The 56548-nt window shown below is 64.3% G+C and carries 54 protein-coding genes, 2 tRNA genes and 1 pseudogene (2 of these 57 running past the window's edge); 46 read left to right on the forward strand and 11 right to left on the reverse strand.

Features of this window, described 5'->3' with window-relative positions; translation table 11 throughout:
- The 4 genes from alr to fliD form a co-directional block, all read left to right on the forward strand.
- A protein-coding gene (gene alr / locus E1742_RS25580) for an alanine racemase (RefSeq protein ID WP_134387824.1) crosses the window boundary here: on the forward strand, window positions 1-354 show its 3' portion. 753 nt of this gene lie to the left of the window's left edge; the window shows 354 of its 1107 coding nt (coding positions 754-1107); the start codon falls outside the window, past its left edge; it ends in the stop codon at window positions 352-354.
- Window positions 355-381: 27 nt separating this feature from the next.
- Window positions 382-1755, forward strand: a complete 1374-nt coding sequence (radA, locus tag E1742_RS25585; RefSeq protein WP_134387825.1) for a DNA repair protein RadA — start codon at window positions 382-384, stop codon at window positions 1753-1755.
- A 34-nt stretch (window positions 1756-1789) separates the two neighbouring features.
- Window positions 1790-2113: a PilZ domain-containing protein gene (locus E1742_RS25590; protein ID WP_229466352.1), complete on the forward strand. Its 324-nt coding sequence runs from the start codon at window positions 1790-1792 to the stop codon at window positions 2111-2113.
- A gap of 94 nt (window positions 2114-2207) precedes the next feature.
- Window positions 2208-3596 carry a flagellar filament capping protein FliD gene (gene fliD / locus E1742_RS25595; protein WP_229466354.1) on the forward strand — a complete coding sequence of 463 codons (1389 nt, stop codon included), beginning with the start codon at window positions 2208-2210 and terminating at the stop codon, window positions 3594-3596.
- A 133-nt stretch (window positions 3597-3729) separates the two neighbouring features.
- Here fliD and E1742_RS25600 read toward each other — a convergent pair whose 3' ends face one another.
- The 4 genes from E1742_RS25600 to ppk1 form a co-directional block, all read right to left on the reverse strand.
- Window positions 3730-4779 carry a patatin-like phospholipase family protein gene (locus tag E1742_RS25600; protein WP_229466356.1) on the reverse strand — a complete coding sequence of 350 codons (1050 nt, stop codon included), beginning with the start codon at window positions 4777-4779 and terminating at the stop codon, window positions 3730-3732.
- A gap of 219 nt (window positions 4780-4998) precedes the next feature.
- Window positions 4999-5121 (reverse strand): hypothetical protein, encoded by a 123-nt coding sequence (locus E1742_RS27115; RefSeq protein ID WP_259772418.1) that lies wholly within the window; start codon window positions 5119-5121, stop codon window positions 4999-5001.
- A gap of 127 nt (window positions 5122-5248) precedes the next feature.
- On the reverse strand, window positions 5249-5710 hold the full coding sequence (gene sixA / locus E1742_RS25605) for a phosphohistidine phosphatase SixA (RefSeq protein ID WP_134387827.1): 462 nt from the start codon (window positions 5708-5710) through the stop codon (window positions 5249-5251).
- Window positions 5711-5729: 19 nt separating this feature from the next.
- Window positions 5730-7847 carry a polyphosphate kinase 1 gene (gene ppk1, locus E1742_RS25610; RefSeq protein WP_134387828.1) on the reverse strand — a complete coding sequence of 706 codons (2118 nt, stop codon included), beginning with the start codon at window positions 7845-7847 and terminating at the stop codon, window positions 5730-5732.
- 305 nt (window positions 7848-8152) lie between these two features.
- Here ppk1 and pstS point away from each other — a divergent pair, with 305 nt between their 5' ends.
- The 15 genes from pstS (at window position 8153) to E1742_RS25685 (ending at window position 23766) form a co-directional block, all read left to right on the forward strand.
- Window positions 8153-9178 carry a phosphate ABC transporter substrate-binding protein PstS gene (gene pstS / locus E1742_RS25615; protein ID WP_371860185.1) on the forward strand — a complete coding sequence of 342 codons (1026 nt, stop codon included), beginning with the start codon at window positions 8153-8155 and terminating at the stop codon, window positions 9176-9178.
- 173 nt (window positions 9179-9351) lie between these two features.
- Window positions 9352-10296 carry a phosphate ABC transporter permease subunit PstC gene (pstC, locus tag E1742_RS25620; RefSeq protein ID WP_371860243.1) on the forward strand — a complete coding sequence of 315 codons (945 nt, stop codon included), beginning with the start codon at window positions 9352-9354 and terminating at the stop codon, window positions 10294-10296.
- On the forward strand, window positions 10296-11156 hold the full coding sequence (pstA, locus tag E1742_RS25625; protein WP_134387831.1) for a phosphate ABC transporter permease PstA: 861 nt from the start codon (window positions 10296-10298) through the stop codon (window positions 11154-11156). The genes pstC and pstA overlap by 1 nt, the downstream gene beginning before the upstream one ends.
- Before the next feature lie 44 nt (window positions 11157-11200).
- Window positions 11201-12010, forward strand: a complete 810-nt coding sequence (gene pstB, locus E1742_RS25630; RefSeq protein ID WP_229466887.1) for a phosphate ABC transporter ATP-binding protein PstB — start codon at window positions 11201-11203, stop codon at window positions 12008-12010.
- A gap of 27 nt (window positions 12011-12037) precedes the next feature.
- Complete coding sequence (gene phoU / locus E1742_RS25635) at window positions 12038-12754, forward strand: phosphate signaling complex protein PhoU (RefSeq protein ID WP_134387832.1); 717 nt, start codon at window positions 12038-12040, stop codon at window positions 12752-12754.
- Window positions 12755-12763: 9 nt separating this feature from the next.
- Entirely contained in the window at window positions 12764-13456 is a 693-nt protein-coding gene (gene phoB, locus E1742_RS25640; RefSeq protein ID WP_134387833.1) for a phosphate regulon transcriptional regulator PhoB, read from the forward strand.
- Between the two features lie 7 nt (window positions 13457-13463).
- On the forward strand, window positions 13464-14780 hold the full coding sequence (gene phoR, locus E1742_RS25645; protein WP_134387834.1) for a phosphate regulon sensor histidine kinase PhoR: 1317 nt from the start codon (window positions 13464-13466) through the stop codon (window positions 14778-14780).
- Window positions 14781-14895: 115 nt separating this feature from the next.
- Window positions 14896-15897 (forward strand): patatin-like phospholipase family protein, encoded by a 1002-nt coding sequence (locus E1742_RS25650; RefSeq protein WP_134387835.1) that lies wholly within the window; start codon window positions 14896-14898, stop codon window positions 15895-15897.
- A 27-nt stretch (window positions 15898-15924) separates the two neighbouring features.
- The gene (locus tag E1742_RS25655; RefSeq protein WP_134387836.1) at window positions 15925-16329 is read left to right on the forward strand and encodes a GlcG/HbpS family heme-binding protein; all 405 of its coding nucleotides are present in this window, start codon (window positions 15925-15927) and stop codon (window positions 16327-16329) included.
- A 104-nt stretch (window positions 16330-16433) separates the two neighbouring features.
- Entirely contained in the window at window positions 16434-17141 is a 708-nt protein-coding gene (locus tag E1742_RS25660) for a PEP-CTERM sorting domain-containing protein (RefSeq protein WP_134387837.1), read from the forward strand.
- Window positions 17142-17318: 177 nt separating this feature from the next.
- Complete coding sequence (locus tag E1742_RS27005; RefSeq protein WP_229466358.1) at window positions 17319-18053, forward strand: PEP-CTERM sorting domain-containing protein; 735 nt, start codon at window positions 17319-17321, stop codon at window positions 18051-18053.
- A gap of 289 nt (window positions 18054-18342) precedes the next feature.
- Window positions 18343-19506, forward strand: coding sequence for a glutamine-hydrolyzing carbamoyl-phosphate synthase small subunit (carA, locus tag E1742_RS25670; RefSeq protein WP_134387838.1), 1164 nt, complete (start codon window positions 18343-18345; stop codon window positions 19504-19506).
- Between the two features lie 2 nt (window positions 19507-19508).
- A complete protein-coding gene (carB, locus tag E1742_RS25675; protein ID WP_134387839.1) occupies window positions 19509-22739 on the forward strand; it encodes a carbamoyl-phosphate synthase large subunit in 3231 nt (1076 codons plus the stop codon).
- A gap of 107 nt (window positions 22740-22846) precedes the next feature.
- Window positions 22847-23323 (forward strand): transcription elongation factor GreA, encoded by a 477-nt coding sequence (gene greA / locus E1742_RS25680; protein WP_134387840.1) that lies wholly within the window; start codon window positions 22847-22849, stop codon window positions 23321-23323.
- Window positions 23323-23766 (forward strand): DUF4149 domain-containing protein, encoded by a 444-nt coding sequence (locus E1742_RS25685; protein WP_189568788.1) that lies wholly within the window; start codon window positions 23323-23325, stop codon window positions 23764-23766. Before greA ends, E1742_RS25685 begins: the two co-directional genes overlap by 1 nt.
- A gap of 98 nt (window positions 23767-23864) precedes the next feature.
- Here the strand turns inward: E1742_RS25685 and yhbY are convergent, their stop codons facing one another.
- Window positions 23865-24329 carry a ribosome assembly RNA-binding protein YhbY gene (yhbY, locus tag E1742_RS25690; RefSeq protein WP_134387842.1) on the reverse strand — a complete coding sequence of 155 codons (465 nt, stop codon included), beginning with the start codon at window positions 24327-24329 and terminating at the stop codon, window positions 23865-23867.
- Window positions 24330-24372: 43 nt separating this feature from the next.
- Between yhbY and E1742_RS25695 the strand changes: the two genes are divergently transcribed.
- From E1742_RS25695 to E1742_RS25730, 8 genes are all read left to right on the forward strand, one after another.
- Entirely contained in the window at window positions 24373-25038 is a 666-nt protein-coding gene (locus E1742_RS25695; protein ID WP_134387843.1) for an RlmE family RNA methyltransferase, read from the forward strand.
- Window positions 25039-25372: 334 nt separating this feature from the next.
- Window positions 25373-27253 (forward strand): ATP-dependent zinc metalloprotease FtsH, encoded by a 1881-nt coding sequence (ftsH, locus tag E1742_RS25700; protein WP_134387844.1) that lies wholly within the window; start codon window positions 25373-25375, stop codon window positions 27251-27253.
- A 172-nt stretch (window positions 27254-27425) separates the two neighbouring features.
- Window positions 27426-28196 (forward strand): dihydropteroate synthase, encoded by a 771-nt coding sequence (gene folP, locus E1742_RS25705; protein ID WP_134387845.1) that lies wholly within the window; start codon window positions 27426-27428, stop codon window positions 28194-28196.
- 59 nt (window positions 28197-28255) lie between these two features.
- Entirely contained in the window at window positions 28256-29608 is a 1353-nt protein-coding gene (gene glmM / locus E1742_RS25710) for a phosphoglucosamine mutase (protein WP_134387846.1), read from the forward strand.
- A gap of 82 nt (window positions 29609-29690) precedes the next feature.
- Window positions 29691-29767: transfer RNA gene (locus E1742_RS25715), tRNA-Pro, on the forward strand.
- 137 nt (window positions 29768-29904) lie between these two features.
- Window positions 29905-29981: transfer RNA gene (locus tag E1742_RS25720), tRNA-Arg, on the forward strand.
- 767 nt (window positions 29982-30748) lie between these two features.
- A complete protein-coding gene (locus tag E1742_RS25725; RefSeq protein ID WP_134387847.1) occupies window positions 30749-31411 on the forward strand; it encodes a hypothetical protein in 663 nt (220 codons plus the stop codon).
- A 373-nt stretch (window positions 31412-31784) separates the two neighbouring features.
- The gene (locus E1742_RS25730) at window positions 31785-32510 is read left to right on the forward strand and encodes a PEP-CTERM sorting domain-containing protein (RefSeq protein WP_229466362.1); all 726 of its coding nucleotides are present in this window, start codon (window positions 31785-31787) and stop codon (window positions 32508-32510) included.
- A 155-nt stretch (window positions 32511-32665) separates the two neighbouring features.
- On the opposite strand, the gene E1742_RS25735 is transcribed toward E1742_RS25730, so the two are convergent.
- On the reverse strand, window positions 32666-33274 hold the full coding sequence (locus E1742_RS25735) for a LysE/ArgO family amino acid transporter (RefSeq protein WP_229466363.1): 609 nt from the start codon (window positions 33272-33274) through the stop codon (window positions 32666-32668).
- A gap of 98 nt (window positions 33275-33372) precedes the next feature.
- Here E1742_RS25735 and E1742_RS25740 point away from each other — a divergent pair, with 98 nt between their 5' ends.
- On the forward strand, window positions 33373-34263 hold the full coding sequence (locus E1742_RS25740; protein WP_134387848.1) for a LysR family transcriptional regulator ArgP: 891 nt from the start codon (window positions 33373-33375) through the stop codon (window positions 34261-34263).
- A gap of 124 nt (window positions 34264-34387) precedes the next feature.
- On the opposite strand, the gene E1742_RS25745 is transcribed toward E1742_RS25740, so the two are convergent.
- Window positions 34388-35464 carry a type II asparaginase gene (locus tag E1742_RS25745; protein WP_134387849.1) on the reverse strand — a complete coding sequence of 359 codons (1077 nt, stop codon included), beginning with the start codon at window positions 35462-35464 and terminating at the stop codon, window positions 34388-34390.
- Window positions 35465-35636: 172 nt separating this feature from the next.
- Between E1742_RS25745 and E1742_RS25750 the strand changes: the two genes are divergently transcribed.
- From E1742_RS25750 to E1742_RS25800, 11 genes and pseudogenes are all read left to right on the forward strand, one after another.
- Entirely contained in the window at window positions 35637-36155 is a 519-nt protein-coding gene (locus E1742_RS25750) for a DUF3305 domain-containing protein (RefSeq protein ID WP_229466364.1), read from the forward strand.
- A complete protein-coding gene (locus tag E1742_RS25755) occupies window positions 36145-36777 on the forward strand; it encodes a DUF3306 domain-containing protein (protein ID WP_134387850.1) in 633 nt (210 codons plus the stop codon). The genes E1742_RS25750 and E1742_RS25755 overlap by 11 nt, the downstream gene beginning before the upstream one ends.
- Complete coding sequence (locus tag E1742_RS25760; RefSeq protein ID WP_134387851.1) at window positions 36752-38848, forward strand: 4Fe-4S binding protein; 2097 nt, start codon at window positions 36752-36754, stop codon at window positions 38846-38848. Before E1742_RS25755 ends, E1742_RS25760 begins: the two co-directional genes overlap by 26 nt.
- The gene (locus E1742_RS25765) at window positions 38845-39456 is read left to right on the forward strand and encodes a TorD/DmsD family molecular chaperone (RefSeq protein WP_134387852.1); all 612 of its coding nucleotides are present in this window, start codon (window positions 38845-38847) and stop codon (window positions 39454-39456) included. Before E1742_RS25760 ends, E1742_RS25765 begins: the two co-directional genes overlap by 4 nt.
- 172 nt (window positions 39457-39628) lie before the next feature.
- Window positions 39629-39826, forward strand: coding sequence for a hypothetical protein (locus E1742_RS25770; RefSeq protein WP_134387853.1), 198 nt, complete (start codon window positions 39629-39631; stop codon window positions 39824-39826).
- 11 nt (window positions 39827-39837) lie between these two features.
- Complete coding sequence (locus E1742_RS25775; protein ID WP_134387854.1) at window positions 39838-42807, forward strand: formate dehydrogenase subunit alpha; 2970 nt, start codon at window positions 39838-39840, stop codon at window positions 42805-42807.
- A 23-nt stretch (window positions 42808-42830) separates the two neighbouring features.
- On the forward strand, window positions 42831-43457 hold the full coding sequence (gene fdh3B / locus E1742_RS25780) for a formate dehydrogenase FDH3 subunit beta (protein ID WP_134387855.1): 627 nt from the start codon (window positions 42831-42833) through the stop codon (window positions 43455-43457).
- Entirely contained in the window at window positions 43454-43681 is a 228-nt protein-coding gene (locus tag E1742_RS25785) for a hypothetical protein (RefSeq protein ID WP_134387856.1), read from the forward strand. The genes fdh3B and E1742_RS25785 overlap by 4 nt, the downstream gene beginning before the upstream one ends.
- Before the next feature lie 14 nt (window positions 43682-43695).
- Window positions 43696-44928: a formate dehydrogenase subunit gamma gene (locus tag E1742_RS25790; RefSeq protein ID WP_134387857.1), complete on the forward strand. Its 1233-nt coding sequence runs from the start codon at window positions 43696-43698 to the stop codon at window positions 44926-44928.
- Window positions 44929-44938: 10 nt separating this feature from the next.
- On the forward strand, window positions 44939-45292 hold the full coding sequence (locus E1742_RS25795; protein ID WP_134387858.1) for a hypothetical protein: 354 nt from the start codon (window positions 44939-44941) through the stop codon (window positions 45290-45292).
- Between the two features lie 20 nt (window positions 45293-45312).
- A pseudogene (locus E1742_RS25800) lies at window positions 45313-46154 on the forward strand (formate dehydrogenase accessory sulfurtransferase FdhD).
- A gap of 238 nt (window positions 46155-46392) precedes the next feature.
- On the opposite strand, the gene E1742_RS26490 reads toward E1742_RS25800, so the two are convergent.
- Together E1742_RS26490 and E1742_RS25810 are read right to left on the reverse strand one after the other, a co-directional pair.
- Entirely contained in the window at window positions 46393-46935 is a 543-nt protein-coding gene (locus tag E1742_RS26490) for an FxDxF family PEP-CTERM protein (RefSeq protein ID WP_189568794.1), read from the reverse strand.
- Window positions 46936-47472: 537 nt separating this feature from the next.
- A complete protein-coding gene (locus E1742_RS25810; RefSeq protein WP_134387860.1) occupies window positions 47473-48018 on the reverse strand; it encodes an FxDxF family PEP-CTERM protein in 546 nt (181 codons plus the stop codon).
- Window positions 48019-48362: 344 nt separating this feature from the next.
- Here E1742_RS25810 and E1742_RS25815 point away from each other — a divergent pair, with 344 nt between their 5' ends.
- The 7 genes from E1742_RS25815 (at window position 48363) to E1742_RS25835 (ending at window position 52962) form a co-directional block, all read left to right on the forward strand.
- On the forward strand, window positions 48363-49244 hold the full coding sequence (locus E1742_RS25815) for a LysR family transcriptional regulator (RefSeq protein ID WP_134387861.1): 882 nt from the start codon (window positions 48363-48365) through the stop codon (window positions 49242-49244).
- A gap of 284 nt (window positions 49245-49528) precedes the next feature.
- Window positions 49529-49687: a hypothetical protein gene (locus E1742_RS26310; RefSeq protein WP_166793367.1), complete on the forward strand. Its 159-nt coding sequence runs from the start codon at window positions 49529-49531 to the stop codon at window positions 49685-49687.
- 19 nt (window positions 49688-49706) lie between these two features.
- Complete coding sequence (locus E1742_RS26315) at window positions 49707-49874, forward strand: hypothetical protein (RefSeq protein WP_166793558.1); 168 nt, start codon at window positions 49707-49709, stop codon at window positions 49872-49874.
- 179 nt (window positions 49875-50053) lie between these two features.
- The gene (locus tag E1742_RS25820) at window positions 50054-50431 is read left to right on the forward strand and encodes a LiaF transmembrane domain-containing protein (RefSeq protein ID WP_134387862.1); all 378 of its coding nucleotides are present in this window, start codon (window positions 50054-50056) and stop codon (window positions 50429-50431) included.
- Window positions 50428-51150 (forward strand): LiaF transmembrane domain-containing protein, encoded by a 723-nt coding sequence (locus E1742_RS25825; RefSeq protein ID WP_229466365.1) that lies wholly within the window; start codon window positions 50428-50430, stop codon window positions 51148-51150. The genes E1742_RS25820 and E1742_RS25825 overlap by 4 nt, the downstream gene beginning before the upstream one ends.
- Window positions 51150-52229, forward strand: coding sequence for a sensor histidine kinase (locus tag E1742_RS25830; RefSeq protein ID WP_134387863.1), 1080 nt, complete (start codon window positions 51150-51152; stop codon window positions 52227-52229). Before E1742_RS25825 ends, E1742_RS25830 begins: the two co-directional genes overlap by 1 nt.
- A 1-nt stretch (window position 52230) precedes the next feature.
- Window positions 52231-52962, forward strand: coding sequence for a LytR/AlgR family response regulator transcription factor (locus E1742_RS25835; RefSeq protein WP_134387864.1), 732 nt, complete (start codon window positions 52231-52233; stop codon window positions 52960-52962).
- On the opposite strand, the gene E1742_RS25840 is transcribed toward E1742_RS25835, so the two are convergent.
- The gene (locus tag E1742_RS25840; RefSeq protein ID WP_134387865.1) at window positions 52959-55235 is read right to left on the reverse strand and encodes a helicase C-terminal domain-containing protein; all 2277 of its coding nucleotides are present in this window, start codon (window positions 55233-55235) and stop codon (window positions 52959-52961) included. The genes E1742_RS25835 and E1742_RS25840 overlap by 4 nt on opposite strands.
- Window positions 55232-56548: the 3' portion of a VRR-NUC domain-containing protein gene (locus E1742_RS25845; protein WP_134387866.1), read on the reverse strand. 324 nt of this gene lie beyond the right edge of the window; 1317 of the gene's 1641 nt are visible here — the last part of the coding sequence; the start codon falls outside the window, past its right edge — the gene reads right to left on this strand; the stop codon is at window positions 55232-55234. Before E1742_RS25845 ends, E1742_RS25840 begins: the two co-directional genes overlap by 4 nt.

Genomic DNA, 56548 nt, shown 5'->3' on the forward strand with positions numbered 1-56548 from the left:
CGAGCCGGTGAATTCGTCGGCTATGGCAGCCGCTTCGAAGCGGAGGGCGCCATGCGGATCGGCATCGTGGCGTGTGGCTATGCGGACGGTTACCCGCGGCATGCGCCAACAGGAACCCCGATTGTCGTGGACGGCGTGCGCACCCGCACCGTCGGCCGCGTCTCGATGGACATGCTGGCGGTCGACCTGACGCCGGTGCCGCAAGCGGGCGTTGGCAGCCGCGTCGTGCTGTGGGGCGAGGGCATGCCGGTTGACGAAGTGGCAACGGCCGCCGGCACGATCGGCTACGAGTTGATGTGCGCGGTAGCACCGCGCGTGGCGATGGTTGAGGATCGCACTTCCATCCTCATATAGGAAGACTCACGGACACAGGACCGCCGCATGGCAAAAGCAAAGACGAATTACACATGCAGCGAATGCGGCGGCACCACCAACAAATGGACGGGCCAGTGCCCCGCGTGCCGGCAGTGGAACACGATGGTGGAAACCGTCGTCGAGAGCGCCGGCAACAACCGGCTGTCGCAGGGCCACCAGGCGCTGGCGCAGACGGCGCCCGTGCTGTCGCTGCACGAGATCGAGGCGCTCGACGTGCCCCGTTTCGGTACGGGCATCGAGGAGTTCGACCGTGTGCTGGGCGGCGGGCTGGTGGCGGGCGGCGTCGTGCTGATCGGCGGCGACCCCGGCATCGGCAAGTCGACGCTGCTGCTGCAGGCGCTGGCGGAGATGTCGCGCGCGCGCAGCGTGCTGTACGTGTCGGGCGAGGAGTCCGGCGCGCAGATCGCGCTGCGGGCGAAACGGCTCGCCATCGATGCGAAGGACTTCAAGCTGCAGGCCGAGATCCAGCTGGAGAAGATTCTCGGCACGCTGGCCGACGTCAAGCCGCAGGTGGCCGTCATCGACTCGATCCAGACGCTGTATTCGGATGCGCTGACCTCGGCCCCCGGTTCCGTGGCCCAGGTACGCGAGTGCGCGGCCCAGCTGACGCGGGTGGCCAAGCAGACGGGCGTGACGATCATCCTCGTTGGCCACGTGACGAAGGAAGGCGCGCTGGCGGGGCCGCGCGTGCTGGAACACATCGTCGACACGGTGCTGTACTTCGAAGGCGACAGCCATTCCAGCTTCCGCCTGGTGCGCGCCATCAAGAACCGCTTCGGCGCCGTCAACGAGCTTGGCGTGTTTGCCATGACGGAAAAGGGCCTGAAGGGCGTATCGAATCCATCCGCGCTGTTCCTGTCGCAGCACGACAACCAGGTGCCCGGATCCTGCGTGATGGTGACCCAGGAGGGCACGCGTCCGCTGCTCGTCGAGATCCAGGCGCTGGTCGATGCCAGCCACCTGCCGAACGCGCGCCGGCTGTCCGTCGGCCTGGAACAGAACCGGCTGGCGATGCTGCTGGCCGTGCTGCACCGGCACGCCGGCATCGCCGCGTTTGACCAGGATGTGTTCATCAATGCCGTCGGTGGCGTGAAGATCACGGAGCCGGCGGCCGACCTGGCCGTGCTGCTGGCGATTAACTCGTCGATGCGCAACAAGCCGCTGCCGCGCGGGTTTGTCGTATTTGGCGAAGTGGGCCTGGCGGGCGAAATCCGTCCCGCGCCGCGCGGCCAGGAGCGCCTGCGCGAGGCAACCAAGCTGGGCTTCTCGATTGCCATGATCCCGAAAGCGAACGCGCCGAAGCAGCCCATCGAAGGGATGACGATCATCGCCGTCGACCGCATCGACGATGCGTTCAACCGCTTGCGCGAATTGCAGTGACCATGCTTTCCAACAGTTAACCGGGGATGCGACAGTGAGCGAAGAACAGAGACAGAACGCGCGCAAGATCTTGCGCGCCCGGGCCATGCTTGTACTGGACGGCGCCGAGCCGATGCCGGCGCGCACGGTCGACATCAGCCTGGGCGGCGTTTCCGTCACAGCCGAGTACAAGGCGAACGCCGGGCAGACGGGCCAGGTGATGTTCGAGATGCTGGTGGACGGCAAGCCGACGGTGCTCAACTGCCGCGTCAAGGTGGCACACTGTATTTTCAGTGGCAACGGATTCAGGGTCGGATGCATGTTCCAGGGCGTGTTGTCGCCACAAGCGAACGCGGCCATTACTCGGTATATGAAGTAACCTGTTGTTGCCAGAGTCGGGTAAAAACCGGTCTTTTCCGGCTTTTGATTTCTTGGCAGCATGAAATAATGGTACAGTCCATTCTGGAGGTTCCATGAATACCAACGCCAGCAATATCCTCTCTTCTCTTTACGGCAAGCCTGCCGGCTCGACCACGGGCATGTACGGTGGCACGACTGGCGCCACCGGCGGCATGTCACCGGCCGTCGCGGCGCGCGTGCAGCAGGCGCTGCAGGGACAGAAGGGCACCATCGACAAGCTCAACAGCAGCCTGACGCAGGACCAGACCAGGCTGTCCGGCCTGGGCCAGCTGCAAAGCGCGCTGGCCGCGTTCGGTACGCTGGCGGACGGCATCTCCGGTGCCGGCCTGGCCACGTCGGCCACGTCGTCCGCCAAGGGCGTACTGGCGGCTGCGACGGGCGCGGGCGCAAAGGCGGGGACGTACACGGTGGACGTGCGCCAGCTGGCGCAAAACCAGATCGTCAACAGCGCCACCCTGCCGCTGGCCGACAGCAAGCTCGGGACGGGCAGCCCGGCCACGGTGAAGATCGATATTGGCACGTTGACGGCGGACGGCTTCAAGCCGGACAGCCAGGCCGGCAAGACCATCACGATCGACAGCGGCAACAACACACTGGAAGGCATTGCCAAGGCGCTCAAGGCGGCGGGTGTGGACGCGGCCGTTGTCAAAGGGGAGGGCGGTTATTCGCTGCAGGTCAAGGGCAAGGACGGCGCCGCGCAGGCGGTGCGCATCGGTGTGACGGGCGACGCGGCGCTGAAGGCAGCCATCGGTTTCGACCCGGCCGCACCGGAGGCGACGGGCATGAAGCAGGCGCAGGCAGCCCAGGACGCGCTGCTGACGGTGGACGGCAAGGAAGTCGCCAGCGCCAGCAACACCGTGGGCACGGCCATTGCGGGCACGACCTTGACCTTGACGGGCAAGGGCGCGACGAACGTTACCGTCAGCCAGGACACGAGCGGCATCGGCAAGAACGTCGCCGCGTTCGTCCAGGGCTACAACGACCTGACGGCCCGGCTGGCCACATTGCAGTCCGGCGCGCTGAAGGGCGATACGACGCTGACCAACGTCAGCAACCAGCTGGCGCAGCTGGTGCGCGTGGGCGGCGCCGTCAACGGCCTGGCGGACGCCGGCATCACGCAGGATGCCAAGGGCAACCTGGTGCTGGACGAGAAGAAGCTCAATGCGGCCATCGCCGCGGATCCGCAGGCAGTGACGAAACTGTTCACCAACGATGGCCGCGGCATCGCCGACAAGCTGGACAAGAAAATCGACGCCTTTTCCGCGGACGGCGGCACCATCGCCCGCTCGCGCAAGCAGGTCACCCGCGAACTGGATACGCTGACGGAGCGCAAGGAAAAAATGGCCAGGTCGCTGACCGTCCAGGCGCAGGCGCTGGCGAATCTGTACACGATGCAGGAGCAGTCAGGCGGTACCGGGACGCTCCTCGATTTGCTGGGCTAGAACGGGCTCATCAGCCGGATTTTGGGGCGCTTGAGAAGGGCCGGGTTCAGACCCGCCGGGTCTGAACCCGGAACTCATCAGCCGGATCGGTAACGCTTGAGAAGGGCCGCGTCTGACCCGAAGCCCGAATGCGTCAAGCGCGCAGCCCTTGATCGGCGAAGAACACCGGCGACGGGTCCAGCGTCGAGTGCGTGCCGACGGCATGCCAGTTTTCGCGCAGCCACGTCTCGGCTGCAGCAACGCCCTGGGCGTGCAACTGCTGCAGGAACGGCAGATCGCCAATGAACTTGCTGGAGATAGCGTAGTTGCCCAGCACATCGGTGCCACTGATCAGGTGCAGCCGCATGGCTTCCAGCGCCATCGATGCGCCGCGTTGCTCGTCCGGCACGCCGCCCACGTGCGTCAGCGAGCTGATTTCCCGCACGAAGCTGATGTTGAACGCGACCTCGTTGGCCCGGTTGCTGATGTCCGCCATGCTGCGCGGCATCGTGGAGCGAGCGATCGGATTGTTCTGCACGACGATGACGTCGCGTGCCTCGCGTCCCTGTAATGGCGCCAGCGGTGGATTGGCGACGAAGCTGCCGTCCCAGTAGCTTTCCCCATCGACTTCCACCGCCGCAAACACCGTCGGCAGGCAGGCCGATGCGAGCAGGCGTTGCGCATCCATTTCCGCCCGCATGAACAGCTTGCCCGTGCCCGTGCGGACATTGGTAGCGGCCACATACAGCTCGATCTCCTCACAGGCGCGTACCCGTTCGAAGTTGATCAGGCTGGAAAAGATATTGCGCAGCGGGTTGTGCGTGACGGGCGTTTGCAGCACGGGGCCCATGATGGCCCCGGCCGCTTCCATCATGTGGTAGAGCGGGTTCGATTCCACCGACCAGCCGCCGCTCATGAAGTCGATGGGCGTGGGCCGGAGCGGGGTGAACAGCGCCAGTGTGCCAAGCCCTGTCCAGAAGCGACGCAGCGCGGCCTGAGCGCCCTGGCGACCGCCGCCCTGCGCGTAGCCGTCCGCCAGCACGACGGCGTTGACGGCGCCGGAGCTGCTGCCGCCGATGGCGTCAATGGCGATATCTTCCTCCAGCAGGCGGTCAAGCACGCCCCAGGTGAACGCGCCGTAGGTACCCCCGCCTTGCAGGCCGAGGCTGATGGTTTTTCGAGTGTCGGTTTTAACGATATGCAAGTGAACCTCCGTAGACTGTGCGGTCCGCGTCGTTGCGCGGGCTTGCGATGGAGTCTACCGGGGTTGCGGATGTTGCGGCGCAGCATAGCTTTGCAACGGGTGGATCGCTGCGGCCTGCACGTCGGGACGATCTCGAAAACACAGGTTCCGCAGCAAACCGTGGGACGGCACGGGCTGCTGCGGAGCCTTGCTCGGGCAAAGCGATTGCTTCAGGTGCGACTAATCTTCCTCGTGATAATGGTCGGTCAGCTTGCGGCGCGAGCCGCGACCTTCCGACACGATTTCAAACGCGATCAGCGCCACCGTCGCAATGGCGATGCCGATCGTCAGCAGAGTAGGCATGATATTTCGGGCCGCCTTGCGGTAGTCCGCTCCCTTGGTTGATACAGTTAGACTGTAGCAGGCGCATTGGCCATTACAAGGGCGCCGCGTTATTTTTTACGTTCTGCCGGCTGTTGATTTCACATTCTTACTTCACGACGAGATCGGCCGACATCACCGCCTTCAGTACGACGGGCTCGTCCGGATCGCGCTGGACGAACCACCACGCCCCCGCCTTTTTCATCTCCCAATCCAGCGGCTCGCCCGTCAGCAGCAGCGCCGCGACCTGGCCCAGGGTCGGCTGGTGGCCGACGATGACGACGGTTTCCCGGCCGGCCGGCCAGTTGGCGGCCTGCAGGATGGCTTCCGGTTCGGCGCCAGGGGCGAGCTCGGCATGCGTCTTGTACTTGCGCCCCAGCCCTTCGGCCGTCTGCACGGTACGCACGGCGGGGCTGACGAGGATGCGGCAGTTTTCCGGCAGCTGGGAGTCGAGCCACTTGCCCATGCGCTTGGCCTGCTTCTGTCCTTTTGGCGTCAGCGCGCGCTCCAGGTCCGGCAGTTCTTCGTGACCGGGCTCCGCTTCGGCGTGGCGCCACAGTATCAGATCCATCCATTCTCCTTTTGTGCGTTCAGGCCGTGGGCGGCGGAGCCGTCTCCGCCACCGTCCCGAGATTATGCATCAGGTGGCGCTGCGCGCTGAACGGTTCCTGCTTGGCGCGCGGTTTGCGGCGCTGGTAGTGTCCGCTTGAATCGAGTTCCCATGCGTTCTGGTTGTCCTTCAGGTAGGGATGCAGCCCCTCGGCCATGACGCGCCGCTTAAGCGCCCGGTCCAGCACGGGGAACGCCACCTCGATGCGGCGGAACAGGTTGCGGTTCATCCAGTCCGCGCTGGCCAGGTAGACGTCGTGCTTCAGGTCGTTGCGGAAATAATAGATGCGGCTGTGTTCCAGGAAGCGGCCGATGATCGAACGCACCTTGATGTTTTCCGACAGCCCCTCGACGCCGGGCCGCAACGTGCACGCGCCGCGCACGATCAGGTCGATGCGCACGCCGTCCTGCGACGCCGCGTACAGCGCGCGGATCACGGACTCGTCCACGAGCGCGTTGACCTTGACGATGATGCGCGCCGGCTTGCCGGACTTGGCGATCCTGGCCTCGTTGCGGATCGCCTTGATGATCTGGTCCTGCAGCGCGAACGGCGCCAGCCAGATGTGGTTGAGCTTGTGCGGCTTGGCCAGGCTGGTCAGGTGCATGAACACTTCGTTGACGTCGCGGCCCATCTCCTCGTTCGACGTCAGCACGCCGAAGTCCGTATAGAACTTGGTGGTCGTCGGGTGGTAGTTACCCGTGCCGAGGTGGGCATAGTAGCGCAGCACGCCGCTGTCGCCGGGACCTTCGCGGCGGATCACCAGGGCGATCTTCGCGTGCGTCTTCAGTCCGACGACGCCGTACACCACCTGGGCGCCGGCCTGCTCCAGCTTGTCGGCCCAGTTGATATTGGCTTCCTCGTCGAAGCGGGCCATCAGTTCCACGACGACCGTGACTTCCTTGCCCAGCCGGGCCGCCAGGATCAGCGCTTCCATCAGGTCCGAGTTCATGCCGGTACGATAGACCGTCTGCTTGATGGCGACGACGCACGGGTCCGTCGCGGCGCTGCGGATGAAGTCGATCACCGTCTGGAACGACTGGAACGGATGGTGCAGCAGCATGTCGTGCCGGCGCAGCGTGGCGAAGATGTCGTTGTTGACGGTCTTGTTGTGGACACCGGGCATGAACGGCGGGAAGCGCAGCTCCGGCTTCTTCATATGGTCGGCGATCTCGTTCAGGCGCACCAGGTTGACGGGGCCGTCCACCTGGTACAGGCGCGACTTGTCCAGGCCGAACTGGTCAAGCAGGAATTCGGACAGGCCCGGCGGGCAGTTCTTCGCCACTTCCAGGCGCACGGAGCGGCCGAACTGGCGGCCTGCCAGCTCGCCCTTCAACGCCTGGCGCAGATTCTTGACCTCATCCTCGTCCACCCACAGGTCGGAATCGCGCGTCACGCGGAACTGGGAATACGCCAGCACCTCGCGACCGGCAAACAGGTCGGACACGTGTGCATGAATAATGGAAGAGAGCAGGCAGAACGACACGCCGGGCCGGTCCGACAGCTCGGCCGGCAGCGGGATGATGCGGGGCAGCACGCGCGGCGCCTTGATGATCGCAATGGCCGTGCCGCGGCCGAACGCGTCCTTGCCGGACAGCGCGACAATGAAGTTCAGGCTCTTGTTGACCACTTGCGGGAACGGGTGAGCCGGATCGAGGCCGATCGGCGTGAGCAGCGGACGCACCTCGCGTTCGAAGTATTCCTTGACCCAGGCACGCTGCGCCTCGGTGCGCTGATTGTGACGGACGACGTGCACGCCGTTCTGCTCGAGCAGCGGCAGCACTTCCGTATTCAATATCTCGTACTGGCGCGCCACCAGCGCGTGGCACTCGGCGCTGACGCGGTTCAGGTTGGCAGTCAGGGCAGGGTGCTCGGACAGCACGCCGTCCACGCTGGCAGCCGCCAGCAGGCTGGCCACGCGCACTTCGAAGAATTCGTCCAGATTGCTGCTGCAGATGCACAGGTAGCGAAGTCGCTCCAGTACGGGAATCGAGGGGTCCTCCGCCTGGGCCAGAACGCGGCGGTTGAAGGCAAGCTGGGACAGCTCGCGGTCGAGGAATAGGGCCGGGCGGGCAAGTTCCGCACGAGTTTCTGGCTTCATGGACTTGTCACTTATTCTATTCATATCTACAACTATTTTAACGCCACCGGGACGCGCGTGGGCTCGATGACAGTGTAGAGGTCGAATATGACAGGATGATGACTTCCTGCCAACAGATTATGACAACGGAGGAATGCGGGTTTCCCGCTCATCAGTAAGCAACTGTTTTGACCCTTTGACACCTCAATTGCGAAATATTTCATGAAGCGCCGCTCCTGTCATAAAGCTGTCATATTGCGTCTTTAAACTCCGTCGCATTCTCAACCCCCTCCCAGAGGAACTTTGATATGCGTATGAAACAGTTGATGGCCTCCATGATCGTAGGCGCTTCCGCAGCTATGGCCTTCACGACCGTCGCCGCGGCGGACATGACCGGCGCCGGTGCTACCTTCCCATATCCGATTTACGCCAAGTGGGCTGAATCGTACAAGGCCGCCACGGGCAATGGCCTGAACTACGCCTCCGTCGGTTCCGGCGCCGGCATCAAGCAGATCAAGGCCAAGACCGTCGACTTCGGCGCGTCGGACAAGCCTTTGAAGGCGGAAGAGCTCGACGAAGCGGGCCTGATGCAGTTCCCTGCCATCATGGGCGGCGTCGTCACCATCGTCAACCTGGACGGCATTACGCCCGGCCAGATGAAACTGACGGGCCAGGTCGTGGGCGACATCTTCCTGGGCAAGATTACCAAGTGGAACGACCCGGCGATCGCCGCGCTGAACCCTGGCGTCAAGCTGCCGGCTGAAGACATCACCGTCGTGCACCGCGCCGACAGCTCCGGCACGTCGTTCCTGTTCACGGACTTCCTGTCCAAGACCAATGCCGAATTCAAGACGAAAGTCGGCGCCGACGCGGCCGTGAAATGGCCGACCGGCGTGGGCGGCAAGGGCAACGAGGGCGTGGCCGCCAACGTGCAGCGCATCAAGGGCGCCATCGGCTACGTCGAGTGGGCCTACGCCAAGAAGAACAAGATGTCGCATACCCAGCTGAAGAACAAGGATGGCGTGTTCCTGCAGCCGGACGACGAGAACTTCAAGGCCGCCGCCGCCAACGCCGAGTGGACCAAGACGCCAGGCTTCGGCGTCGTGCTGACCGACCAGCCGGGCAAGGCTTCCTGGCCGATCACGGGCGTGTCGTACATCCTGATGCACAAGCAGCAGGCCGACGCCGCCAAGGGCAAGGAAGTCATCAAGTTCTTCGACTGGGCCTTCGCCAACGGCGACAAGTCCGCCATCGAACTGGACTTCGTGCCGATGCCTGACACGGTCGTCAAGCAGGTGCAGGCTTCGTGGAAGCAGAACCTGAAGGACGCTTCCGGCAAGTCGCTGTATTAATTCTCCGATAGTCCCCTCGCCCGAGGGGGCTAGCAGTGACTCTCGGCGCCAGGGCCACCTGTCGAGAGTCACTGCTAGCTGTCAAATCCCATAAGAAAATGTCCATGAGCGCAGAAATTTCCACCGTCCCCGTGACGGAGCCGCCGGTGGCCGACACCGTCTCCCACAAGGCCATGCTGTCCGTGATGCGCCGCCAGCGCGTGCAGGATTTCATCTTCCACAAGGTGACGATGCTGTTCGCGCTGTCGGTGCTGTTTGTCCTGATCGGCATCATCATCTCCCTGATGATCGGTGCCATGCCGGCCCTGAAAGCGTTCGGTCCCGGCTTCATTACCCGCGTCGAGTGGGATCCCATCAACGACGAGTATGGCGCCCTGATCGCCATCGTCGGCACCTTGTCCACCGCGGCGATCGCGCTGATCATCGCTTTCCCCGTCAGCTTCGGCATCGCGCTGTTCCTGACGGAGATCTGCCCGCCGTGGCTGCGCCGCCCGCTGGGCACCGCCGTCGAGCTGCTGGCCGGCGTGCCGTCGATCATCTACGGCATGTGGGGCCTGTTCGTGTTCGCGCCGTTGTTCGGCGACTACGTGCAGCCGTTTCTCAAATCCACCATCGGCGCGCTGCCGATTATCGGCGAACTGTTCCGCGGCCCGACGATGGGCATCGGCATCCTCACCGCTGGCCTGATCCTGGCCGTGATGATCATCCCGTTCATCTCGTCGGTGATGCGCGACGTGTTCGAGATCGTGCCCGCCGTGCTGAAGGAGTCCGCGTATGGCCTGGGCTGCACCCGCTGGGAAGTGGTGCGCAAGATCGTGCTGCCGTACACGAAGACGGGCGTCGTCGGCGGCGTCATGCTCGGTCTGGGCCGCGCGCTGGGCGAAACGATGGCCGTGACCTTCGTCATCGGCAACGCCAACAAGCTGTCCGCTTCGCTGTTCGCGCCGGGCAACTCGATTGCCTCCACCCTGGCCAACGAATTCGCCGAGGCCGCAACGCCGCTGCACGTGTCGTCGCTGTACTCGCTGGCCCTGATCCTCTTCGTCATCACGTTCATCGTGCTGTCCGCCGCCAAGCTGATGCTGGCCGGGATGTCGCGCAAGGAAGGCGTCAAATAATGCACTCTACTCCAGTCAACAAGGTCTATCGCAAGCGCCTGCTGCGGCACCGCGTCGGCATCGCCCTGTCGGTGTTCGCCATGTCGCTCGGCATCGCCGTGCTGCTGTGGATTCTTGCCACCCTCCTGATCAACGGCGTGCAGGCGCTGACCCCGGCCCTGTTCACGCAGACGACGCCGGCCCCGGGCAGCGAAGGCGGCGGCCTGATGAACGCCATCGTCGGCAGCCTGATGATGGTGGGCCTGTCCACGCTGGTCTCGACGCCGGTCGGCATCCTGGCCGGCATCTATCTCGCCGAATACGGCGAGGAGAACAAGCTGGCGCAGGTCACCCGCTTCGTGACGGACATCATGCTGTCGGCACCGTCGATCGTCATCGGCCTGTTTGTCTACACGCTGTACGTCGCCAACGTCAATCACTTCTCCGGTTATGCCGGTTCGATCGCGCTGTCGCTGATTGCCGTGCCGGTCGTAGTCCGTACCACCGACAACATGCTGCGTCTCGTGCCCAACAGCCTGCTGGAAGCGGCGTTCGCGCTTGGCGCGCCGCGCTGGAAGGTCGCGATGATGGTGCGCCTGCGCGCCGTCAAGGCCGGCGTCATCACCGGCGTGCTGCTGGCCGTGGCCCGCGTCTCGGGCGAAACCGCACCGCTGCTGTTCACGGCGCTGAACAACCAGTTCTTCAGCGTGGACATGAACAAGCCGATGGCCAACCTGCCATACGTGATCTACCAGTTCGCGATGAGCCCGTACGACAACTGGCGCGAGCTGGCCTGGGCCGGCGCGCTGCTCGTCACCTTCTCCGTGCTGGCGCTGAACATCATTTCGCGCACGCTGTTCTCCCAGAAGATCCCGAACTGAGTCCGGAGCCGGCCATGCTGAACCACACCGAATCGAGCCCGAATATGAACATCAATGTAAACAAGGCGGCACCCGCGGCCGTCCCGACATCCCGTCCGGCCAGCAAGATCATCGAGATCAAGGGCCTGAATTTCTACTACGGGAAAACCCGCAGCCTGTCCAACGTCAACCTGGACATCCACGAGAAGCAGGTCACGGCCTTCATCGGACCGTCCGGCTGCGGCAAGTCCACGTTGCTGCGCACGCTGAACCGCATGTACGACCTGTACCCGGGCCAGCGCGCCGAAGGCACGATCGCCTACCGCGGCCGCAATATCCTGGAAGCGGACCAGGACGTGAACATGCTGCGCGCCAAGGTCGGCATGGTATTCCAGAAGCCGACGCCGTTCCCCATGTCCATCTACGACAACATCGCCTTTGGCGTGCGCCTGTACGAGGACCTGTCGAAAGGCGAGATGGACGAGCGCGTGGAGTGGGCGCTGAAAAAAGCGGCCCTGTGGACGGAAGTGAAGGACAAGCTGGGCAAGAGCGGCCTGTCGCTGTCCGGCGGCCAGCAGCAGCGCCTTTGCATCGCCCGCGGCGTCGCGGTGAAGCCTGACGTGCTGCTGCTGGACGAGCCGACGTCCGCGCTGGACCCGATCTCCACGTCGAAAGTGGAAGAGCTGATCAGCGAACTGAAACAGGACTACACGATCGCCATCGTCACGCACAATATGCAGCAGGCGGCGCGCTGCTCGGACTACACGGCGTACATGTACCTGGGCGAGCTGGTGGAGTTCGGCGAGACGGACCAGATCTTCATGAACCCGGCGCGCAAGGAAACGCAGGATTACATCACCGGCCGCTTCGGCTGATCTGAGAACAATAACGGGAGAGCAGCCATGATGGGCGAACATTCATCGAAACAGTACGACCACGACCTGGAAGCGATCCGCTCCAAGGTGCTGCTGATGGGCGGCATGGTCGAAACCCAGTTCCTGGACGCGATGACGTGCTTCAGGATCGGCAACGTGGAACGGGCCGAGCGCGTGATCCGCGAGGACGACGCCGTCAACCAGCTGGAAGTGCAGCTGGACGACCAGTGCAGCCACCTGATCGTGCGCCGCCAGCCGGCCGCCAACGACCTGCGCACGATCATGGCGACGATCAAGGTCATCACCGACCTGGAACGCATCGGCGACGAAGCGACCAAAATCGCCCGCACGGCCAAGAGCCTGCATTCGCGCGGCGCCGTCACCGTCAACCATTACGAAATGGTGCGCACGATCGCGACGGCCACCAGCGACATGCTGCACGATGCGCTCGACGCCTTTGCCCGGAACGACCACAATCAGGCCTTGCAGCTGATTGCCCAGGATGCGGTGATCGACCACGAGTTCCGCTCGATCATGCGCAACCTGATTACGTTCATGATGGAAGATCCGCGTACAATTTCGGCTGCGCTGGACACGATGTGGGTGGCCAAGGCCATCGAGCGCATCGGCGACCACGCCAAGAACATCGCCGAATACGTGATCTACGTGGTCGAGGGGCGCGATATCCGTCACAGCAAGCCGGCCGGCGTCGCCACGGACATCGCCGAGACCAAGGAAATCTAAGTACATAGCATGGCATCCGACAAAACGACCGTACTGATTGTTGAAGACGAACCCGCCATTGTCGAACTGGTGACATTCTCGCTGCGCGAGGCAGGCTGGAACTGCTGCGCGGTGCAGAGTACCGCCGAGGCGTGGGACTTCATCCACGAGCGCAAGCCGCAGCTGATCCTGCTGGACTGGATGCTGCCGGACCAGAGCGGTCTGCGCCTGCTGGCGCGCATTCGCGGCGACCGCCACTTTGCCGATATTCCCGTCATCATGCTGACGGCGAAAAGCATGGAAGAGGACAAGCTGGCGGGCCTGAACAGCGGCGCCGACGACTACATCACGAAGCCGTTTTCACCGCGCGAACTGCTGGCCCGGGCGCGCGCGCTGCTGCGCCGCAAGAGCCCGGAGCACGCCGATTCGGCCATGCGCGCCGGTCCCGTCACGCTCGATCCGGTCAGCTGCACGGTCACGATGGGCGAGAACAAGATCGACATCGGCCATGCGGAATACAAGCTGCTCAAGTTCTTCCTGGCGCATCCCGAGCGCGTGTTCTCGCGCAGCCAGCTGCTCGACAAGGTGTGGGGCGACCACGTCGTGATCGAGGAGCGCACGGTGGACGTCCACGTGCTGCGGCTGAGGAAGGCGCTGAAGGAAGCGGAGCACCTGATCAAGACGGTGCGCAGCGTGGGCTACATGCTGTCGGAAAAAGCATAGGATCGAGATGAACCCGAAACTGCTGTTCTGGGTACCGGTGGCGCTGCGGCTGGCGTTCGGCGCGGCCGGCGTGGGCGTGTTGTGGTGGTGGCTGGGCCCCACGACGGCACTGTGGACCGCGCTGCTGCTGGTGCTCGGGATGGCCCTGGTGCAACTTCATTACCTGTTCCAGCTGTCCGGCTGGCTGGACAATCCCCACAGCGCCAAGCTGCCCGACGGCTGGGGCGAATGGACGCCCGTGTTCTCGCGCCTGTACCGCATGCGCCGGGACGACGAGAAGAACAAGGCCGAATTGACCGAATGGCTGGCCCGCTTCCGCCAGGCCATGCATCTGCTGCCGGACGGCGTCGTCATCATGGACGACGTACTGTTCCTTGAATGGTGCAACCCGGCCGCGGAAGAGCATCTGGGCCTGCGCCAGGAGCGCGACAAGGGCATGCGGGTGACGAACCTCGTGCGCAGCCCGGACTTCATGGACTACCTGATCCTGGGCCGCTACGATCAGCCGCTGACGTTGTCGTTCCGCGGCCGCAAGCTGATCGTCCACATCATCCCGTTCGAGAACCGCCGCCAGATCCTCGTCACGCACGACGTGACGGAAACGGAGCGCACGGACATGATGCGCCGCGACTTCATCGCCAACGCGTCGCACGAGCTGCGCACGCCGCTGACCGTGATCGTCGGCTTCCTGGAGATCGCCGCGTCCGAACAGCTCGACAAGGACACCCGCCAGGCCCACCTGAAACTGATGATGGAGCAGGGCCACCGCATGCAGCACCTGATCGAGGACATGCTGACCCTGTCGCGCCTGGAGTCGCTGGATCATCCGATGCGCGCCGAGCGGGTCGACGTCGTCCAGCTGCTGCAGCGGGTACAGCGCGACGCCCAGGCCCTGTCGACCGGCAAGCACGAGATCACGCTGGACGTGCAGGGCGGCGACGTCATGGGCAGCTGCGACGAGTTGTACAGCGCGTTCGGCAACCTCGCCGCCAATGCGGTGCGCTACACGCCGGCCGGCGGGCGCATCGACCTGCGCTGGGAAGACACGGCCTCCGGCGTGCGCTTTGTCGTGCGGGACAACGGCATCGGCATCAGCCGCGAACACATCAGCCGGCTGACGGAGCGCTTCTACCGCGTCGACAAGAGCCGCTCGCGCGAGACGCAGGGCACGGGCCTGGGCCTGGCCATCGTCAAGCACGTGCTGCTGCGGCACAGCGGCACCCTGACGATCGAATCCGAGCCGGGCAAAGGCAGTACCTTTACCGTCAACCTGCCGAAGTCGCTGACGGCTTCGCCCGCGCAGCTGGCCGCCCACGCCGCCTGATTCGCCTCGATCCACTCAGCCTTGCCTCCCCCGCGGGGGATGGGCCCGACCCCGATGTTACAATCGCGGCGGCCGCGTGCAGCGGCACTGTCTTCCCACACCGCCGATCGAGTACATGTACCTAAAACGCCTTATCGCGTGCGCGCTGGCCGCAGCCCTGCTGGCCGGTTGCACGACCACTGCCACCAATAGCCCCACTGCGCCGGGCACGCCGCCGGTCGCCGCGACCGCGCCAGCACTGCCGCCGGTGATCCCGCCGGCCCTCGCCGACTCCACGGCCAACGTCGTCCCGGTGCCAGTGGCGCCGCGCAAGGTGAAGATCGGGCTGGCGCTGGGCGGCGGCGCGGCGCGGGGCTTTGCGCATATCGGCGTCATCAAGGCGCTGGAAGCGAACGGCATCGTGCCCGACATCGTCGTCGGCACCAGTGCCGGCAGCGTCGTGGGTGCGCTGTACGCGGCCGGGAACAACGCCGCCACCCTGCAGCGGCTGGCCTACGACATGGACGAGGCAGCGATTTCCGACTGGGCGCTGCCGCTGTTCGGTACCAAGTCCGGCGTGCTCAAAGGCGAAGCGCTGCAAAGCTACGTCAACAAGGCCGTCAGGAACCGGCCGATCGAGAAACTGAAGCTGCCCTTCGGCGCCGTCGCGGCGGACCTGAAGACGGGCCAGCCAATCCTCTTTACACGCGGGAACACGGGCATGGCCGTGCGCGCCAGCTCGGCCGTGCCGGGCGTGTTCCAGCCCGTTACCATCGGCAGCCGTACGTATGTGGATGGCGGCCTGGTGGCGCCCGTGCCCGTGCGTTTCGCCAAAGAGATGGGCGCGGAGTTCATCATCGCCGTCAATATCTCCACGCAGACGGAAGCGCAGGCCGCCGTGTCGTCGCTGGAAGTGATCATGCAGACGTTCTCCATCATGGGCCAGCGCATCAACCAGTACGAGTTGCGCGACGCCGACATCGTCATCCAGCCACCGCTGGGCACGATGGCCAGCAACGATTTCGCCGGCCGCGCGCGGGCAATGAGCGCGGGCGAGAAGTCCACGCTGGCCGCGATGGCGCAGATCAGGCAAAAGCTCAAGGCGCGCCGCGAAGCGCCTGCCGCAGCCGCGCAATAGTCCCCATCACCACCTGAAAGGAATTCCATGCAATCGAAGCCGTACCTGACCCTGCTTGATGTCAAGAAAATCGCTGCCGCGGCGGAACATGAAGCGCTGACGAACAACTGGGCCGTGTCGATCGCCATCGTCGACGACGGCGGCCACCTGCTGTGGCAGCAGCGCCTGGACGGCGCCGCGCCGCTGACGTCGTACATCGCGCCGGCCAAGGCAAAAACCTCGGCCCTGGGCCGGCGCGAGTCGCGCGTCTACGAAGAGATCATCAATAACGGCCGTGTGGCGTTCCTGTCCGCACCGGAAGTGGAAGGGCTGCTGGAAGGCGGCGTCAATATCGTTGTCGACGGTCACACGATCGGCGCCGTGGGCGTGTCCGGCGTGAAGTCGATCGAGGATGCGCAGATTGCCAAGGCCGGCATCGCCGCGCTGGGCTGATTTGTTCGCTTGTAAAAAAAGCTAGCATTCAGAGCAATCTGCCTGCCGCGGCCCCACCGGCAGCGGTTAGACTGCATGGCTCCACTTTTTGATCAGGAGTAGCCATGCAAGCATTACTTTCGCGCGCCGTGCTGACGGGATCTTTGCTGACCGCCGGTACGGTCCAGGCGGCCATCGACACGCACGCGTTCACCTTAGGTGCCGTGCCTACCTATCCCTACGCGGACATCACCTTGCTGAGCGACACCGCCACCCGTGCCACCTTCGCGCTGGACGGGCTGGCACAGGGCCTGCGCAGCGACGTCGACTCGACCGGCGAAGCATGGGCGACGGCCGATACGCCATGGCAGAACTTCTACGACATCACCGTCCGGGACGGCTACCGGATCACGGGCATGACGGTCACGGGCACCTTCCACGGGGCGCTGGCTGGCCACGCCGATAACGATATCGGCGTGGCCTTTCTTGCGTGGGCACCCGGCAGCGAACCGGTATGGTCGTCCCCCGCAGACGCGGCGGGCCTGAACGGCGAGCGGGGCTGGTCGATCGGCACGGGGCCGACGTCGCTGGACGGGACGGTCGTGCTCGGTTTCCTGGCCAGCGCATCGAGCTACGCTGCCAGCACGTGGCAGCCCGACGCCGGGACATGGCTGGGATCGTCGGCACAGATCGGTGCACGCGACCTGGTGCTCAGCATCGAGGTCGCGCCCGTGCCAGAGCCGCAGGCGTGGTTGATGTTGCTGGTGGGAACTGCCGTCGCAGGTGCCTGGCGTGCGCATGTGTCGGCAGCACGCAACGGCGCGCGCCGATAGCGGGTCGTCGGCGCCCGAAGCGGCGTTCTACGTCGAGTAATGGGCGCTGCGGGCCTGGCGCCGGTGCTACACTGGTTCACACGGCCGGTCTTGAGCGGGATCAGCCGGAACCATCGAAGTCCGCTCAGTTCAACTGCAAGCGGGCGTTGCGCCCGGCATTAACCCACGGAGGAATGCATGAAAGCATTGATGGCCGGGCTGGCGCTCGGTATGGCGGTATTCGGTACGGCCGCGCATGCGGAACCCATCCATATCGAATCGGCGGGCGTGGTGCTGGACAACTTGCCCGGCTTTACGGAAGACCGCGTCAGCGTGCTGGCAAACAGTGCCGACGTGCTCCAGCTGTCGTTGACCGAACTGATCAACCGCAACAGCCAGGGTGGCGCGGGCTGGTCCGCGTTCGACGACCAGGGCACGTTCCGGCAGACGATCAGCAACTATGCGTCGGGCTATCAGCTCAGCGTCAGGGAAGGCTATACGCTTTCGCTGATCACGCTCGAGATCCGGTTTGGCGGCCAGTTGCAGCAGGCGCAGTCGCCCATCGATCCGCCCGGCGAAGCGCTGAATTACACGCGCAATGACGTGCAGCTGGTCAACGCAGGCTCGGTCGTGCAGTCCGACGTGCGCCGGATCGACAACCTGAACGGCTCGCAGCAGGTGACGCTGACATTCTGGGACCTGGCGTGGGCGGAAACGGTCGCGCTGGAACTGCAATCGGAGGTGTGGATGGGCGCACAGGGCATTGCGCCCAACGGCCTCCTGCCTGGCCTGCCGTCGTTCTCATCGATGAACGTCACGGATGCCGTGCTGACGATCCGTACGACGGTCTTGCCAGTGCCGGAGCCTGGCACCTATGCGATGTTGCTGGCTGGCCTGGCGCTGGTCGGCGTGGCGGGCCGCCGTCGCAAATAAGTATTCGCCCCCGGGGGCCGGGTGCCTGCGTCGCGCAAGGCGGCGGGGAACGGTGCCGTCTCCCGATTCTCGTCCACCCCCGGTTTCTTTGCAGGCTCCGCTGCGGATCCAGCATTGCCGGCCCTGGCATTTTGAGCTATAATTCAAAGGTTTAGCCAATTCATATCCGTCGTAGCGCCTACATTACTATCCCATCATCATCTGACCCCCAGCCTGGCTTCGCCCGGCTAATTTTTTATGCGGGTCGTCTGACGTGGCGCTGCTGCGGTAACTTTCTCAGGAGTTGCCCTTGCCGCCGTTTTTTTCAGGCCCATCCGTTCCAGCCATCCTGGCCCTTGCTGACGGAACCATCTTCAAAGGTGTTTCGATCGGCGCCGCCGGCCACACGACCGGCGAAGTCGTGTTCAATACTTCCATCACCGGCTATCAGGAGATCCTGACCGACCCCAGCTACTCGCGCCAGGTCGTCACGCTGACCTACCCGCACATCGGCAACTACGGCATCAATGCCGAGGACGTCGAAGCCGCCAAAGTCCACGCCGCCGGCCTCATCATTCGTGACCTGCCGCTGCTGGCTTCGAACTTCCGCTCTACCCAGTCGCTGTCCGATTACCTGAAGGCCGAGAACGTTGTCGCCATCGCCGGCATCGACACCCGCAAGCTGACGCGCCTGCTGCGCGAAAAAGGCGCGCAGGGCGGCGCCATCCTGACGGGCACGCTGGGCAACGAGCCGTCCGTCGCGCAGGCTGTCGAGCTGGCGCGTTCGTTCCCCGGCCTGGCCGGCATGGACCTGGCCAAGGTCGTGACGACGAAGGCGCCGTACGAGTTCACGGAAACGGAATGGCAGCTGGGCGAGGGCTACGGCAAGGTGGAGAGCCCGCGCTTCCACGTCGTTGCCTTCGACTATGGCGTCAAGCGCAACATCCTGCGCATGCTGGCCGCGCGCGGCTGCAAGGTCACCGTGCTGCCGGCACAGTCGACGGCCGCCGATGCGCTGGCGCTGAACCCGGACGGCATTTTTCTCGCCAACGGTCCCGGCGATCCGGAGCCGTGCGATTATGCGATCGCCGCCACGCGCGAGCTGATGGCGAAGAAGATCCCCACGTTCGGCATCTGCCTGGGCCACCAGATCATGGCGCTCGCTTCCGGCGCGAAGACGCTGAAGATGAAGTTCGGCCACCACGGCGCCAACCACCCGGTACAGGACCTCGATTCGAAGCAGGTGCTGATCACGTCGCAGAACCACGGCTTCGCCGTCGATGCGGCGACGTTGCCGGAAAACTGCCGCGTGACGCACGTCTCGCTGTTCGACGGTTCGCTGCAGGGCTTTGCCCGCACCGACACGCCCGCGTTCTGCTTCCAGGGCCACCCGGAAGCCTCGCCCGGCCCGACCGACGTCTCGTACCTGTTTGACCGCTTCATCTCGATGATGGAAGCCGCGGAGAAGAAATAAAAATGCCAAAACGTTTAGACATCAAAAGCATCCTGATTATCGGCTCCGGCCCGATCGTGATCGGCCAGGCCTGCGAATTCGACTACTCCGGCGCCCAGGCCTGCAAGGCCCTGCGTGAAGAAGGCTACAAGGTCATCCTCGTCAACAGCAATCCGGCCACGATCATGACGGACCCGGAAATGGCCGACGTCACGTACATCGAGCCGATCACGTGGCAGGTCGTCGAGCGCATCCTGGACAAGGAGCGTCCGGACGCGATCCTGCCGACGATGGGCGGCCAGACGGCGTTGAACTGCGCGCTGGACCTGCACCGGCACGGCATTCTTGACAAGTACAATGTGGAGCTGATCGGCGCGACGCCGGAAGCGATCGACAAGGCCGAGGACCGCTCCAAGTTCAAGGACGCGATGACGAAGATCGGCCTGGGTTCGGCCAAGTCCGGCGTGGCGCATTCGATGGAAGAGTCGTGGGCGGTGCAGCGCGAGCTGGGCTTCCCGACGATCATCCGGCCGTCGTTCACGATGGGCGGCTCCGGCGGCGGCATCGCCTACAACGAAGAGGAATTCGAAGCCATCTGCAAGCGCGGCCTGGAAGCCTCGCCCACGTCCGAGCTGCTGATCGAAGAGTCGCTGCTGGGCTGGAAAGAGTACGAGATGGAAGTGGTGCGCGACAAGGCGGACAACTGCATCATCATCTGCTCGATCGAGAACCTGGACCCGATGGGCGTGCACACGGGCGACTCGATCACCGTGGCCCCGGCGCAGACCCTGACGGACAAGGAATACCAGATCATGCGCAACGCCAGTCTGGCGGTGCTGCGCGAGATCGGCGTCGACACGGGCGGCTCGAACGTGCAGTTCTCGATCAACCCGAAGGACGGCCGCATGATCGTCATCGAGATGAACCCGCGCGTGTCGCGTTCGTCCGCGCTGGCATCGAAGGCGACCGGCTTCCCGATCGCGAAAGTGGCGGCCAAGCTGGCCGTCGGCTTCACGCTCGACGAGCTGCGCAACGAGATCACGGGCGGCGCCACGCCGGCGTCGTTCGAGCCGTCGATCGACTACGTCGTGACGAAGATCCCCCGTTTCGCGTTCGAGAAATTCCCGACCGCGGACGATCACCTGACCACTCAGATGAAGTCCGTCGGCGAAGTGATGGCGATGGGCCGCACGTTCCAGGAATCGTTCCAGAAAGCGCTGCGCGGCCTGGAAGTGGGCGTCGACGGCATGAACCAGAAGACCGTCGACCGCGAGAAGATCGAAGAGGAACTGGGCGAGCCGGGTCCGGAGCGCATCTGGTACGTGGGCGACGCGTTTGCCCAGGGCTTCACGCTGGAAGAGGTGCACAACCTGACCAAGATCGATCCGTGGTTCCTGGTGCAGATCAAGGAAATCGTCGACCTGGAACTCTGGCTCGACACGCAGAAGCTGGAGAACCTGGACAAGAACACCCTGTACCGCCTGAAGCAGAAAGGCTTCTCGGACCGCCGCCTGGCCTACCTGCTGCAGACGACGGATCTTGAGGTGCGCACGCGCCGCCGCGAGCTGGGCATCCGCCCGGTCTACAAACGCGTGGACACCTGCGCCGCCGAATTCGCCACGAACACGGCCTACATGTACTCCACGTATGACGAAGAGTGCGAGTCGAATCCGACCGACAGGAAGAAGATCATGGTGCTGGGCGGCGGTCCGAACCGCATCGGCCAGGGCATCGAGTTCGACTACTGCTGCGTGCACGCCGCGCTGGCGATGCGCGAAGACGGCTACGAGACCATCATGGTCAACTGCAATCCCGAGACCGTCTCGACCGACTACGACACGTCCGACCGCCTGTACTTCGAATCGCTGACCTTGGAAGACGTGCTGGAAATCGTCGAGCTGGAAAAGCCGGTCGGCGTGATCGTGCAGTACGGCGGCCAGACGCCTTTGAAGCTGGCGCTGGACCTGGAAAAATACGGCGTGCCGATCGTCGGCACGTCGCCGGACATGATCGACGCGGCCGAAGACCGCGAGCGCTTCCAGAAGCTGCTGCACGACCTGAATCTGCGTCAGCCGCCGAACCGTACCGCCCGTACCGAGGAAGAAGCACTGCGCCTGGCGCAGGAGATCGGCTACCCGCTGGTGGTGCGTCCTTCGTACGTGCTGGGCGGCCGCGCGATGGAAATCGTGCACGAGCAGCGCGACCTGGAGCGCTACATGCGCGAGGCGGTCAAGGTATCGCACGACTCGCCGGTGCTGCTGGATCGCTTCCTGAACGACGCCATCGAATGCGACGTGGACTGCATCTCAGACGGCGAAACGACGTTCATCGGCGGCGTGATGGAGCACATCGAACAGGCCGGCGTCCACTCGGGCGACTCGGCGTGCTCGCTGCCACCGTATTCGCTGGCACAGGACACGATCGACGAACTGAAACGCCAGACGGCGCTGATGGCCAAGGGCCTGAACGTGGTCGGCCTGATGAACGTGCAGTTCGCCATCCAGAAACAGGAGCTCGACGGTGTCGAGAAAGACGTCGTGTTCGTGCTGGAAGTGAACCCGCGCGCGTCGCGCACGGTGCCGTTCGTGTCGAAGGCGACGGGCCTGCAGCTGGCCAAGATCGCCGCGCGGTGCATGGTCGGCCAGACCCTGGCTTCGCAGGGCATCACGCAGGAAGTCGTGCCGCCGTACTACAGCGTCAAGGAAGCCGTGTTCCCGTTCGTGAAGTTCCCCGGTGTCGATACGATCCTGGGACCGGAAATGAAGTCCACGGGTGAAGTGATGGGCGTGGGCCAGACGTTTGCCGAGGCGTTCGTCAAGTCGCAGCTGGGCGCGGGCGTGAAGCTGCCGAAATCGGGCAAGGTGTTCCTGTCGGTGAAGGCTTCCGACAAGCCGCGCGCCGTGAAGGTGGCGCGCGACCTGGTCGATGCCGGCTTCTCGCTGGTGGCGACGAAAGGCACGGCGGCCGTGATCGCGGCGGCGGGCATTCCCGTCACGGCCGTCAACAAGGTGGCCGAAGGCCGGCCGCACGTGGTCGACATGATCAAGAACCACGAGATTGCGCTGGTCATCAATACGGTGGAAGAGAAGCGCAGCGCCATCGTCGATTCGCGTACGATCCGCACGTCGTCGCTGGCGGCGCGCGTGACGACCTACACGACGATCGCCGGCGCGGAAGCGGCGGTGGCCGGCATCCGTCACCTGGACGAGATGCGCGTGTACGATTTACAAGGTCTGCATAAAACCTTACACTAAGCCTTTACGCAGTTCGCCGGGTCGCAGGGCCCGGCAGCAGGACCAAAACAGAGCCCGCGCCATTGGCCCGGGCTCTGTGCTTTTTTCAATTCACCACGAGACAACACATGAATTCTGTTCCACTGACCAAGTACGGCGCCGAGCTGCTGAAAGAAGAGCTGCACCAGCTGAAGACTAAGGAACGCCGCATTGTCATCGATGCGATCGCCGAAGCGCGTTCGCACGGCGACCTGTCGGAAAACGCGGAATACGACGCGGCCAAGGAGCGCCAGGCGTTTGTCGAAGGCCGCATCGCGGAGCTGGAAGGCAAGCTGTCCTCCGCGCAGATCATCGATCCGGCCACGCTGGATGCCGACGGCCGTGTCGTCTTCGGCGCCACCGTCGACCTGGAAGACCTGGAGTCGGGCCAGAAGGTCAGCTACCAGATCGTCGGCACCGACGAAGCGGACATCAAGGTCAATAAAGTGTCCGTCACGTCGCCGATCGCCCGCGCGCTGATCGGCAAGTCGGCCGGCGACGTCGTCGAAGTGCAGGCGCCGTCCGGCCCGCGCGAGTACGAAATCCTCGAAGTGCGTTACGTCTGATGCTGGGCAAGCTGCGGCTGCTGGTGGCCGTGATCTGGGCCGGCAGCCTGTGGACGGTCGGCTACCTGGTGGCGCCGACGCTGTTTGCAACGCTGTCCGACCGCGTCCTGGCCGGCACGATCGCCGGCAGTATGTTCCATATGGAAGCGCTGTTGTCGCTGGGCTGCGCGTGCGCGCTGCTGGTGCTGCTGCGCTTCGGCACGGAAGGCTGGACCAGCCAGCGCCGCCGCACGGTGCTGGCGCTGATCGCCGCAATGGCGCTGTGCACGGTTGTCAGTCATTTCGGCCTGCAGCCGATGATGGCGGAGCTGAAAGCGGCGGCAGGGCCGGGAGGGGTGATGGAGTCGGCAGGGAAGGAACGCTTCGGCATGCTGCACGGCATCTCGAGCACCATCTACCTGGTGCAGAGCGTTCTCGCGGGCTGGCTGATCCTGAAGCAGTAAAAACCCGGGACAGCCCCCTGTTTGAGGCAATGTTGCCAAAATCGGGGGCTGTCCCCGAATTTTGGTAACAAAAAAGCGGGCCAAGCCCGCTTCTGAAGTTAGCCCAGCGATTTCTTCTGGCTGGTCTGGCGCTTCTTGGCGCGCTTGATGGTGCCGCCTTCGGTGACCCGTTCGTTGCCCTTCAGCATAACCTTGCTGACGGATGGCTTCTTGGTGCCGCTGGCGCTGGGTTTGACGATGGTGACCATGCGCATGCCCTTGCCGGACTTGGCGGCGCGGGCCTTTTCCGCTTCCTTTTTCGGGCGGTACAGCACCAGCAGTTTGCCGATGTGCTGCACCGGCGCCGCTTCCAGCTCCGCGGAAATGCGTTCGTACATTTCGATGCGGGCTTCACGGTCGTCGCCGAAGACGCGCACCTTGATCAGGCCATGGGAGTCGAGGCCCAGATCGATTTCCTTCATGACGGCTTCGGTCAGGCCGGCTTCCCCAATGAGGACGATAGGCTTGAGCGCGTGGGCTTCTGCGCGCAGGGCGCTGCGCTCAACGGGTGTCAGTTTCAACATATAAATTTCTAGTGGTTCTCTTTAAAAGCAGTATTCTACGCGAATGGCAAAGAACAAATTAAACAAAAACTGGTTGCACGACCACATTAACGATCCGTATGTGAAGGCAGCCCAGAAGGATGGCTACCGCGCGCGCGCCGCTTACAAGCTCAAGGAGATCGACGAAGACGAAAAACTGATCAAGCCGGGACAGGTCATCGTCGACCTCGGCTGCACGCCCGGCAGCTGGGGGCAGTACACCCGGCGCAAGCTGGCCGGCAAGGAGGGCGGCGGCATCAACGGGACCATTATCGGCCTGGACATCCTGCCGATGGAGCCCATTGCCGACATGCATTTCCTGCAAGGCGATTTCCGCGAAGAGGAGGTGCTGGGCCGGCTTGCCGAGGTGTTGCAGGGACGCAAATGCGACCTGGTGCTCTCCGATATGGCGCCGAATCTGTCTGGCATCGCATCGGCCGACGCGGCGCGCATGGAAGACCTGATCGACCTGGCCATTGAGTTCTCGCAAATGCACCTGAAACCAGGCGGCGCATTGTTGGTCAAATGTTTCAAGGATATGGGATTCTCCCAGATCGTCGAGAAGTTCCGTGCCGAATTCAAGACGGTCACGCAGAAAAAGCCGAAGGCCAGCAGGGTGAAATCCTCGGAAATCTTCCTGCTGGGCCGGGGATTGAAAAATCCCGCGGCAACGCATCCGGAAACCAGGTAAAAGTTGTGGCCGGCTCTTGTAATCGGAGCCGGCACCCGCACATCCATGCGGACCACCCGCGTCCCGTGCCTTCGATGTCCGTCTCGGTCCGGGCAGGTTGCAGGGGGTCGGCCCGGAACAGGGCCGGTTGTATGGATGTTGTGCCGATTTCGCACGGCCACGCATATATGGATGAGCTTCTTTGCGTCATTCGTTTGCGCCGGGCGGTTGAAAACGGTGCGGACGACCCGTTTCGGGCGTCCCATTGGGCAGGTTTGTAGCATGGCCTGCGCATTGCGAGTAAAATCGGAATTCTGCTACAGGTAACAGGTGCGTGAGCACCCAAGGAGTTTTCGTGAATAACATGTTTTCCAAATCCGCCATCTGGGTTGTTGTCGCCCTGCTGTTATTTATGCTGTTCAAACAGTTTGACAGCCACAGCGTCTCCGGCGGCAGCAAGACCATCGCGTACTCCGACCTGCTCGATGAGATCAAGGCGAAGCGCATCAAGGATCTCGTTATCGAGGGCAACAGCATTACGGCAACGAAGACCGACGATACGCGCGTGCGTACCACGTCGACTTACCTCGACCGCGGCCTGATCGGCGACCTCCGCGAGAACGGCGTCCGTTTCGACGTGCGTCCGCCGGAAGAGCCATCGTTCCTGCAGCAGGTCTTTGTCTCGTGGTTCCCGATGCTGCTGCTGATCGGCGTCTGGATCTTCTTCATGCGCCAGATGCAGGGCGGCGGCAAGGGCGGGGCATTCTCGTTCGGCAAGTCGAAAGCCCGCATGCTGGACGAAACGAATAACACGGTCACGTTTGCCGACGTGGCCGGCTGCGACGAGGCGAAGGAAGAAGTTACGGAAATCGTCGACTTCCTGCGCGATCCGACCAAATTCCAGAAACTGGGTGGCCGCATTCCGCGCGGCGTGCTGATGGTCGGTCCTCCGGGTACCGGCAAGACGCTGCTGGCGCGTGCCATTGCCGGCGAAGCGAAGGTGCCGTTCTTTTCCATCTCCGGTTCCGACTTCGTCGAGATGTTCGTCGGCGTGGGCGCGTCCCGCGTGCGTGACATGTTCGAGAATGCGAAAAAACATTCGCCGTGCATTATCTTCATCGACGAGATCGACGCTGTCGGCCGTCACCGCGGCGCCGGCATGGGCGGCGGTAACGACGAACGCGAACAGACGCTGAACCAGCTGCTGGTGGAAATGGACGGCTTCGAAGCGTCGTCCGGCGTCATCGTCATCGCCGCCACCAACCGTGCGGACGTGCTGGACAAGGCGCTGCTGCGTCCGGGGCGTTTCGACCGCCAGGTCTCCGTCGGCCTGCCGGACATCCGCGGCCGCGAACAGATCCTGAACGTGCACATGCGGAAGGTGCCAATCAGCACGGACGTGAAGGCGGATATCCTGGCCCGCGGTACGCCGGGCTTCTCGGGCGCCGATCTGGCCAACCTCGTCAACGAGGCCGCCCTGTTCGCCGCGCGCCGCAGCAAGCGTCTGGTGGACATGCAGGACTTCGAGGATGCCAAGGACAAGATCTTCATGGGTCCGGAGCGCAAGTCGATGGTGATCCGCGAGGAAGAGCGCCGCAACACGGCGTACCACGAGTCCGGCCACGCCGTCGTCGCCAAGCTGTTGCCGAAGGCCGATCCCGTCCACAAGGTCACGATCATGCCGCGCGGCTGGGCCCTTGGCCTGACGTGGCAGCTGCCGGAGCACGACAAGATTTCCGGCTACAAGGACAAGATGCTGGAAGAGATTTCGATCCTGTTCGGCGGCCGTATCGCCGAGGAGATCTTCGTCGGCCAGATGTCCACGGGCGCGTCGAACGACTTTTCCCGTGCCACGAAGCTGGCCCGCTCGATGGTGACGCGCTTCGGCATGTCCGACTCGCTGGGCGTGATGGTCTATGAGGACGAGCAGAACGAAGGCTTCCTGGGTGGCAGCAACAAGACGATCTCGGAAGCGACGCAGCAGAAAGTCGATTCGGAAATCCGCCTGATCCTGGACACGCAGTACGCCCTGGCGCGCAAGCTGCTGGAGGAAAATCGCGACAAGGTCGAAATGATGACCAAGGCGCTGCTGGACTGGGAAACGATCGACGCCGACCAGATCAACGACATCATGGCTGGCCACGAGCCGCGTCCGCCCAAAGCCGGCGTCACGCTGCGCAAGAAGCCGAGCGACGACGGTCCAACCGCGTCGCCGAACGTCACGGCACCTGCCTGAGGCCTGTCGCGCGCTCGGTCTGAAAGGGTGAGGAGCGATCCTCGCCCTTTTTTCTTGACTGAACCGTTGTCTGAATGTCGCCATCCGGCGCCTATCCACTACCGTTGCCCAGTACACCATGTCTCACTTTCAGTTCGGCCGCTTCAACTTCCCGCGCCGGCGTGCCCTTGTCATGGGCATCCTCAATGTCACCCCCGATTCGTTTTCCGATGGCGGACAGTTCGCCGCGCTGGACTACGCGATCTCCCATGCGGAACAGATGATCCGCGACGGCGTGGACATTATCGATGTGGGCGGCGAGTCCACGCGTCCCGGCGCCGCCGTGGTGCCGGTGGAGGAGGAACTGCGCCGTGTGTTGCCGGTGTTATACGCGCTGCGCGATTGCGGCAAGGCCGTGTCCGTGGACACGTACAAGCCCGAACTGATGCGCGAAGCCGTGCTGGCCGGTGTCGACATGATCAACGACATCAACGGGTTTCGGGCGCCGGGCGCTATCGAGGCCGTGCGCGACAGCGATTGTGCGCTGTGCATCATGCATATGCTTGACAAACCATCAACAATGCAGGATAAACCTGTCTACACCGATGTGGTGACCGACGTCATCGCATTTCTGCGCGAGCGCATCGACGCGCTGACGGCTGCCGGTATTGACCGTCGTCGCCTGTGGATCGATCCCGGCTTTGGCTTCGGCAAGACCGTCGAGCATAATTATGCTTTGCTCGGGGCCGGGGACCGCCTCGTAGCCGAGCTGGGAGTGCCCCTGCTGGCGGGGGTGTCGCGCAAATCGATGATTGGCGCCGTTACCGGCAAACCGGTCGAGCAGCGTCTGGCCGGCAGCATCGGTGGTGCGCTGGCCGCAGTGGCGCATGGGGCTGGCATCGTGCGGGTGCACGATGTGGCGGAAACGGTCGATGCCCTGAAAGTATGGCAAGCGGTCCAATGAAACAGCGGAGATGCTGCCGCAGCGCGGCGGATCTCCTTAACGAGTAAAGAGAGCAGAATATGGCACGCAAATATTTCGGGACCGATGGTGTCCGTGGACTGGTCGGCGAGGCGCCGATCACGCCTGATTTTGTCATGCGCCTGGGTTACGCGGCCGGCAAGGTGCTGGCAAAGACGGCGACGCCGGGCATGGCGCGTCCAACCGTCCTGATTGGCAAGGACACGCGCATCTCCGGCTATATGCTGGAAGCGGCGCTGGAAGCCGGCTTTGCCGCGGCCGGCGTGGACGTAATGCTTGCCGGCCCGATGCCGACGCCGGCGATCGCTTACCTGACGCGCGCACTGCGCCTGTCGGCCGGCGTCGTGATCTCCGCGTCGCACAACCCGTTCCAGGACAACGGCATCAAGTTCTTCTCCGAGCGGGGCACGAAGCTGCCGGACGCTGTCGAGCTCGACATCGAAGCGCAGATCGACCTGCCGATGGCATGCGTCTCGTCCGAGAAGCTGGGCCGCGCCAAGCGCCTGGAAGACGCGCAGGGCCGCTATATCGAATTCTGCAAGAGCACGTTCCCGAACGAGCTGGACCTGCGCGGCCTGAAGATCGTTGTGGACAGCGCGCACGGTGCGGCCTACAACATTGCGCCGCACGTGTTCCACGAGCTGGGCGCCGAGGTGGTGTCGATCGGCAATAAGCCGGACGGCTTCAACATCAACGACGGCCACGGCGCTACGGCACCGAAAGCGATGGCGGCCGCCGTGCTGGCCCACGATGCCGACCTGGGCATCGCCCTGGACGGCGACGCCGACCGGCTCATCATGTGCGATGCCAATGGCCGCCTGTACAACGGCGACGAGCTGCTGTACGTGATGGTCATGGACCGCCTGGCAACGGGCGAGGTCAAGGGCGCCGTAGGCACTCTGATGACGAATATGGCGCTGGAAGTGGCGTTCAAGGAAAAGGGCATCGGCTTCGCACGTGCCAAGGTAGGCGACCGCTATGTGCTGGAGGTGATGCAGGAGAAGGGCTGGATCCTGGGCGGCGAGGGCAGTGGCCACCTGCTGGCGCTGGACAAGCACACGACCGGCGACGGCATCGTCTCCGCGCTGCAGGTGCTGTCGGCGCTGAAGCGCGCCGACAAGACGCTGGCGCAGATCGCAGGCGAGCTGGAGCTCTTCCCGCAGACGCTGATCAATGTGCGCGTGCCGGCCGGCTTCGACTGGCAGAAGAACCCCGCAATGGTGGCCGAGAAGGAAGCCGTCGAACGCGAGCTGGGCGATACGGGCCGCGTACTGATCCGCGCCTCCGGCACGGAACCGCTGATCCGTGTAATGGTGGAAGCCAAGGACGCCGCCCACGCGCAAAGCCTCGCTCGCCGCATCGCCGACAAGGTCGAGATCCCGCTGGCAGCCTGAGACGTCCGCGCCGCCGCCCATCCGGTCCGGCAAGGACGATAGATTTGACGCGGGAGCCTCCGAGCGGGTATGATGCGTTTATCGGAGTGTAGCGCAGCCCGGTAGCGCACCTGGTTTGGGACCAGGGGGTCCAAGGTTCGAATCCTTGTACTCCGACCACTCCTTCAGAAAGCCGGTTGTCTCTGACAACCGGCTTTTGTTTAACTGAAGCGTTTAACTGAAGCGCCATCGCCGCGCGTTCAGCCGGGCAGGCCTTAGCGGCCGCCAACCATCACCGGAGCAACCGCTCCACCACACTGCCCATAGCTCAGTTGGATAGAGCATCAGCCTTCTAAGCTGAGGGTCGCTGGTTCGAACCCAGCTGGGCAGGCCAGTGAAATCTTGCATTTGTAATCGCGCTGTTGCCCCTTGGCTGGGTGAGCCGGTCGGGACGGCACAGGCGGCGCTGGAGTGACAGAGTCCACAGCGCTCCTCTCGGTGCAGCCGGCGCCATTATCGGATTGCCTTCGTGCGGGCGAAACTCCCGCGATCGATGATCATCGCCGTGGTCACTACTATCCCAGCCGCGAAGGCCACCGCCGATGTCGATGCGGCGCGCCTTGGCGCGTCCTGGCGCCAGCCAACAGCTGCTCGGGCCGGCGCAACCCCGGTGCGGGCGATTACCAGCGTCGCCGAATCGCGTTGAGCCGCTGCGCCCCTAAACGGTCTGCGCTCGCGTGCCCTTGCAGCCGCAGCAATGAGGGCGCCGGGTGCACGTTCGCCGCCGAGCCATCGCAGATCGCTGGTCGTAGATCTCTTCGTCTTTCGGACATCGCTGGAACCATCCCCACCCCTGTGTGACTCATCAGAGTAGTCGCCGATTCTTGTGCGGTCCCGGTATCGGGACTGTTGTTCACCTGCCGGTGGTCCGTCGCAGCCCAACCGATGCGGCACTGCGCATGAAACTTCGTTAATGTGGATGAAAGGTTATAAATGCCCAGCCCAGTCAATTCTTACGGCGCAGCGCCGCTTTACCCGTCCGGTGTGTCGGACGACAATCGTTCCCATCGCGCCGCCACGCCAAGTCAGTAGCCGAGCGCATCGAGCTCGTCGAGAACACGTCCTTCGGCGAGCAGCGCCAGGAACGACAGCAAGCGTCACATGAGCCGGCTGGGGCTGGAAACCGGGCGGGCAGCCGTGCCTGAAACGAGTTCGCCGCGCACCCGCGGGCGGCATCCCGAGTCGTCCGGTGAGTCCGACAGCGGCAGCCCGACGACGCTGTACCGTTCCCTGCGCCCCGACGAGAGGCCGTTCGAGCGCGGTCTGCTGCCGCCGTCTCCCCACGACGACGACATTTCGGCGCGTACGCACGTCGAGAAAGGATCCAAGCTGAAGGTCAAGTCGGCTTATGTGTCGGCCACGCGCAGCATGAAGACCGCCGCGGCCTGGGCGGGCAGGGAAGAGGGCGGCCGCGTCGCCACGTTCACCAACCCCTCGCGCGACCGCGAAGTGTATGACCTGACCAATCCGGATCACCAGGCGGAAGTCTTTGGCGACAGCCGGACGCCGGCGCGCAATTTTGCCAAAGGCTCGAAGGAGGTCGTCATCAAGCATGGCGTGCCGCCCGAGAATATCCGCACCGTGTATGACGCGCGGGCCGTGTCCGAAGCGGCCTACCAGGAAGCGAAAAACAATCCGCCGGCAGGCATGTCCCGTCAGATCAAGAGCCGCGCGAAGGTGCAGGAGGACAAAGTGAAGACGCGCCCGACGCCCGTGCAACTGTACGAAGTGGCACGACCGGAGGGGTCGTCCGGGAAGCGGTAGGCAATCGCGCTCCGGGGGGCGTTGCCGCAGGCAACGGTTCGACGGCGTTGCGCGTTGTCGATCGGTGGATGACAGGGGGGGCGCGGGGCCGGAGCCTGCTGTTCGGACCCCGATGGCCTGCGGTTAGCGTCAGCCCGGGAGCCATGGACTGCCAGGTAGTCGCGCATGGCATCCGTGCGCCTTGGGGCAAAAAACTGTCGAGGGATTTTACAGTCGAGCTTCGGCCCGGCCACCCGTTCCACATACATTGTCGACCAATCCGTTCAAAATCAAACTCTTGTATAGCGTCGTTGATCTACGGCACAAAACTTGCATTGGCTTTCGAAAAAAACAATTTCCGAAAAATACTCGTTTTTCTATATGGAGCGTACAAGTGAACAAGATCAAGCAAGTCGTGGCGAGTGGGGCGGTGGTGCTGGCGGCCATGGGGACGGCTGTCGCGGCTCCGGTGACGGTTGGCGGTGTGACATGGGATCCGGATTACCTTCTGGACTTTGCTTCGTCGTCGGTACAGATGCACCAGATTTTCGAGGGCGACGGCTCCGTGCGGGGTTACGGCATCATTTCGACCATCAACGGGCGGTCGCAGCAGCAGTTCTGCGATGCGTGCGAGATGACGATCGTGTTCAAGGATTACCGTCCGACGGGCAGCAGCGGTAACACGGTGACGTACAGCGGCGGTGTCGTGGAAATCTACATGAATACGGGCGAGTCCACGATCAACCCGAACGATCCGCTGACGATGAACGACAACAATGTCGGTCGCGGCACGCTGTGGTTGAGCCTGGTTGGCCACGAGTACAATGGCGCAACGTTGCGCGGTACCATCTATTCGCAGCGTCCGCCAAACCTGAGCGGCCTGGGCCAGCTCGATGTCGTTGGCGGCGTTGCCGCGGCGTATTTCGATACCGATCTGCAGGTCGGTGGTGCCGATCTGGCATTTTCCGCCAGCTTTACGCAGCCTTACCCTGGCACGACCAATCACGTGATCGGCACCGGCAATTTCTATGGTGTCTCGGCCGTGCCCGAGCCTGCAACGTATCTGATGCTGGGCATGGGGCTGCTGGCCGTGGGCGGGCTGCGTCGCCGCAAGGCTTGAACGCGTAGCGTTGGGCGTGGAAGGCCGATAGGCGCCCGGCAATGCCGGCGTCCGGCGGAGAGGGCGTCCCAAGCGGGCGCCCGCGGTTCTTTCGGTGACGGCTGTCGGAACCGCATCCGGGTCATGCCCGAAAGTCACCTGCCGCAAAGGGGCCATCACCCCAGCGCGAGGGCCACCGCCAACGCGATCATCACGGCACCCGTCAGCGCCTCGATACCCTGCCACACCCGCGGACGCGACAGCACGCCGGCAAAGCGAGCGGCGCCGAACCCCAGCGCTGTAAACCACAACAGCGACGCCGTCATCGCACCCGCCGAGAAGACCGCGCGCTGCTCGGCGGGGTAGCGTCCGCCGATCGAGCCCAGCAGCACCACGGTGTCCAGGTAGACATGCGGATTGAGCAGTGACATCGCCAGTACCGTGCCCAGCGCGGCCATGGCGCTGCCCGGGGCGGCACCGCTTGCCGCATCCAGTCCGCCCGGGTGGGCCAGCCGCGCCCATGCGCGCAGGCCGTACCATAGCAGGAAGGCGGCCCCGCCCCAGCGTGCACAAGCCATCAGCCATGCCGATGATTCAATCAGCGCGCCGGCACCTGCCACGCCTAGCCCGATCAGCAGCACGTCCACGACAATGCATGCGGCAACTGTCAGCGCGACATGGTTGCGCAGTATGCCCATGCGCAAAACGTGGGCATTCTGCGCGCCGATGGCCATGATGAGGCTGGCACCGAGTCCGATGCCGCTGAGGTAGACGTCGCTGTTCATGCTATCCCTTCTAAACAAAGACGCATTGTCGCGGCAACGGCGGCAAAGATGAAGTCAGGTTAATATTGTTCACGCAACCTAAATTTCGCTAACTTACAATGACCTTGGACACCCGCCAATGCGACGCCTTCCTGGCTGCGGCCGAGACCGGCAGCTTCGAACTGGCCGCCGCGCGCCTGAATGTGACACCATCGGCCGTTTCGCAACGGCTGGCAGCGCTGGAAACGGCGCTTGGGCGCCCGCTGCTGGTCCGCAGCCGGCCGTGCCGGGCAACGGCGGCAGGGCAGCGGCTGCAGCAATACCTGCGACGCGCCCGGTTGCTGGAGGCCGAGTTCCTCGCCGGGACGGGGGAACACGATGCGCCGATACAGGTCGCCATCGCCGTGAATAACGACACCCTGGGCACGTGGTTATTGCCGGCATTGGCCGACTTTCTGGCGCAGGAGAATATGGCAATCGAGATCATTCTCGACGACCAGACCTACACATATTCCCTGCTCGAGAAGGGACAGGCATTGGCGGGCGTTTCCAGCGAGCCGGAGCCGATGCGCGGTTGTACCGTCCAACCATTGGGCGTCATGCGTTACCGGCTATTGGCAAGCCGGCCGTTTGCGCAGCGCTGGTTCCCCGACGGATTTACCCGTGATGCGGCGCGGAAAGCACCAGTGGTGTGTTTCGACCGTAAGGACAAATTACAGTCGGATTTCATCGAACAGCGCCTGGGCCTGCTGCCGGGCGCTTATCCCGTCCATTATGTCCCGTCCAGCGATCCGTTTGTCCGCTCGATTGTCTTTGGCCTTGGCTATGGGATGCTGCCGTCGCAGCAATACGGCAACTACCTCGACACGGGGGAATTGATTGATCTCTGCCCCGGCCATTATCTCGACGTTCCTTTGTACTGGCACGCGTGGCGCGTGCAATCGGTAGGGATGGTCCGGCTGGAGCGCCGTATCGTCGACGCGGCAAAAGAGGCGCTGCTGCAGCCGTAAGCCAGGGAGTGGCGCGATCATGCCGCGCCCTGGCGTGCGGCAGTGCTTCATGCCGATGAGCTCGTGTCGGTGCAGGGTGTCTACCCATGGACACGAGCTCGTCGGTCTGTCCGACCTTCTTGGTTCAGTAGGTATAAAACATCCGCTGGATTTCGCGGGTGTTATTGGTTTTGGTCAGCGCCAGCATCAACAGGATGCGGGCTTTTTGCGGATTCAACGTATCGGCCGCAACAAAATCGAGTTCGTCGTCATTGGCTTCGCCATTGCGTGCCAGAATGCCCTGGCCAACCCGGCTGGAGCGCACGATGATCGTGCCTTTCTTGCGCGCGGCAATCAATGCGGGTTTGACGCGCGCGGCCAGGCTGCCGTCGCCCACACCGGCGTGAATGATTCCCTTGGCGCCAGCGGCAACAAAGGCGTCCAGTGCAACCGGGTTCATATTGGCGTAGCCGTAGACGATGTCGACTTGCGGCAATGCGCTCAGGCTGGCGATATCGAATTCCGTGTCGGCCGTATGCTTCCGGGTCGAGACGCGATAAAAGAACGGCTTGCCGCCCTGGATATAGCCCATCAGGCCCAGTTCCGGTGTCTTGAAACTGTCCGGGGTCGAGGTATTGGTCTTGGTGACATCGCGGGCGGAATGAATCTGGTCATTCAGGGCCAGCATCACGCCTTTGCCGATGGCATCCGGGCTGCCGGCAATCGCCACGGCGTTATACAGGTTGATGGGACCGTCGGCAGACAGGGCGGTGGAAGGGCGCATTGCGCCGACCAATATCACCGGCTTGCGGCTTTTCACCACCAGATCCAGGAAATAACCCGTTTCTTCCATCGTGTCCGTGCCGTGCGTGATGACGATGCCATCCACGTCGTTTTGCGCCAGCAGCGCGTTGACGCGCTTGCCCAACGCCAGCCAATGCTCGTTCGTCATGCTCTCGCTGGCGATCTGGAATACCTGCTCGCCCTTGACGTTGGCGATTTTCGACAGTTCCGGCACCGCCTTGATCAGCTGATCCACACCGACCGTTGCCGCCGTGTAGCCAACCGTCGTCGTACTGGTAGCGCCCGTGCCGGCAATGGTGCCGCCGGTGGCCAGCACCATCACATTCGGCAGCTTTGCTGTCTGTGCCTGAGCCGCGGCCATGGCTGTCACCAGGCAGAAGAGGGCCAGCAGCCAGCGGGGATTGCATGTCTTGATCATATGTTCTCCTTATATCGAACGTTGTAATACCCGCATCTTATAACAGAGACATGCTGATGTACGAGTGCAACTTGGGAGTATTACTGATGGCTAAGCTCTGCGGTTTCAGGCATATTGGCGGGCTGAGCGCCAATATTCGTTACCGTACCGCACTTTTCTGAGAAGTGAAATTTTGGAAACTGAAGTCCTGAAACTCGCAGTCGTCATGCACCGCAAGCCGTTGGCGAGCCGTTGGCAGCCCTATCAGTGGCAGCCCGCCGAGGTGCTGCTTGACCCCGGTATGCCGGCTGGCGCACCGCGTTGCCTGCGGGAAGACGCCGACGATATGCGCTGGCTGTTTACCGGTTTCGAACTGCGCCTGTACAGCGACGAGGCCGAGGGTTATTTCCTCAATCTCGATTCCCGCGCACCGTGCTGGTTCGTGATGTCGCGTCTCGAAGAGATCGACGGCGTCGAAGTGGCCGTGCCGCGCACCGTCACGCTGTCCTATAACGAGGCAGCGCGCCTGATGGACGGTGGCGAGCAGGTCGACACCGTGCCGGCGCCCGCATTGATCGTCGAGCGCCTGATGGAATTCGCGCAGGCCTATTACCGGCCGGAGCCGAAGAGGAAGCGCCGCAAGCCGTCGTTCGAAGGCGGCGCCGCCGTCGACCGGATGGCAAAGGCCGAAGGGCAGCGGCATGGCGGCTGAGACGTTCTTCGGGCGCTGGTCGCGCAGGAAGGCCGAGGCGGCCCAGGCTGAGGCGCCGCCGCTCGAGGCAATGCCGCCCGCGCCGGCGGCATTGCCCGTGCCCGCTGAAGCAGCCGTGCCGGCGCCCACGCTGGCCCAGGTGGCCGAGCTGCAGAAGGATGGCGACTTCCGTCCGTTCGTCGCGCGCGGCGTCGATGAAGGGGTGCGCCGCGCCGCGATGAAAAAACTGTTCACCGACCCGCATTTCAACGTGATGGACGGCCTGGACATCTATATCGACGACTACTCGAAGTCCGACCCCATTCCCGCCGCGATGCTGCTGGCGATGAATCACGCCAAGGACCTGCTCGACCCGCTCGGCACGATCGCGCGCGAGCATGCGAAACGGGGCCTGCTGACGGCCGCGGATGTACGGGTGCAGCCCGAACCCGCGCCGGAAGGCGAACAGGCCGCAACCATACCGGAAGAACACCACGAAGCACCAGGGCAGGGCGTGCCCGAGTCACCGATCGCGCCCACCGAACCCGTCGCGCCGGAACCGGCCGCGGCGCCATCGCTCATTGACCCCGCCGACCCAGCCGACCGCCAGGAAGACCATGAACAGCCGAATCAAAGTTTGTAATTGCAACCATACGATGCCCGTCGACGGCGCGGCCCTGGGGGCCGCCCTCGATGCCGGCACCTTGCCCGTCGCCAGCCAGTTATGCCGCCGCGAAGTGGGCGACTACCTCAATACCCTCGAAGGCAGCGGCAAGATCGTTGTCGGCTGCACGCAGGAGCAGCCGCTCTTCACGGAGCTCGCGCAGCAGAAGGGCACGGTGGCGCCGCTGCGCTTCGTCAACCTGCGCGAAACGGGCGGCTGGAGCACTGACAGTGCGCAGGCCACGCCGAAGATGGCGGCCCTCCTGGCGATGGCGCGCCTGCCCGACCCGGAGCCCGTGCCGGAAGTGGAATACCACTCGGAAGGGCGCGTGCTGCTGACGGGGCCCGCAGCGCGCGTGCTGCCGTGGGCAAAGCGCCTGCAGGACCAACTGGACGTATCCGTGCTGCTGACCGATACGGCAGGCGCCGTGCTGGCCGGCGGCCAGGACTGGCCCACGTTTGCCGGCGGCGGCGTCGTCGTCAAGGGCTGGCTGGGCAAGTTCGCCGTCAGCTGGCAGCAGGTCAACCCGATCGACCTGGACCTGTGCACGCGCTGTAACGCCTGTGTGAAAACCTGCCCGGAGGGCGCCATCGGCCTGGATTACCAGATCAATCTGTCGGCTTGCACGTCGCATGGCGACTGCGTGAAGGCCTGCGGTGCCGTCGGCGCCATCGATTTCGGCCGGCTCGAGACCGCCCGCAGCGGCGAATTCGACCTGGTCTTCGACCTGCATGACCAGCCGCTGCTGACGTTGCACCAGCCGCCCCAGGGCTACTTCGCGCCGGGCGCGTCGGAAGCGAAAGCGGCCGAACAGGCCATGCAGCTCGCCACGATGACGGGCACCTTCGGCAAGCCCAAGTTCTTCCAGTACAAGGACAGCATCTGCGCGCACGGCCGCAACAAGAAGATCGGCTGCAACGCCTGCGTGGAGGTCTGCTCGGCCGAGGCAATTGCCCATGCCGGCGACAAGATCGTCGTCAATCCGAACCTGTGCGTGGGCTGCGGCGCCTGCACCACCGTGTGCCCGTCCGGCGCGCTGTCGTACGCATATCCGCGCGTGGCCGACCAGGGCGCGCGCATCCGCACGCTGCTGTCGACGTATGCGAAAGCCGGAGGCAAGCGTCCCGCATTGCTGCTGCATTCGCACGACGCGGGCGCCGCACTGGTCGAAGCGCTGGGCCGCGGTGCGGGCGCCGGCAAGCTGCGTGGCGTGCCTGCGCGCGTGATGCCGCTGCCGCTGCATCACATCGCCTCTGTCGGCATCGATGTCTGGCTGTCCGCCATCGCCTACGGCGCGGCCAACGTGCTGATCCTCGTCACCGGCGCGGAAGCGCCGCAATACGTGACGGCGCTGGCGCAGCAGATCGACATCGCCCGCACCATTCTTACCAGCCTCGGTTACGGTAGCGACCATCTGCAGCTGGTGCAGGCCGGCGACGCCGCCGCGCTGGACGGCGCGCTGCGCCGCATCGAGGCCGGGCACGTGCCGGCCGTGGCCGCGACGTTCGCCATCGGCGGCGGCAAGGGCGGCGACAAGCGCACGACGCTGGAATTCGCGCTGGAGCACCTGGCGAAGCACGCGCCGACGCCACAGCGCGAGATCGCGCTGCCGGCCGGTAGTCCGTTCGGCACGCTGAGCGTCGACACGGATGCCTGCACGCTGTGCATGGCCTGCGTGGGCGCCTGCCCGGAATCGGCCCTGTCGGACAATCCGAACGCGCCGCAGCTGCGCTTCACGGAATCGAACTGCGTGCAGTGTGGCCTGTGCGAAAAGACGTGTCCGGAGAACGCCATCGCACTGACGCCGCGCCTGCTGCTGGCGCCGGAAGCGAAACAGCCGCGCGTGCTGAACGAAGCCAGGCCGTACCACTGCATCCGCTGCGAGAAGCCGTTCGGCACGTTGCAGATGGTCGAGAACATGGTGGCGAAACTTTCCTCGCACGGCGCATTCTCGGCCAACCTGGACCGCCTGCGCATGTGTTCCGACTGCCGCGTCATCGACATGATGCAGCCGGCCAAGGAAGTATCGATTTTCGAGGTGAAGCGATGAACGAAACGCAGTTGCAGTTCGAGACGCCCGACAGCGGCGAGGAAGCGGCACGCGCGGAGCTGTACGGCCTGCTGTCGATGCTGTTCTACCAGGCGCCCACGCCGGACCTGCTGGCGGCCATCGCCGCGGCGCCGGCAGAGGGCGAGGGCGAACTGCCTGACGCGTGGCGCGCGCTGCAGGGCGCGAGCGCGGGCGTGGACGCGCAGGCCGTGCACGACGAATACGAGGGCCTGTTCATCGGCACCGGCAAGCCGGAGGTGTTCCTTTACGGCTCCTATTACATGTCCGGTTTCCTCATGGAGAAGCCGCTGGCGCTGCTGCGCGCAAACCTGAACCGCCTGGGCCTGCAGCGTACCGACGACATGCCGGAGACGGAAGACCACATTGCCGCGCTGTGCGACGTGATGCGCCACCTGATCACCTCGAGCGATGTGATCGAGAGCAGCATCGGTACGCAGAAGGCGTTCTTTGCGGACCACATGCAGTCGTGGGTACAGCAGATGTGCGGCGAGATCGGCGCGCATCCCGGCGCGCGTTTTTACCGCCACGTGGCGGCGCTGGCCGCAGCGTTTTTTGCCGTCGAGATGCAGGCTTTCGACATGGCGTGAGCCTAGTGATGAATTATTTGCACTGCGTTGTTACACGTCGGACGTGTTGCGCGAGTGAAAATGTGTGAGAATGTAGGTTAATGCGATTTGACAATAGATATTGCCAAAAAGTTTTGCCGAAACCGCGGCGCCGTGCCGTAACCAGTTAACCGATTTGTCTGAGGAGACCAGCTTGTCTACCCAATCCAAACCCACGCGCAGGTCGTTCTTTGCCGGACTTGGCGCAGTCGCCGCCGCCGGCGTCGCCGTCAAACTGGCGAGCAAGGCGCCGGAACCGGTCGCTGCGGAGCCGGAAGCGGCTGAACCGGCAGGCCCGGGCTACCACCTCTCCGAGCACATCAAAAAATACTACCGTACCGCGAAGATCTAACGAGGACCATCATGTTATTAACCCGTAAAAATGCGGACGGCAGCCGCCAGGCGACGCGCGCCGGTCGTTTTGCCGCCAGCCTCTCCGACAGCCTGTCGCGCGCGCTGCCGACAATGGATCGCCGCGCGTTCCTGAAGCGTTCCGGCGTTGGTGTCGGTGTCGGCATCGCCGCCTCGCAATGGCAGCTGGTGAAAAAGGCGCAGGCCGCCGACAAGCCGGCCGAAGCGTCCGGCCTGAAGCGCGAAGTGCGCCGCACCGTCTGCAGCCACTGCTCGGTGGGCTGCGCCGTCGATGCCGTCGTTGAAAATGGCGTCTGGGTGCGCCAGGAACCCGTGTTCGATTCGCCGATCAACCTGGGCGGGCATTGCGCCAAGGGCGCCGCGCTGCGCGAACACGGCCATGGCGAACACCGCCTGAAGTACCCGATGAAGCTCGTCAACGGCAAGTACCAGCGCATCAGCTGGGACACGGCGCTGGAAGAAATCTCGCAGCGCCTGCTGGCCGTACGCAAGGAAAGCGGTCCGGACTCCGTGTTCTGGGTGGGCTCGTCGAAGCACAACAACGAACAGGCGCAGCTCTTGCGCAAGTTCGTGTCCTTCTTCGGCACGAACAACTGCGACCACCAGGCCCGCATCTGCCACTCGACTACCGTTGCCGGCGTGGCCAACACGTGGGGCTACGGCGCCATGACGAACAGCTACAACGACATGTCGTTCTCGAAGGCCGTCATGTACATCGGCTCGAACGCGGCCGAAGCGCACCCGGTATCGATGGTCCACATGATGCATGCCAAGGAAAACGGCTGCAAGATGATCGTCGTCGATCCGCGCTTCACCCGTACGGCAGCCAAGGCCGACCAGTACGTGCGCATCCGCTCCGGTTCGGACATCCCTTACCTGTACGGCATGCTGTACCACATCTTCAAGAACGGCTGGGAAGACAAGCAATACATCCACGACCGCGTGTACGGCATGGAAGCGGTGCGCGATGAAGTCATGAAGTGGACGCCCGAGAAGGTCGAAGAGGCCTGCGGCGTGCCGGAAGCGGAAGTGTTCAAGGCCGCGCAGACGATGGCGCTGAACAAGCCGTCGTCCATCGTCTGGTGCATGGGCCAGACCCAGCACTCGATCGGCAACGCCATCGTGCGCGCCTCGTGCATCCTGCAGCTGGCGCTGGGCAACGTCGGCAAGTCCGGCGGCGGCACCAACATCTTCCGCGGCCACGACAACGTGCAGGGCGCCACCGACGTCGGCCCGAACCCGGATTCGCTGCCTGGCTACTACGGCCTGGCCACCGGTGCATGGAAGCACTGGTGCACGGTCTGGGGCGTGGACTACGAGTGGGTCAAGGGCCGCTTCGCCTCGCAGGCGATGATGGAAAAGTCCGGCACCACCGTGTCGCGCTGGATCGATGCCGTGATGGAAAAGAACGAGCTGATCGACCAGGAAAACAACGTCAAGGCGATGGTGTTCTGGGGCCATGCGCCGAACTCGCAGACCCGCGGCCTGGAAATGAAGAAGGCGCTGGACAAACTCGATACGCTGGTCGTCATCGACCCGTATCCGTCGGCCACCGCGGCGATGGCCGCGATGACGGTGGACGGCCAGGAGCTCAATCCGAACCGCGCCGTGTACCTGCTGCCGGCCGCCACGCAGTTCGAAACGTCCGGCTCCGTCACGGCATCGAACCGTTCGATCCAGTGGCGCGAGAAGGTCATCGAGCCGCTGTTCGAATCGCGTACCGACCATATGATCATGTACCAGCTGGCCGAGAAGATGGGCTTTGCCAAGGAGCTGGTCGCGAAGATCAAGCTGGTGCAGGGCAAGGGCGGCATGATGGAACCGGAACCGGAATCGATGCTGCGCGAGATCAACCGCGGCACGTGGACGATCGGCTACACGGGCCAGACGCCGGAGCGCCTGAAGGCGCACATGCGCAATATGCACAAGTTCGACGTCAAGACCTTGCGCTGCAAGGAAGGCAAGGACGAAGAGACGGGCTACGACCTGACGGGCGATTATTTCGGCCTGCCATGGCCATGCTTCGGCACCCCGGAAATGAAGCACCCGGGCACGGCCAACCTGTACGACAACAGCCTGCACGTGATGGACGGCGGCGGCAACTTCCGCGCCAACTTCGGCGTCGAGAAGGATGGCACCAACCTGCTGGCCGAGGACGGCTCGCACTCCGTCGGCGCGGACATCACGACCGGCTATCCGGAGTTCGACCACGTGCTGCTGAAGAAGCTGGGCTGGTGGGATGACCTGACCGAGGACGAGAAGAAGGCGGCCGAGGGCAAGAACTGGAAGACCGACCTGTCCGGCGGTATCCAGCGCGTCTGCATGAAGGTGCACGGCGTGCACCCGTACGGCAACGCCAAGGCGCGCGCCGTCGTCTGGAACTTCCCCGATCCGGTGCCCCTGCACCGCGAGCCGATCTTCGGCACGCGCCCGGACCTGATCGCGAAGTACCCGACGCACGACGACAAGAAAGCCTTCTGGCGCCTGCCGACGCTGTACAAGACGCTGCAGCAGAAGAACGTGGAAGCGGGCCTGGCGGAGAAGTTCCCGATCATCCTGTCGTCCGGCCGTCTGGTCGAGTACGAGGGTGGCGGCGAGGAGACCCGGTCGAACCCGTGGCTGGCCGAACTGCAGCAGGAGAACTTTGTCGAGATCAATCCGCAGGCGGCATCGGCACGCGGTATCCGCAACGGCGAATACGTCATCGTCTCGACGCCGACGGGCGCGCGCATCAAGGTGCGCGCACTGGTCACGCCACGCGTGGGCGTGGACACGGCGTGGATTCCGTTCCACTTCTCCGGCTGGTGGCAGGGCAAGGACATGCTCGAGTTCTACCCGGAAGGTGCCGCACCCGTGGTGCGTGGCGAGGCTGTCAACACGGCCACCACGTACGGCTATGACGCCGTCACCATGATGCAGGAAACCAAGACCACCATCTGCAATATCGAACGCGCTGTTTAACGAACCGCGCTTAAGGAACTGACATGGCACGAATGAAATTTATCTGCGACACCGAGCGCTGCATCGAATGTAACAGCTGCGCAACGGCGTGCAAGAACGAACACGAAGTACCGTGGGGCGTGAACCGCCGCCGCGTGGTAACGATCAACGACGGCGTCATCGGCCAGGAGAAATCCGTGTCGGTGGCCTGCATGCACTGCTCCGACGCACCCTGCATGGCCGTCTGCCCGGTGGACTGCTTCTACCGCACCGACGAAGGCGTCGTGCTGCACAACAAGGATGCCTGCATCGGCTGCGGCTACTGCTCGTACGCCTGCCCGTTCGGCGCGCCGCAGTTCCCGTCGAACGGCACCTTCGGCCTGCGCGGCAAGATGGACAAGTGCACGTTCTGCGCCGGCGGCCCGGAAGAAAACGGCTCGCCAGAGGAATTCGAGAAGTACGGCCGCAACCGCCTGTCCGAAGGCAAGCTGCCGGCCTGCGCCGAAATGTGCTCGACCAAGGCCCTGCTGGGCGGCGACGGCGATGTCGTGGCCGACATCTTCCGCACCCGCGTGATCACCCGCGGCAAGGGCAGCGAAGTGTGGGGCTGGGGTACCGCCTACGGCAACAAGCCGCAGCAGGACAGCGTCAAGCAGGAGATGGCGAAATGATGCGCGCCGCTGTGTTGATGGCGGCACTGCTGCTGGCGGCCTGCGGCGAGGTCGATCAGGCCAAGCAGGGCGCCGGTGTGGAGCGCGGCGACCATGCGGCCTACACGGGCGCACACGGTACGCTCCCGGCCAAGGGCTGGGAAGCGGGCAACCGCGGCGCGTGGGAAAAGCAGATCCGCGCCCGGGGCCAGCTGCAGAACGAGTACAACCGGATTGCCCGTTGAGGCAGGAGACGACTATGCAACGATGGTTAGCCATGCTGGCGCTGTGCTGCGCCGCCGCTGCCGGCAGTGCGTCGGCACAGCCTGCGCCCGTGACGGCGGCAACGTCGACGGAAAAGCCGGCGCTGCCAGCAGTCATGCCGGCGCAGGCCGACGCGCCGGTTGCCAACGCGGGACCGGGCGCGCAAAGCACCGCGGCGCCTGCCAATGGCGGCGCACCGCAGGTCGAGTCGATCGACATCCTCAAGCAGAACCAGGCCGAGCGCACCCGCGCCCAGCCGGGCAATGCGGCGCCGGTGTGGCGCAAGGTGGTGGAGGGCACGGAACATTATTCCAGCCTGCCGTATCGTGAGGCCGGCGTATTGATCCAGCCGCGCGCGCAGTACCTCGGCCAGGAACATCCCGTCACTGCCGGCGAAGCGTGGCGCCGTTTCCGTAACGGTCCGCTGCTGCACATTGGCGGCTGGCTGTTCCTGGCCGCGATCGCGGCCTGCGCGGCGCTGTACTTCATTGGCGGTCCACTGAAGATCAAGGGGCCGATGACGGGCCGCCTGATCGAGCGGTTCACGCCCAGCGAGCGGATGATCCACTGGTCCGTCGCGATCACCTTCGTCATCCTGATGGTGTCGGGCCTGACGATGGCGTTCGGGAAGTTCGTGCTGATGCCCGTGCTGGGCCACGCGCTGTTCGGCTGGCTGACGTATGCGCTGAAGACCGTGCACAACTTCGTCGGTCCGCTGTTTGCCGTGTCCCTGCTGGCGATGATCGTCAAGTTCGCGCGCGACAACCTGCCTGTCAAGGCCGATATCAAGTGGCTGCTGTCGGCCGGTGGCGCCATCGGCGGCAAGCACCCGCATGCAGGCCGCTTCAACGGCGGCGAGAAGATCTGGTTCTGGGGCGGCGTGCTGGCGATGGGCGTGCTGGTGACGGTCTCCGGCTTCGTGCTGGTCAAGATCGTCCCGGGCCTGGACTACACCCGTGGCCTGATGCAGACGTTCAACGTGGTGCACCTGGTGGCGGCATCGCTGGTCATGGCCGCGTCGATGGGCCACATCTACCTTGGCACCGTCGGCATGCAGGGCGCCTACCGCGCCATGCGCGACGGCTATGTGGATGACCAGTGGGCCAAGGAACACCACGACCTGTGGTACGACGAAGTGGTGCGGGGCGACGTGCCGCGCGTGCGTTCGCAGGAAGCCGCGGCGCCCGTTGCCGCGCCCATGGCTGCCGTGGCGCCGAAGACTGTTTAAGGAGAGACGGATGAAACGTAGTGTATTTGCTGTACTGGCCGCGCTCTGCGTGACGGGTGTCGCGCACGCGAAACTGCCGGTGCCGACGGAGGAGCAGCAAGCCGCCGCCGCCGCCGCGAAAGACAAGGCTGCCTGGGGCGACAAGGTGTCCACGTACAAACTGTGCCAGGCACAGGATCGCGTGGTTGCGTATTATGCGAAGACCAACGCGAATGCGAAGGTGACGCCGTCGGCAACGTCGGCCTGCGTCGATCCGGGGCCTTACCAGGCGAAGGCGCAGGCGCAGGCGGAAGTCGGGATCGCCGACTCGAAGCCCGTGCCGGCGGCCGGCGCCCTGCAACCCGGCGCGATGCCGAAGAAGTAATCACAGCCCCAGGAAAACCGATGCCGTACCGCCCCCAGTTATCGAGTGCCTGCGCAGTGTTGACGCGCGAAGTCGAGGTGCTCGACGAGCGGGGGCGGGCGTCCGTCATCGCCATTCCGGCCGAGCGCCCGCTCACGGTGTACGTCGACAAGCGCGAGCTGGTTACGTTGATGACGCTCGGCGGCGCGCCCGAAGCGCTGACCCTGGGCTACCTGCGCAACCAGCGGCTGGTCGCGCAGCTGGAGGACATCGTCTCCGTCCAGGTGGACTGGGAGGTCGACGCCGTTGCCGTCACGACGAGGAGCGGCATTGCCGGCGTCGAGGAACGCACGTCGAAAAAAGTCGTCACGACGGGCTGCGGTCAGGGTTCCGTGTTCGGCGGCCTGATGGACGATGTCGACCGCATCACGCTGCCTGCCGATGCGCGGCTGGCGCAGTCCACGCTGTACCGCATCGTCGATGCGGTACGCAGCCAGCCGTCGATCTACAAGCAGGCCGGCTCGGTTCACGGCTGCGCGCTGTTTTCCGCCGCCGGCGAGCTGCTGTCATTCGTCGAGGACGTGGGGCGCCACAACGCCGTGGATGCGATCGCGGGGCAGATGTGGCTGGACGGCACTGATGGCGCCGACAAGGTGTTCTATACCACCGGACGGCTGACGTCGGAAATGGTCATCAAAGGGGCCCAGATGGGAATCCCGTTCCTGCTGTCGCGCTCCGGTACCACGCAGATGGGCCATATGGTGGCCGAACGCATCGGCATGACGTTGCTGTCGCGCTGTACCGGCAAGCATTTCCTGCTGCTGACGGGCAGGATCGGCTGATTTATGAGCCGGGTACCGCGGACGTGCCGCGGCGTGAGTGATCGCTGACTGAAACCCGCCGCGGCGGGTTTTTTTGCGCTGTCACTCGTCACTATGGGATTTTTCAGCCATTCGTAGTGATGTCCGCGAGAACGTCGCAGGCGAGCGGATCCAGTTGCCGTCGCGCCCGTACACCCTTCCAGGCAATTCGGCAGGTATCGTCTGGCCGCCCCATTCAAGCGCACGGCACAGGAACGAAAAAAAACCCGCCGAAGCGGGTTTCGTCAGCAGCCGTGGGGATTAGCCCAGCTTGGCGCCCGATTTGCGACGTGCGGTGAAAGCCAGCAGGCCCAGGCCCAGGCCCAGCATTGCGTAGGTCGATGGTTCCGGTACTGGCGCCACGGCCAGGTTGCCGGCGTAGGAACCAGCTGCCAGGCCGTTGGCCAGCGAACCGGTCACGGTGAAGCCGTACGTACCGGCTTGCAGCAGGGTTGGCACGCCGAACATCAGGCTGTCGTCGCCGACAACGTTAGCGGCCAGGTCCGTACGAACGCCGTTCACTTCGGAGAAGAAGGTCACGCCCGTGATGTCGAAGTTTGGCTTCAGCTGGCCACCTGGAGCGGTGTAGCCAACGATTGCGCTGCCGCTCAGCCACGATGCCGTGTCGACCGAGAACAGGAACGTGTCGCTGAACGAACCGGCGCCGTTGTGGGTGATGCCGAAGGTGGCAACACCGCCTGGCTGGAACGTAACGGTTTCGTCAGCTGCGGCAACGCCGCTTGCCAGCAGGCCAGCGGACAGCAGGAGGGAACCGGCGACTTTGCTAAAGAGTGCTTTTTTCATCAATTTACCTTCTTGGTTGTTGGTGGTTGGGTAAAGCGCTTGTGAGCTCTTTGTGAATCTCTCGACGGTCACGGTGCGATGCGTATGTTGCGCTGCAATCGCCATGGCCTCTTTGTTTGAGATTACTTAAGTAAAGCATAACACACTCGTGTTAGCGCACGACGTCTGTTACAATTTCATGTAGATAGAAATGCAAGACTATGTTGCGCTGCCGCGAATCTTTCCACGAGTCAGTCAAGCATGCTTTCATAGTGAGTTCTCATCTGCAATGTAGATTTCCTGCCGTCTATATTCGTGGTTCTTGTTGCACTGCGGAATTTTGCCGCCTGCTCCTGTGTCGTCAGCTTGTATAGACAACATGGTTTGTCCGGCCTGGTTCGGACAAGGTTGCAGCGGCCCTTGCGTACCGACAGCGCCGAGGGGGGCGTTCGAGGTGCCGTATCTTGCGGCGAGCTTGGCTCTCTGATGGCTCTCTGCTGCCGTGCCCAGCCGTAAAAAAACCCGCCGAAGCGGGTTCAGGGAAACATCGCCTGGCGGTCAGCCCAGCTTGTTATTGGTTTTGCGGCGTGCCGTGAAGGCCAGCAGGCCGATACCAACGCCAAGCATAGCGTAGGTCGCCGGTTCCGGAACCGGCGTAACGCTCAGGTTACCGGCGTACGAGCCGGCCTGCACGTTCGAGGCCACGACACCCGTCACCGTAAAGCCGTAGCTGCCGGCTTCCAGCATGGCCGTGGGATAGAACGTGATGGCGCCGTCGTTGAACGTGGTTTCCAGTTCGGTACGCTCACCACCCACTTCCGAGAAGAACACGATGTTGGTGATGTCGACATTGGGCGTCAGCACACCGTTGAGGTTCGTGATGCCCACGGCAGCCGAGCCTGCGGCCCAGCCGGCCCAGTCGGGCGTAAGCGAGAACAGGAACGTATCGGTGAACTCTTCGCCGGCAGCGTGGGTGATGCCGAAGACGCCAACGCCGCCCGCGTTGAGGGTGATGGTTTCGTCCGCAGCTGCCGCGCCGGAGGCGAGCAGGCCGGCGGACAACAGGAGAGAGCCGGCTACCTTGCTATAAAAAGCTTTCTTCATTGTATTACCCCTTGATTCGTTGTTGTTACGAAAGTAGTAGCTTGACGTCGACAGTTCCTGCGCTAATATTTCTGTGTCCTGACGAAAATATAAGTTTAAAGAACTGCCAACATTGTCAATATAGCCCTGCCAAAAGGCAGGTTTACTACACTGATGAAACGTGCCTGTTTGCCTTTTGCCACGCAACCTGGCGTCCTCGGGGCAGAGAAAAGCAGTCGGCTAAAGTCAAGCATTATTTTTTTTCACTTTGACGGTGTTCGTACCCCCAGCGTGTTGCTGATCGCGCCGAAGCGCATGGGGGGCGCGCGCGCTGGTCTGTACTCCAGTACATCTATAATGTTCCGATGGACATTAATTCCGACGACCTGAAGACGTTCGTGACCGTTGTGGACAGCGGTTCGCTGAGCGCTGCGGCCGTGCACCTGGGCCAGACCACATCCGGCGTCAGCCGCGCGCTGACCCGGCTGGAAGAGAAACTGCAGACTTCGTTGCTGACGCGCACGACACGGCGCATGGAGCTGACGGAGGAAGGCAAGCTGTTCCTCGACAAGGCGCGCCGCATCCTTGCTTCCATCGAGGAGGTGGAGGAGTGCATCCGCATCCGCCGCCAGCAGCCCGCTGGCCGCCTGTGCGTGGACGCGGCGTCGCCGTTCATGCTGCATTGCGTGGTGCCGCATGTCGGCGAATTTCGCGCGAGGTATCCGGAGATCCGGCTGGAGTTGACCAGCAACGACCGGATCGCCGACCTGATCGAGCATCGCACCGACATCGCCATCCGTATCGGCATGCTGAACGACTCGACCTTGCATGCGCGGGCGCTGTCGTCCAGCCCGTTGCACATCCTGGCCAGTCCGGCATACCTGGCGCAATATGGCACCCCGGCCGCACCGGCCGACCTGACCGACCACGTGCTGCTTGGCTTCGTGCAGTACGAGCAGGGCAACGTGTGGCCTTTGCGTCATGCCCAAGGCGACAGTCTGGCCGTCGCCCCGGCACTGGTCGCATCCAGCGGCGAGACATTGCGCCAGCTGGCGCTGGCAAACCAGGGCATTGTCTGCCTGGCGGACTTCATGACGCGCGACGACATCGCAGCGGGCCGCCTGGTCCCGTTGCTGGCGAACTGGAACAGCGGGTACCGGCAGCAGATCCACGCTGTCTATTACCGCAACACGCAGCTGGCGCAACGTATCGCGTGCTTCCTCGAGTTCCTGCAACAGAAGCTGTAACAGGCGCGCGGTCCGTCGTAGGTGCAGTCCCACAACCTGAAAAGCCGGCGTGGCCGCCTGTGTGTACGCTGGCGCACGGTCGCGCGCCGCGTGCAATCCTAAGATGGAGTCGCGTGATTGATGCGCGATTGCTACGAATCATAAGAAACGAAGCAGAGCCGCTCGTCCGCAGGCAAGCCGGTCGCCTCAAGCGCCGGCACCAGAATGAGCAAGCCAGATCGACGCCACCGCTTTGCGAGAACGACAGATCCGATGGCTTACAACGATTGTACGAGGAGGTCATCATGACGATGTCGCAGACGAACCACCCTTCGAAGGAAGCGGTGCGTGAATATCTGGAACGCAGGACGCAGGATGTGCAGCCGCCACCGACGCCGGAAGAAATACGCCGGCAGCTGGGATGGGGGCTCATGTTCGACGACAGGCACGCCGGCAGATCTTAACCAGAAGAAGGAGAACAGCATGACCAACCGTATCGGCAACAAGGACATCGCGCAGCACCGCAGCAAGCAGGAGAAAAAGCGCATCCGCGCTTCGAACATCGCGATGGAAGCCGAAAAGCGCGCTATCGCCCGCGCCAAGTACCGCAACGACATCAAGGGCCGCCCGCCCGTTGCCGCCCAGGCCTGAGTATCCCGCCTGTCACAATGAAGCCCACTTGCGAGTGGGCTTTATTTTTGCCCGCGCCACGTCGGGGGCATACCCCGTGCTGCAGGCGTTCGCCGACCCGGCGCCGCCGTTCGCCGAAAAGCCGTTTCCCGCCGCGCCGCACCGGCGTATCGTTCGTCCATCCACTCAGGGAGCGCCGAATGAACTGTACCGACACCCACCCGACCCACCGCCAGCGAAGCCAGATCATCTGGGGCGTGACGCTGATCGCGTTCGGCGTCGCCTATCTTCTGCAGCGCGACGACGATGCCGCCGTGGCCCGCCTGTGGCAATACTGGCCCTGGGTGCTGGTTGCCTTCGGCATCAACAACATGCTGCCGCCGGTCGAGGGCAGGCGTTTCGTCGACGGCCTGTCCCAGGTGCTGTTCGGGGCCTGGTTCTACGTGACGATGGAAGGCTGGTGGGGGCTGACCTTCCGCAACAGCTGGCCATTGCTTATCATTGTCGGCGGGCTGGGCATGGTGCTGCAGCCGCTCGCGCGGCGCTGGTTCCCGCGGCGCCAGGAGGAGCAGTCATGAAAACGCAAGGCAATGGGCAATATATGGGGGCGCAGGTCGTCGTCGGCATCGCCGTCATCGCCATCGGTGTGCTGTTCCTGTTCGATAACCTGGGCTGGCTGCACCTGGACATGGGCACGCAGTTCTGGCCCATCGTCCTGATCGCCGCAGGGGTTCTGAAGATCACACAGTCACGTTCGCGGCACGGCAACACTGTCGGCGGCTTGCTGCTGCTGTTTGGAGCGATCATGCTGCTGAAAGGACTCGGCCTGCTGTCCATCGGCTGGAACGTGCTGGCCCCGCTGCTGATGATCGGTGCCGGCGTCGCACTGGTGCTCCGCTCCGCCTCGCGCGAGTCCCGGCGCGACAAGGCGGGCGTGCCGCCGGCCGACGCCCATGCCATGCATGCCGGGCAGGACACGGTCAACCTGACCACCGTGCTGGGGGCTTACCGCCGCCGCGTGACGGCGCGGTTCTTCGCCGGTGGCGACATCACCGTCATCATGGCCGGCTGCGACCTTGACCTGCGTCAGACCTCGATCGACGGCATCGCCATCCTCAACGTGTTCGCGCTGATGGGCGGCATCAACATCAAGGTGCCGCTGGACTGGGCGGTCGAAATGGAAGGACTGCCCCTGGTAGCCGGCTTCCAGGACTTCACGGTGCATCCGAAGGATGGCGGCAAGCGGCTTGTCGTGCGCGGCAGCGTCGTCATGGGCGGGCTGGAGGTGCGCAACTGATGGCGCCACCGCTGTCGAACCGGCGCGGCGCGCTGCTGTACCTGCTCGCGTGGTTGCTGATCGGCGTGGCGCTGGGCGGCATCTGCGCGGCGCTGGCGGCGGCGCGGCTCGTCAACGCGCTGCTGCTGACAGTGCCGACGACAGTGGTGTACGGCATCGCCGCCGGGTTCTCGGCGTATTACCTGTGCCACGCCAATCCCATCGGCACCAGGCCGCCGGCGCTGATCGTGCTGATGGTGGCCGCGGCGGCCGTGCTGGCGGGTTTCATGTGGCTGGCCGTGCTGCAGGGATTCAATGAGCTGTGCCTGAGTTTTGCCGTCGACTGGGCCGGCGTGAACCTGTCGGCGGAGCTGACGGCGCTGTTGTTCGCCCTGGGCGTCCTGCTGTATGGGCTGCTGGCCGCCCTCCATTACCTGGCGATCGAACTGGACCGGGCGCGCAACGCCGAGCGGCGCGAGCTGGAATCGCGCGTGACGGCGCAGGAAGCGGAGCTGCGCATGCTGCGCATGCAGATCGACCCGCACTTCCTGTTCAACAGCCTCAATTCCATCAGCGCGCTGACGTCGCAGGACCCGCGCGCGGCGCGCGACATGACCCTGCAACTGGCCAGCTTCTGCCGCCACAGCCTGGCCCTGGCGGCACAGCGCAAGGTGACGCTGGAGCAGGAGATGACGCTGATCCGCCACTTCCTCGCCATCGAGAAAGTGCGCTTCGGCGAACGTCTGGTGACGGAGGAGGCCCTGGAGAGGGGCGCGCTGGCCTGCCTCGTGCCGCCGATGATCATCCAGCCGCTGGTGGAAAACGCCATCAAGCACGGCATCGGCGGGCTGCCGGAGGGCGGTCTGGTGCTGGTGGCCGCATGGCGCGACCGCGACAGCCTGCGTATCACCGTCAGCAACGCCGTCGATCCCGCAGCCGGATCGGGCACGCGCCTGCGCAGCGACAACGGTATCGGCCTGGTGAATGTGCGCCATCGCCTGGCCTGTGCCTATCCGAACGCAGCCTCGCTGACGTGGAAGCGCGAGGAAGGCACCTTCGCCGTCGATATCGTGCTGCCGGCGCAGCTGGGCGAGGCGTGACATGAAGACGATCATTGTCGACGACGAACCGCTGGCGCGCGGCATCGTGCGCGAATACCTGGCGGCGCATGCCGACGTAAAAATCGTGGCCGAATGCGGCAATGGCTTCGAGGCCGTCAAGGCGATCGCCGAACTGGCGCCCGACCTGGTCATCCTGGATATCCAGATGCCCAGGCTCGATGGCTTCGAAGTGCTGGAGCTGGTGGGTGCGCGCAACGGCCCGCGTTTCATCTTTGCCACCGCGTTCGACAACTTTGCCATCCGCGCTTTCGAGGTGCGCGCGCTGGACTATCTGCTCAAACCCTTCAGCCAGCAGCGTTTCGCCCGGGCGCTGGACAATGCACGCACCGCTGCGCCGGCTGCTGCACTGGAAAGCCTGGGCCGCGCGGCGGCGCTGCGCGAGCGAGCGGTCGAGCGCGTGCTGATCCGCGATGGCGCGAATGTTCACGTGATCGCCTGCGGGCGCATCGACTGCGTGCAGGCGCAGGACGATTACGTGGAGATCCGCGCCGAGGGCCGCGCCTACCTGAAGAACCAGCCGCTGTCGGAACTGGAAAGCCAGCTCGATCCGCAGCGCTTCCTGCGCATCCACCGCTCCTGGCTGGTAAACATCGAAGCCGTCAGCCGCATCGAGCAGGCCACCCGCGACAGCCACGTGGCCGTGCTGAAGGACGGCAGCAGGGTGCCCGTCAGCCGCAGCGGCTACCAGAAGCTGCGGGCTGCAATGGGTTAGCCGGGCCGCGGCGCCGCGCCGATGCGCCACCATGCGGGCAGCAACGCCTGGATGTCGGGCCGTCCGAAGCGGTCGTCGATCAGGTGCACGGTGCCCCGGTCCGTCGTCGTGCGGATCACGCGTCCGGCGGCCTGCACGACTTTCTGGAGGCCGGGGTACAGGTACGTGTAGTCGTAGCCGGCGCCGAAGATGGCGTCCATGCGCCGCCGGATTTCCTCGTTGACGGGATTAAGTTGCGGCAGCCCGAGGGTGGCGATGAACGCACCGATCAGGCGCGCGCCCGGCAGGTCGATGCCTTCGCCGAACGCGCCGCCCAGCACGGCGAAACCGATGCCGCTGCTCTCGAGCGTAAAGCGCTGCAGGAACGCACTGCGGGCGTCTTCGTCCATCCGGCGCGACTGGCGCCACACCGTGACGTGCGGACAGGTCGAGGCGAACAGGTCGGCCGCCTTTTCCATGTAGTCGAAGCTGCTGAAGAAGGCCAGGTAGTTGCCCGGCTGGCGCTCGTACTGCTCGCCCATCAGCGCGGCGATCGGTGCCAGCGAACGGTCGCGGTGCTGGTAGCGGGTGGAGATGTGGCCGGCCACGTGCACGGCCAGCTGGTCGGCCACGAATGGCGAATTCACGTCGACCCACGCCGTCCCGGGCGGCATGCCGAGCGTGTCGGCATAGTAGTTCCACGGACTCAGGGTGGCCGAGAACAGGGCCACCGAGCGGGCCTGCGCGAAGCGCGGCTGCAGGAACGGCGCCGGCACGATGTTACGCAGGCACAGCGTCGAGTCGCTCTTGCCCGCACGCGTGGTCGTCAACGTGACGTCGAACAGCGAATGGTCGCCGAAGCTTTCCGCCAGCCGGGCGAAGTGCAGGCCGTGGAAGTAGAAGTCCAGCACGTCCGCATCGAACCACGCGGGGTTTTCGCCCATGTAGTCGCCGATCGCCGTGGTTGCCGCCTGCAGCGCGTTCATGAACTTTTCCGGCAGCCCGGCATGACTGCGGTATTCGGCTGTCTGGTCTTTTTCCAGCGCCAGCCACTGGCGGTGCACGCGGTCCAGCGCTTTTGTGAGCGCGGCGGGCGCGGTCTTGCGCAGCACGCGCAACGTCCCGTGTGCCAGTTCTGCCGAATACATGCTGCGCGCCCGCGAGACCATATTGTGCGCCTCGTCCACCAGCACGCCGACCTGCCAGTCGTTTTGCACCGTCAGTGCATGCAGCAGCGCCGTGAAGTCGAAATAGTAGTTGTAGTCGCCGACGATGACGTCGGCCCAGCGTGCCAGTTCGCTTTGCAGGTAGTACGGACAGACCTCGTGATCCAGCGCCGCCGTGCGCACCGACGCGCGGTCCAGCATCGGCAGCTGCAATGCTGCGGCGCGCGCGGCCGGCAGGCGGTCGTAGAAACCCCGTGCCAGCGGGCAGGCGTCGCCGTGACACGCGTTGTCGGGAAATTCGCAGGCGCGGCTTTTCGCCGTCAGCTCCAGCGTGCGCAGGGGCAGCAGCGGGGCGCTGGCGCGAATCGTGGCGACGGCGTCGAGCGCCATCTGGCGCCCCGACGTCTTGGCGGCCAGGAAGAAGATCTTGTCCAGTCCATGCTGCGGCGCCGCCTTGAGCAGCGGGAACAGGCTGCCGATGCTCTTGCCGATGCCCGTCGGCGCCTGCGCCAGCAATGCGCAGGAGCGGCTGCTCGCCTTGAACATCGCTTCGGCCAGTTCGCGCTGGCCCGGCCGGAAGTCGGGGTGCGGGAAGCGCAGCGCCGCCAGCTGCCCGTCGCGCGCGGCGCGGTGCGCCAGTTCCTGTTCGGCCCACGCGACAAACGCGGCGCACTGCGCCTCGAACACCGCCCGCAGCGCGGCGCTGTCGTGTTCCTCGACCAGCTGCGTTTCCTTCTGGCTGGCGATATCGTAGTAGACCAGTGCCAGCCGAACCGAAGCCAGGGCGCGCGCGGCGCACAGCAGGTGGCCGTACACCTTCAGCTGCGCCCAATGCAGGGCGCGGTGGTTCGCCGGCATGCGCGCCAGCTCGCCCCGGTAAGTTTTGACTTCTTCCAGCTGGTTGCGCTTCGGGTCGTAGCCATCGGCGCGGCCGCGCACGTGCAGTTTTCCCCAATCGCCGGAGAGGGCGATCTCGCGTTCGTAGTCGTCGTCACGGCGGGCGCTGACGACGGCGTGGCCGGCGATGCCCTCCTGCGCCGTCGGCGACGGCGTGAAGCGCAGATCCAGGTCGCCTGTCTTGGCCGTGAACTCGCACAGCGCCCTGACCGCGACGGTGTAGGCCGTCATGCCTGCCACTGCAGATAGCAGACGGTCACAGGCATGCGGTGCTGCGCGCAGTAGTCGATCCAGCGCAGCTGGTTGTCCTGCAGCCGGTCGCCCGGTCCTTTTACTTCGATCATCTGGTAGCGCCGCTCGGCGGGCCAGAAGCGGATCAGGTCGGGAAAGCCCGTGCGGTTTTCCTTGACGTCCGCCAGGATGCGCTGGAACGAGACCTTCAGGTGCTGCGGCGGGATGCAGTCCAGCGCCAGTTCCAGCAGTGCGTCGTCCAGGCCGCCCCAATAAACGAACGGCGACGAGATGCCGTCCTTGGCGACGCGGTTGGCGCGGATGACGTCACGGTAGCTGCCGTCATCCAGCCTGGCGAAGCAGGCGGCGAAGCGTTCGGTGCGGCGGTGCTGGAAGTCGGCACTGTGCAGGTCCGCCGGGCCGTGGTGGAACGGGTGGAAGAATGCACCCGGCACCGCGGCGAAGATGGCCTCCCAGCACAACAGGCCGAACAGGGAGTTGATCAGCGTGTTCTCGACATAGAACACGGGGCTTTCCTCGTGCGTCAGGTGGTCGCGCACGACACCTTCGACCCACCGGTCCTGCGCCGGCATCGGCAGGCACAGGTCGAGCCGGTCGACGGCCGTGCGCCGGCGCGCCGCGCCGCCGGGATGGCCGAGGCGGCGCGCCAGCCGCGGCGCGATGCGCAGCACGTGCTGGCGTTCCGCCTCGCTTTCGGGCTTCGCCTGGGCCCGCGCCAGCAGATCCCACGCGGGGCCATATTGCTCGTCCTTTTCCAGCACGCGGATCGTGCGGGCGCGCGCGCCGGGCCATGCGCAGTCGGCGTACACGGCCAGGGCGCCCGGCCAGTCGCGCAGCTTTTCCAGATGCTGGCCCATCTGGAACAGCAGCTTGTGGCGGCGCCCGCGCAGCCATTCGTTGTCGACGCTGGCCGGCGGCACGTCCGCCAGCACCGCCAGCGGATCTTCGCCCGCGCCGAAGCGTTCGCGGCACCGATGCAGCAGCAGGTATTCGTCGATGTCGCGGCGCGTGCGGAAGGCCCGTGCCGATGGCCCAAAGTCGACTTTTTCGAAACGGTAGACGCCCAGGTCGGACAGCACGAACTCCGTCCAGTCCTGATGGTAATTGCCGAAGAAGATCAGCCGCAGGCGATCGCACAGCGGCTTGGCCGCCACGCGGTAGAGCGCGTCGTCACAGTCCTGCCACCATGTGGAAAACGGTTGCGGCTCGGGATGATGGGGCCGCAGCGCTTCCAGCTGGTCGGCCTTGCGCGCGGCGCGCGCGGCACCTTCCAGGCGGAACACGTGGCACAG

The organism is Pseudoduganella plicata, assembly GCF_004421005.1.
Classification (GTDB): Bacteria; Pseudomonadota; Gammaproteobacteria; order Burkholderiales; family Burkholderiaceae_D; genus Rugamonas; species Rugamonas plicata.

Coding starts and splice junctions, on each gene's coding strand:
- radA (WP_134387825.1), top strand. CDS start 382: ATGGCAAAAGCAAAGACGAATTACACATGCAGCGAATGCGGCGGCACC.
- fliD (WP_229466354.1), top strand. CDS start 2,208: ATGAATACCAACGCCAGCAATATCCTCTCTTCTCTTTACGGCAAGCCT.
- E1742_RS27115 (WP_259772418.1), bottom strand. CDS start 5,121: ATGCCTACTCTGCTGACGATCGGCATCGCCATTGCGACGGTGGCGCTG.
- sixA (WP_134387827.1), bottom strand. CDS start 5,710: ATGGATCTGATACTGTGGCGCCACGCCGAAGCGGAGCCCGGTCACGAA.
- ppk1 (WP_134387828.1), bottom strand. CDS start 7,847: ATGAAGCCAGAAACTCGTGCGGAACTTGCCCGCCCGGCCCTATTCCTC.
- pstS (WP_371860185.1), top strand. CDS start 8,153: ATGGCCTCCATGATCGTAGGCGCTTCCGCAGCTATGGCCTTCACGACC.
- pstC (WP_371860243.1), top strand. CDS start 9,352: ATGCTGTCCGTGATGCGCCGCCAGCGCGTGCAGGATTTCATCTTCCAC.
- pstA (WP_134387831.1), top strand. CDS start 10,296: ATGCACTCTACTCCAGTCAACAAGGTCTATCGCAAGCGCCTGCTGCGG.
- pstB (WP_229466887.1), top strand. CDS start 11,201: ATGAACATCAATGTAAACAAGGCGGCACCCGCGGCCGTCCCGACATCC.
- phoU (WP_134387832.1), top strand. CDS start 12,038: ATGATGGGCGAACATTCATCGAAACAGTACGACCACGACCTGGAAGCG.
- phoB (WP_134387833.1), top strand. CDS start 12,764: ATGGCATCCGACAAAACGACCGTACTGATTGTTGAAGACGAACCCGCC.
- phoR (WP_134387834.1), top strand. CDS start 13,464: ATGAACCCGAAACTGCTGTTCTGGGTACCGGTGGCGCTGCGGCTGGCG.
- E1742_RS25650 (WP_134387835.1), top strand. CDS start 14,896: ATGTACCTAAAACGCCTTATCGCGTGCGCGCTGGCCGCAGCCCTGCTG.
- E1742_RS25655 (WP_134387836.1), top strand. CDS start 15,925: ATGCAATCGAAGCCGTACCTGACCCTGCTTGATGTCAAGAAAATCGCT.
- E1742_RS25660 (WP_134387837.1), top strand. CDS start 16,434: ATGCAAGCATTACTTTCGCGCGCCGTGCTGACGGGATCTTTGCTGACC.
- E1742_RS27005 (WP_229466358.1), top strand. CDS start 17,319: ATGAAAGCATTGATGGCCGGGCTGGCGCTCGGTATGGCGGTATTCGGT.
- carB (WP_134387839.1), top strand. CDS start 19,509: ATGCCAAAACGTTTAGACATCAAAAGCATCCTGATTATCGGCTCCGGC.
- greA (WP_134387840.1), top strand. CDS start 22,847: ATGAATTCTGTTCCACTGACCAAGTACGGCGCCGAGCTGCTGAAAGAA.
- E1742_RS25685 (WP_189568788.1), top strand. CDS start 23,323: ATGCTGGGCAAGCTGCGGCTGCTGGTGGCCGTGATCTGGGCCGGCAGC.
- yhbY (WP_134387842.1), bottom strand. CDS start 24,329: ATGTTGAAACTGACACCCGTTGAGCGCAGCGCCCTGCGCGCAGAAGCC.
- E1742_RS25695 (WP_134387843.1), top strand. CDS start 24,373: ATGGCAAAGAACAAATTAAACAAAAACTGGTTGCACGACCACATTAAC.
- folP (WP_134387845.1), top strand. CDS start 27,426: ATGGGCATCCTCAATGTCACCCCCGATTCGTTTTCCGATGGCGGACAG.
- glmM (WP_134387846.1), top strand. CDS start 28,256: ATGGCACGCAAATATTTCGGGACCGATGGTGTCCGTGGACTGGTCGGC.
- E1742_RS25725 (WP_134387847.1), top strand. CDS start 30,749: ATGAGCCGGCTGGGGCTGGAAACCGGGCGGGCAGCCGTGCCTGAAACG.
- E1742_RS25735 (WP_229466363.1), bottom strand. CDS start 33,274: ATGAACAGCGACGTCTACCTCAGCGGCATCGGACTCGGTGCCAGCCTC.
- E1742_RS25740 (WP_134387848.1), top strand. CDS start 33,373: ATGACCTTGGACACCCGCCAATGCGACGCCTTCCTGGCTGCGGCCGAG.
- E1742_RS25745 (WP_134387849.1), bottom strand. CDS start 35,464: ATGATCAAGACATGCAATCCCCGCTGGCTGCTGGCCCTCTTCTGCCTG.
- E1742_RS25755 (WP_134387850.1), top strand. CDS start 36,145: ATGGCGGCTGAGACGTTCTTCGGGCGCTGGTCGCGCAGGAAGGCCGAG.
- E1742_RS25760 (WP_134387851.1), top strand. CDS start 36,752: ATGAACAGCCGAATCAAAGTTTGTAATTGCAACCATACGATGCCCGTC.
- E1742_RS25765 (WP_134387852.1), top strand. CDS start 38,845: ATGAACGAAACGCAGTTGCAGTTCGAGACGCCCGACAGCGGCGAGGAA.
- E1742_RS25775 (WP_134387854.1), top strand. CDS start 39,838: ATGTTATTAACCCGTAAAAATGCGGACGGCAGCCGCCAGGCGACGCGC.
- fdh3B (WP_134387855.1), top strand. CDS start 42,831: ATGGCACGAATGAAATTTATCTGCGACACCGAGCGCTGCATCGAATGT.
- E1742_RS25785 (WP_134387856.1), top strand. CDS start 43,454: ATGATGCGCGCCGCTGTGTTGATGGCGGCACTGCTGCTGGCGGCCTGC.
- E1742_RS25790 (WP_134387857.1), top strand. CDS start 43,696: ATGCAACGATGGTTAGCCATGCTGGCGCTGTGCTGCGCCGCCGCTGCC.
- E1742_RS25795 (WP_134387858.1), top strand. CDS start 44,939: ATGAAACGTAGTGTATTTGCTGTACTGGCCGCGCTCTGCGTGACGGGT.
- E1742_RS26490 (WP_189568794.1), bottom strand. CDS start 46,935: ATGAAAAAAGCACTCTTTAGCAAAGTCGCCGGTTCCCTCCTGCTGTCC.
- E1742_RS25810 (WP_134387860.1), bottom strand. CDS start 48,018: ATGAAGAAAGCTTTTTATAGCAAGGTAGCCGGCTCTCTCCTGTTGTCC.
- E1742_RS25815 (WP_134387861.1), top strand. CDS start 48,363: ATGGACATTAATTCCGACGACCTGAAGACGTTCGTGACCGTTGTGGAC.
- E1742_RS26310 (WP_166793367.1), top strand. CDS start 49,529: ATGACGATGTCGCAGACGAACCACCCTTCGAAGGAAGCGGTGCGTGAA.
- E1742_RS26315 (WP_166793558.1), top strand. CDS start 49,707: ATGACCAACCGTATCGGCAACAAGGACATCGCGCAGCACCGCAGCAAG.
- E1742_RS25820 (WP_134387862.1), top strand. CDS start 50,054: ATGAACTGTACCGACACCCACCCGACCCACCGCCAGCGAAGCCAGATC.
- E1742_RS25825 (WP_229466365.1), top strand. CDS start 50,428: ATGAAAACGCAAGGCAATGGGCAATATATGGGGGCGCAGGTCGTCGTC.
- E1742_RS25830 (WP_134387863.1), top strand. CDS start 51,150: ATGGCGCCACCGCTGTCGAACCGGCGCGGCGCGCTGCTGTACCTGCTC.
- E1742_RS25835 (WP_134387864.1), top strand. CDS start 52,231: ATGAAGACGATCATTGTCGACGACGAACCGCTGGCGCGCGGCATCGTG.
- E1742_RS25840 (WP_134387865.1), bottom strand. CDS start 55,235: ATGACGGCCTACACCGTCGCGGTCAGGGCGCTGTGCGAGTTCACGGCC.